We start from the raw sequence: 57,671 nt of genomic DNA on the forward strand, positions 1-57,671 counted from the left end.
GATGTGTATAAGACACCGGCACGGGCGGTGGTTGCGGTGGCCGCTGGGTGAGCAGCCGGTCCAACTCGACGAGATCGGCTGACAGACGGCTCATTTGGTGGGAGACGGCGGCGAAGTCCGCCGACAGCCGGGCGATCACGGCGCGTTGCGGTTCGGTCATATCCCGATCCTCACGCGCGGGCGCCGCGCGCGGATGAGTAGGACTACCCGTCTTCGTCGAGTCCGTGCTCGATCGCGTACCGCGCCAGCTCCACCCGGTTGGCCACCTGCAGTTTGCGGAACGTCGCCTGCACGTGGTTCTCCACAGTGCGGTGGCTCAGCGACAGCCGCGCGGCGATCTGCTTGGCGGTCAGGCCCTTGGCCACGTGGCGCAGCACCTCGAGCTCACGATCGGTGAGGCTGGGCCCCGCCGGCCCGGCCGGCCCGGCGGGCTCCTGCGCGATCCGCCGGTACTCGCCGAGCACCAGGCCCGCCAGGCCGGGCGTGAACACAGCGCGGCCCTCCGCGGTCGCCCGCACCGCCGCGCTCAGCTCGGCTTTCGACGCGCTCTTGACCAGATAGCCGGTGGCGCCGGCCTTCACAGCTTCCAGGACGTCGTCGCGTTCGTCGGACGCCGAGAGCACCAGCACCCGCGAACTCGGTGACACCGTCAGCACCTGCGCGGTGGCCTGCGCGCCGTCGCCGTCGGCCAGGCGCATGTCCATCACCACCACCCCGGGCTGGACGACCTCGGCACGCCGTCGCGCCGAGGCCACCCCGTCGGCGGTCGCGACCACCGAGAATCCCTCGTCGGCGAGGTCGCGGGCCACCGCGTCCCGCCAGATCGGATGGTCGTCGACGACCATCACCGTCGTCTGCTCACCGGTCACCAGCGTCATCCTCCCCCGCCCGCGGCACCGTCAGCTCCCATTCGGTGCCCGGCTCCGGGCCGGTGTACAGCCGGGCGGTGCCGCCCAGCGTGTCCATCCGTCCCACAATCGATTTCGCGATACCCATCCGGCCCTGCTCGGCCGCCTCGGCGAGCCGGCCCTCCGGGATGCCCGGTCCGTCGTCGCGCACGCTGACGGTCACCGCATCACCGAGGTCCTCCACGAGGACGTAGGCGCGGGCGTCGGGGCCGGCGTGGGCGGTGACGTTGTCCAGCGCGTTGACCGCAGCGGCGCACAGTTCGTCGGCGACGTGCGTGTCGAGCAGGACCGGTTCGGCGGGCACGCTGACCGAGACGCGGTCGGAGGCCCGCCGCCGCAGCAGTTCCGCAACGTCGGTGCGCGCACCCGCGGGCACGGCCACACCCGCGCCGCTGACCAGCCGTCGCAACGCGCGCTCCTGCTCCCCCGCCAGCTCCGCGAGTTCGGCTGTCGGACCGCCGATCTCACGACCGCGGCGGGCCACCAGGGCCAGCACCTGCATGGTGCCGTCGTGCACCTGGCGTGACAGCCGCTCGCGCTCCTCGAGCGCCGCGGACAACCGCGTGGCCTGTTCGAGTTCGGCATGTGCGCGGCGTGCGGTCTGTGCGGCCATCCCGACTGCCAGGCCGACGGCCAGTTCGATGACGATCGTGGCGTTGCGGCCGAGGTCGATGTGGACGTGGCCCTTCACCGCGGCCGACGCCGCCATCACGACCACCCCGGTCAGCATCCCGGGGACGGCGCCGAACAGGATCGCCGCGGAGATGGTGGCGTTGGTCGCCCACAGTGTGGTGGGCCACGACTGATTGTCGGCCACCCACTGGGCACCGGCGACCAGATCGGTGGACAGCATCAGCGCGACCACCACCACGATCTCGGCCGCGACCCAGGCCGGTCTGCGTCCGAAGCCCGACAGGTAGGCCACCGCGCAGGCCGCGCTCCAGCCGATCAGCACGGCGAACAGCGTCCACGCCACCGCCGGCCGGTCCAGGTCGGGATTGACCGCGATCTGAAACCCCAACGCGTACAGGCAACTCAGCAGCCGGAACACCTGCGCCGCCCGCCACAGCGGGGTGGCCGGATCCACCGGTGCCGGCACCTACATCACCTTGGACAGGAAGGCTTTCGTGCGCTCGTGCTGGGGGTTGCTCATCATCTCGCGCGGGTTGCCCGTCTCGACGATCACGCCGCCATCCATGAAGACCAGCTTGTCGGCGACTTCGCGGGCGAACCCCATCTCGTGGGTGACCACCACCATCGTCATCCCCTCCGACGCCAGCTTCTTCATCACCCCGAGCACCTCCCCGACCAGTTCGGGGTCCAGTGCGGACGTCGGCTCGTCGAACAGCATCAGTTTCGGGTTCATCGCCAACGCGCGGGCGATGGCGACGCGCTGCTGCTGACCGCCGGACAGCTGGGCGGGATAGGCGGTGGCCTTGTCCGCCAGGCCGACCTGCTCGAGCAGATCTCTGCCCCGCGCCAGCGCCTCGGCCTTCTTGACCCCCTTCACCTGGATGGGGGCCTCGACGACGTTGCCGAGCGCGGTGCGGTGCGGGAACAGGTTGAAGTGCTGGAAGACCATCCCGATGTCGCGGCGTTGCCGCGCGGCATCCCGCGGCGCCATTTCGTGCAGTTTGTTACCGCGTTCGCGGTAACCGACCAGCTCACCGTCGACGTAGAGACGTCCGGCGTTGACCTGCTCGAGATGGTTGATGCACCGCAGGAACGTCGACTTGCCGGAACCGGACGGGCCCACGATGCACAGCACCTCCCCGCGACCGATCTCGAGGGTGACACCCTTGAGGACCTGGAGGGCGCCGAAGTTCTTGCAGACCTGGTCGGCCCGCACCATGGGGGCCGTCACGGCTGCTCTCCCAGCTGCGCCTTGGCCAGCGCCTCGAGCTGCTTACTCGTCAGCCTGCGCGACGCGCCGCGTGAGAAATACCGCTCGAGGTAGTACTGCCCCACCATCAGGACGCTGGTGATGGCCAGGTACCACGTCGCGGCGACCATCAGCAGCGGCACCGGTTCGAAGATGCGCGACGCGATCTCGCGTGAGGTGATGCCGTAGAGGTCGAGTGCGAACGGCACACCGGTGACCAGCGAGGTGGTCTTGAGCATGCTGATCACCTCGTTGCCGGTCGGCGGGATGATCACGCGCATCGCCTGGGGCAGCACCGTGCGCCGCATCGCCAGACCCCACGACATGCCCAGCGCGGTCGACGCTTCCAATTGGCCCTCGGGCACGGAGGTGATGCCGGCGCGGATGATCTCGGCCATGTAGGCGGCCTCGTTGAGTGCCAGACCGAGGATCGCCAGCAGGAACGGGAACGACAGCGACTGCAGGTCCAGATGCAACAGCGACGGTCCGAACGGCACCCCGAGCTGGACATTCTGGTAGATCGTCGGCAGCAGCCCCCAGAACACCAGCTGCACGTAGACCGGGGTGCCGCGGAAGATCCACAGATACGCCCACGACACCGCCTTGAAGACGGGGTTGGGCGACAGCCGCATCACCGCGAGCAGGATGCCCAGCGCGAGCGCGAGCACCATCGAATAGACGGTCAGCTGCAGGGTATTGACGACACCGACCGTCAGCACCCGCTCGTTGAACAGGTACTCCCAATACGTGCCCCATCGGAAGGCCTCGTTGGTGGCCGCGCCGTAGAGGAACAGTCCGGCCAGGACGAGGATGACGACCGCCGCCATCCACCGCCAGGGATGCCTGAGAGGTACTGCGTCTATGGCAGCCGGGCTGGCGGCGGGTGACGGCGAGTCGGCATCGGTCATCGCGTCAGCTGATCGCTCCGTTGATGACCGGCTTGTCGATCATGCCGGCCTCGACGCCCCAATTCTTCGCGATCTCCTCGTACTTGCCGTCCTCGATGAGGTGCTCGAGGGCCTGCTGCAGGGACTGCGCCAGCGGCGAGCCCTTGGCCACCGGCCAGCCATACGGCGCGGCGTCGAAGATCTCGCCCGCGGGTTCGAGCTTGCCGTTGCTCTGCTTGATCGCATAGGCGGTCACCGGCGAATCCGCCGACATCGCGTCCGCCTGGCCCAGGACGACGGCGTTGGTAGCCGCGTCCTGACCGTCGAACGGGGTGATCGCGATGGGCGCCTTACCCGCGTCGGTGCACGCCTTGCTCTTGGCCGGCAGCTCGTCGGTCTCCTGGTACGTGGTGGCCTGGACGGCGACCTTCTTGCCGCAGGCGTCCTCCGGATTGACCGGGTTGTCGGGCCGCTGGGCCCACTGGGTACCCGCGGAGAAGTAGGTGACGAAGTCCACCGACTGCTCGCGCTCCTTGGTGTCGGTGAACGACGACATGCCGACGTTGAAGGTGCCGCCCTGGATCGAGGGGATGATCTTGGCGAAGTCGGCTTCGCGGTACTCGGGGGTCAGCCCGAGGGTGGCGGCGATCGCGTTCATCAGATCCACGTCGAACCCGACGATCTTGCCGGTCTCGTCCTTGAACTCGTTGGGGGCGTACGGGATGTTGACGCCGACGATCAGCTTGCCGGTGGACTTGATGTCCTCGGGCACGGTGTTGGCGATCTCCTCGACCTTGGCACCGCTCGCCGCGGTGGATTCGCCGCCGTCGGATCCGCCCGAATCTCCGCCACTGGCGCAGCCGGACAACGCGATTGCACCGGTTGCGGCGAACAGCACGGCCCGGGGAATGACCAAGCGCCACATCCTGCCGCGACGGTCCTGACATCCTGCTGACACGGTTGCCTCTCTTCTCTCACATCGGTACCGATCACGTCTTCGACGCGATGACGTTAGCGGCCGGGAACTCAGCGCGCACTGCCGGTAATCGAACAGTAGTGGAGGCGTAACTCGGCGGCAGGAGAACGACCGCGCGCAAAGCGGTGAAACCGGACCGGCGTGTCGGACGTTGTGCCACACTGCGCGCATGCAAACCTCGGCAGCGCCCGGCGTCCTGCGTCACCTGTGGATCTACACCCTCGTCTCGGGGTTGCTCGCCATCCTGCTCGGCGTGCTGATCTTCGTGCGTCCCGGTGCGGCGATCCTGGTCACCGCCATCTTCTTCGGCGCCTATCTGCTCGTCACCGGCATCGCCCAGGTGGTGCTGGCGTTCAGCGTGCGCAATTCGGTCGGCGGGCGGGTGCTGCTGTTCATCGGCGGTGCGGCCGCACTGGTTCTGGCGGTGCTGTGCTTCATCAACCTGTCCAACTCCATCGAGCTGCTGGCGCTGTGGATCGGCATCGGGTTCATCTTCCGCGGCGTCGCCACGGCGATGTCGGCATTCGGCGACCAGTCGCTGCCCGGACGCGTCTGGGAGATCATCGTCGGTGTCATCAGCGTCATCGCCGGCCTCATCATGTTCGTCGCACCGCTCGAGGGGCTGGTCGCACTCACCCAGGTGACCGGCGTCATCCTCATCGTGATCGGCCTGTTCGAGGTGATCGCGGGCATCCGGATCCGGACCGAATCGCACACGCACTCGGTGACGTAGCGGCCTTGTCGCGTTGACTTTGCACCGAGATCGTCGACGCGGCGATTTCGGCGTTCTCACGGCAAAGTCAACTTGCGGTGCACCGCCGCGGTGACGTAACACACCTGGTCGCACACCCCAGCAACTACTACAGTCTGTCGTAGAGCTGGCGCAGCGTCGCGCCCGCAAAGGCAGGTGCAATGAACGCGCTGGACGTATCGCGGTGGCAATTCGGGATCACCACGGTCTACCACTTCATCTTCGTACCGCTCACCATCGGTCTGGCGCCGCTGATCGCGGTGATGCAGACCCTGTGGGTGGCCACCGGAAACCCGCATTGGTACCGGCTCACCCGGTTCTTCGGGAAACTCTTCCTGATCAACTTCGCCATCGGCGTCGCCACCGGGATCGTGCAGGAGTTCCAGTTCGGGATGAACTGGAGTGAGTACTCCCGGTTCGTCGGTGACGTCTTCGGCGCGCCGCTGGCCATGGAGGGCCTGGCCGCGTTCTTCTTCGAGTCGACGTTCATCGGGCTGTGGATCTTCGGCTGGACCAGGCTGCCCCGGCTCGTACACCTGGCCTGCATCTGGGTGGTCGCGATCGCGGTCAACCTGTCGGCGTTCTTCATCATCGCCGCGAACTCGTGGATGCAGCACCCCGTCGGCGCGACGATCAACCCGGAGACCGGCCGCGCCGAGCTGACCAGCATCGTGGCGCTGTTCACCAACAACACCGCGATCGCCGCCTTCACCCATGCCGTGGCCGGGTCCCTGTTGACCGCAGGCACATTCGTGGCGTGCGTGTGCGCCTGGTGGATGGTGCGCGCACACCGGCGCGACGATCGTGAGGGCGCGACGTTGTTCCGGCCGGCCACCCTGATGGGCTGTCTGGTGACGCTCGTTGCGGCCGGCGCGCTGGTCTACACCGGCGACGTCCAGGGCAAGCTGATGTTCGAGCAGCAGCCGATGAAGATGGCCTCGGCCGAGTCGTTGTGCCATAGCGAGACGGATCCGGACTTCTCGGTCCTGACCGTCGGCACGCACAACAACTGCGACAGCGTCGTGCACCTCATCGAGGTGCCGTATGTGCTGCCCTTCCTCGCCGAGGGCCGGTTCAGCGGTGTTCACCTCGAAGGGGTGCAGGATCTCCAGGACCGCTACGAGCAGGAGTACGGCCCCGGTGACTACCGGCCGAATCTGTTCGTGACGTACTGGTCGTTCCGCGCGATGATCGGCCTGCTCGCGGTGCCTGCGCTGTTCGCCCTGACCGCGCTGTGGCTGACGCGCCGCGGCCGAATCCCCGACCAGCGCTGGTTCTCCCGTTTCGCGCTGCTCACCATCCCGACGCCGTTCCTGGCCAACAGCGCCGGCTGGGTGTTCACCGAGATGGGCCGGCAACCGTGGGTGGTGGTGCCCAACCCGACCGGTGACCCGCAGCTGCGGCTCACCGTCGCCGAAGGCGTGTCGGGCCACTCGGTGGGCATGGTGCTCACGTCTCTGATCACGTTCACCGCGATCTACGCGGTGCTCGCCGTCATCTGGTTCTGGCTGCTGCGGCGCTACGTCGCCGAAGGACCCCAGGAGCACGACGCCGAACCCGCTCCCCCGGCGCCGCCTGCCGATGACGACGTCGCGCCCCTGTCGTTCGCGTACTGAAAGGGCTGTAGCGATGGGACTTCCGGAACTCTGGTTCTTTCTCCTGGCCTTCCTGTTCCTCGGCTTCTTCGTCCTCGAGGGCTTCGACTTCGGGGTCGGCATGCTGATGGGCCTGTTCGGCCGCATCGCCGACGGCGAACCCGATAAGCACCGCCGCGCGGCGCTGAACACGATCGGCCCGGTCTGGGACGGCAACGAGGTGTGGCTGATCACCGCGGGCGGCGCGATGTTCGCGGCCTTCCCGGACATGTACGCGACGATGTTCTCCGGGCTGTACCTTCCGCTGCTGGCGATCCTGCTGTCGATGATCGTGCGGGTGGTGGCGATAGAGTGGCGCGGCAAGATCGACGATCCGCGCTGGCGCCGCTGGGCCGACATCGGGATCGCCACCGGCTCGTGGGTCCCCGCGGTGCTGTGGGGCGTCGCCTTCGCCGCGCTGGTGCGCGGCCTGCCTGTCGACGCCGACAAGCAGATCCACCTCGGCGTCACCGATCTGCTCAACGCCTACACGCTGCTGGGCGGGTTGGCGACCGCAACGCTGTTCGCCCTGCACGGAGCGGTGTTCGTGACGCTGAAATCGGAGGGTTCGCTGCGTGCGGACGCGCGGCGCTTCGCCGGTGCGCTCGGTCTGCCCGCCCTGGTTTCGGTGGGTGGCTTCGGCCTGTGGACGCAGCTGGCGTACGGCAAGAGCTGGACGTGGGGCCTGCTCGTGGTGGCCGCCGTCGCGCTCACGGCCGCCGTCGTGCGCATCTGGTCGGGTACCGGCGAGGGCTGGGCGTTCACCTTCACCGCGACCGTGGTCGCCGCCGTGGTGGTGTTGCTCTTCGCGTGCCTGTTCCCGAACCTCATTCCGTCGACGCTGAATCCGGCGTGGAGTCTGACGATCGAGAACGGCTCGTCGAGTGACTACACCCTGACCATCATGTCGTGGGCGGCGCTCGTCTTCGCGCCGATGGTCATCGGCTACCAGGGCTGGACCTACTGGGTGTTCCGCAAACGCGTCTCAGCCGACCGCATCCCCGATCCGACCGGGCTGTCATGGCAGTCGAACTGACCCTGTGGCGCACGTCGGCCCCGATCCGGCGGCATCTGATCGCCTCGGTGGCGTGTGGAGTGGTGATCAGCGCGGCGACCATCGGGTCGGCGATGGTCACCGCACGAATCATCGCTGGGGTGATCACCGAATCCGGTTACCGCACAGTGGATTCTTGGTTCCCCGACATGACGCTGCTGGCTGCGCTGTGGGCGGTGCGGACGCTCGCGCAGGCGGTGCAGGGTCGGTTGTCGCAGCGCGGCGCCACCGCGGTCATCGCCGAGTTGTCGGCGCGGGTGCTGCGGACCGTGACGGCCGCACCACCGCGCCGGCTGGCGATGGTGCGCGACGAGGCGGGCGTGGTCCTCACCCGCGGCCTGGACGGGCTGCGCCCGTACTTCACCGGATATCTGCCTGCGGTATTCCTCGCCGGAATCCTCACCCCGGCAGCGGTACTCGCGATCGCGGTGATCGATTGGCAGTCGGCGGCGATCGTCCTGGTCGCATTGCCGCTCATCCCGGTGTTCATGGTGCTGATCGGGTTGCTGACCCGTGACCGTTCGGCGGCGGCGCTGGACGCGATGACGACCCTGCAGGCCCGGCTGCTCGACCTGGTCGCCGGCATCCCGACGCTGCGGGCCCTCGGCCGGGCAGCCGGCTCGGCAGACCGCATCGAGGAACTGTCCGTCGCACACCGCCGATCGGCGATGGCGACGCTGCGTATCGCGTTCCTCTCGGCCCTGGTCCTCGAACTGCTCGCCACCCTCGGGGTCGCTTTAATCGCCGTGAGCGTCGGGCTGCGGCTGGTATTCGGCGACGTCACGCTGGTCGCCGCGCTGACCGCGCTGCTGCTGGCGCCCGAGGTGTTCTGGCCGCTGCGCCGGGTGGGCGTGGAATTCCACGCCGCTCAGGACGGGAAGACCGCCGCCGAACGCGCCCTGCGGCTGCTCGACACCGAGGGCCAGCGGTCCGGCGGCACCCGGGAGGTCACCGCTGCGGGCGCGACGATCCACCTCGACGCGTTGGGCGCCGACCTCGAACCCGGCCGCGTCAGCGTGCTCACCGGGCCGAACGGCTGCGGTAAGAGCACCACGTTGCAGGCGATCCTGGGCCTCAACCCGCCACCGGCCGGGCGGGTTCGGGTGTCCACCTCCGATGGCGGGGTGGATGTCGCCGACCTCGACCTGCCGCACTGGTGGCCCCAGATCGCCTGGCTGGCGCACCGGCCCGTGCTGGTCCCCGGCACCGTCCGCGAGAACCTTGATCTGTTCGGTCCACTCACCGATCCCGAATACGCCTGTCGCGTATCGGGTTTCGATGAGGTGATCGCCGAACTGCCCGACGGTCTGGACACCGTCCTGGGCCGGGACGGCACGGGCCTGTCCCTCGGGCAGCGACAGCGGCTGGGACTGGCCCGCGCGCTCGGATCCTGCGCGGCGGTACTGCTGCTCGATGAGCCGACCGCGCACCTCGACGCGGCGCTGGAGCGGCGGGTGCTCGGGGCCATCGTGGCCCGCGCCCGCGCCGGCGCCACGGTGGTCGTCGTCGGACACCGCGCACCCGTGCTCGACATCGGCGACCTCGTGGTCCGGGTGGGAGGTGGCGTCCTTGTCTCGTGACGAGGTCCGGTTCGCGCTGGAGCTACTGCGTCCCCGCCTGCCGCGACTGTTGTGGGCCACCACGCTGGGCGTGCTGTCGCTCGGCAGCGCGCTGGCACTGGCGGGGATCGCCGCGTGGCTGATCACGCGGGCGTGGCAGATGCCCCCGGTGCTCGACCTGTCCGTTGCGGCGGTCGCAGTCCGCGCGCTGGGAATCGCTCGCGGCGTGTTGGGTTACTGTCAGCGCCTCGCCGCCCACGACACCGCCCTGCGCGCCGCAGGCGATGCGCGGACCGGGCTCTTCCGCCGGTTGGCCGCCGCGCCGCCAGACGTGGCGATGCGGTGGCGCAGCGGCGAACTAGTGACCCGCATCGGCTCCTCGGTCGACGACCTCGCCGACGTCCTCGTGCGGGCGGTGCTGCCGATCGCGGTCGCCGTGGTGCTCGGCGCCGCCGCCGTCGGCGTCCTCGCGGTCATCTCGCTGCCGGCCGCGGCGCTGCTGGCCTGCTGTCTGGTGGTGGCCGGCGTGCTGGCGCCTGCGCTGTCCGCGCGCGCCGTCACCGCAGCCGAGACCGCCGGCGTACAGGCGCACACCGAGCGCGATGCGGCGGTGCTGCTCGCGCTGGAGCATGCGCCGGAGTTGCGCGTCAGCGGGCGTCTGTCCGAGGTGATCGCCGAGGCCGACGCCCGACACGGCGACTGGGGTGCGGCGGCCGATCGCGCGGCGGCACCGGCCGCCCTGGCCGGGGCGGTACCCACCGTGGCGACGGGCGTCAGTGTGCTGGGCGCCGCCGTTGCGGGCATCGCCCTGGCCGGATCGGTGGCGCCGACGACCCTCGCGATCCTGATGCTGTTGCCGCTGTCGGCGTTCGAGGCGACCACCGCGCTGCCCGCCGCAGCGGTTCAGCTCACCCGTTCGCGTATCGCGGCGCGACGTCTGTACGACCTCACCGACCCGGCGCCGACCGCGAGACCAAGACCTGTCGTGTCTCCGATTCCGCTGCACACCGGCGACCGAGTCGCTGTCACCGGGCCGAGCGGTTCCGGCAAGACCACGCTGCTGATGGCGATGGCCGAGACCATCGATGAATCCACGGGCGCCCGAGCGTTTTTCGCGGAGGACGCGCACCTGTTCTCCACCACGGTGCGAGACAACCTGCTCGTCGCGCGCGGTGACGCCACCGACGCCGAACTGCTCGACGCGCTGCGCCGCGTCGGTCTGCGCGACTGGCTCGAGCAGCTGCCGAACGGTCTGTCCACGATGCTGACCGGCGGCGCCGCCGCGGTGTCGGCGGGTCAGCGCCGCAGGTTGCTACTGGCGCGCGCACTGGTGTCCGACTTTCCCGTGGTATTGCTCGACGAGCCGACCGAACACCTCGACGCCGACGACGCGGGCCGGATGCTGTCCGAGTTGCTCACGCCCGGTGGGCTTTTCGCCGCCGACCGGACGGTGGTGGTGGCCACGCACCAGATTCCCGCCGATCTGGGCTGCTATCTGCAGGTCAAGACGCCCGCCAACGGGTAACGTCACGCTGCATGACCGAGCCGGACAAGCCCGAGAACACCCCCTCGTCGACGCCACCGCCGCCACCGCCGCCGCCCAATCCCGGGCAGCAGCAGGCGTATCCGCAGCAGCAGCCGTACCAGCAACAGCCCTACGGTTACGGCGCGGCGCCGGGCGGCTATCCGCCACCGCCGCCAAGCGGTTACCCCGCTGGACCGCCCGGCGGCTACGGCGCCGGACCCGTACAGCAGGCACCGAAGAACGGTGTCGGCATCGCCGCCCTGATCGTCGCGATCATCGCGTTGCTGTCGGTCTACGGCGGTGTGGTGCTCGGCATCGTCGCCGTCATCCTCGGCGTCATCGGCCGCAGCCGGGCCAAACGCGGTGAGGCCACCAACGGCGGCATCGCACTCGCCGGCATTGTGCTCGGTCTGCTGTCGATCATCGTGGCGATCGTGGCGATCGTGCTGACGGTGCAGTTCGTCCAGGAGGTCGGCGGCACCGACCTCTACGACTGCCTGCAGCAGGCGGGCAGCGATTCCGAGGCACAGCAGGAATGCCAGGACCAGTTCCAGCAGAACATCGAAGAGCAGTTCAACATCTCGGTGACGCCCTCGCCGTAGTCTTCGGATGCGCAGCGTCACCTACTCGTTGACCGTCTCGCTCGACGGATACACCGCCGGGCCCGACGGTGGGTTCGACTGGGGCACACCGGACCCGGAGGTCTTCCGGCTGGCCACCGATGAGGTGCGCGGCGTCGGCGTCCACCTGATGGGCCGTCGACTCTACGAGACCATGCTGTATTGGGAGGACGCGGCGGACGGTCCGGCGCTCGACGACGCCGAGCGGGAGTTCGCCGACCTCTGGAACGCGTTGCCCAAGGTGGTCTTCTCGTCGACGCTGACGGCGGTGCGGGGCAACGCCCGGCTCGCGGCCGGTGGCGTCGCCGAGGAGATCGAGCGGTGCCGCGCCGAACCGGACGACGGCGACATCGCGATCGGCGGACCGGATCTGGCCACGCAGGCCGCCGCGCTGGGTCTGATCGACGAGTACCGGATCAGGGTGTGCCCGGTACTGCTGGGTGGCGGCACGCCGTTCTTCGACCATCACGAGCGACGGGTGAACCTGGACCTGGTGGAGACCCGAGCGTTCGACTCGGGGGTGGTCTATCTGCGCTACCGCGTGCGGCGCTAACCCGCCGGGAAGTACTTGACGATGCCTTCCTGCACGACGGTGGCCAGCAGCGCGCCGGACCGGTCGAAGAAGTGGCCTCTGCCGAGTCCGCGAGATTCGGCGGCCACCGGCGACTCCGTCGAGTAGAGCACCCACTCGTCGAAGCGAATGGGGCGGTGGAACCACACTGAATGGTTCATGGTCACCGCGAAGATGCGGTCGAACCCCCACGACAGGCCGTGGGTGGTGATGATGCTGTCGAGCACGGTGGTGTCCGAGGAGTACACCATCGCCGCGGCGTGGAGCACCGGATCGTCGGGCATCGGACCGACCGTCCGAAGCCACACGCGGTTGTGGTCGAGCCGTCCGCCGCGGTCACGCATCACCCACGCCGGGTCGTTGGCGTAGCGCCATTCGATCGGGCGGAGCGCGCTGACGAAATGCGGCACGGTCTCCTCGTAGCCCCGCAGCAGTTCGTCGATCCCGGGCAGCTCCTCCGGGGCCGCGACCTCGGGGGCCGCGACACTGTGCTCGAGCCCGCGGCCGCCGTTCATGTACGACACCATCGCGGTGGTCAGCACGTCGTCGCCCTGACAGACGTCCACCCGACGGTTGGCGAACCGGCGCTCATCGCGCAGCCGGGTGACCCGGAACTCGAGATCCCGCGCCGGATCGCCGCCGGCGATGAAGTGCACCGACAGCGCACTCGGCGCGATGCGGTGCTCGAGGGTGCGCCCGGCCGCGACGAACGCCTGCGCCATCATCTGCCCGCCGAACGTCCGGACCGGATTCTTGCTCGGATGACCGCCGACGAACGTGTCGGCACCGATCTGCCGGAGGTCGAGTACGGCGAGCAGCTCGTCGAAGTCTGCTTGCACGCAATCACCCTGCCTAGACGTCGTCCTCCCCGATGCGGTGGACGTGGATCAGATTCGTGGAGCCTACTGTGCCCGGTGGAATGCCCGCGATCACCACCACGAGGTCGCCGCGCCGGTAACGGCCCAGCTCCAGCAGCGATTTGTCCACCTGCCGGATCATGCCGTCCGTGGTCTGGATGTGCGGAACGATGAACGTCTCGGTGCCCCAGCTCAGCGACAGCTGACTGCGCACCTCCGGCAGCGACGTGAAGGCCAGCAGCGGCAGCGGTGTGTGCAGCCGGGCCAACCGGCGCACCGTGTCACCGGATTGCGTGTAGGCCACCAACGCCTTGGCGTCCAACCGTTCGCCGATGTCGCGGGCCGCGTACGAGATCACGCCGCGCTTGGTGCGGGGCATGTGGGTCAGCGGCGGGACCATGACCGAGTTCTCCTCGACCGCGCAGATGATGCGCGCCATCGTGCGCACCGCCTCCAGCGGGAACTTGCCGACCGAGGTCTCCCCGGACAGCATCACCGCATCGGCACCGTCGAGGACGGCGTTGGCGACGTCGGAGGCCTCCGCGCGGGTGGGCCGGGAGTTCTCGATCATCGACTCGAGCATCTGGGTGGCGACGATGACGGGTTTGGCGTTCTCGCGGGCCATCTGGATGGCGCGCTTCTGCACCAGCGGCACCTCTTCGAGCGCGAGTTCGACGCCGAGATCGCCGCGCGCGACCATGATCGCGTCGAACGCGAGCACGATCGCCTCGAGGTTGTCGACCGCCTCGGGCTTCTCGAGTTTGGCGATCACCGGTACACGGCGCCCGACCCGGTCCATGATCTCGTGCACGAGCTCGATGTCTGCCGGGGACCGCACGAACGACAGCGCGATCAGATCCACGCCGAGGCGCAGCGCGAACTCGAGGTCCTCGATGTCCTTCTCCGACAGCGCAGGCGCGGAGACATTCATCCCCGGCAGTGACATCCCCTTGTTGTTGCTGACGCGGCCGCCCTCGGTGACGCGGCAGACCACGTCGGAACCCTCGATGGACTCCACCACCAGGGCGACGTTGCCGTCGTCGACGAGCACCCGGTCGCCGGGGGTGGCGTCCTCGGCCAGCCGCTTGTAGGTGGTCGACACCCGGTCGTGGGTGCCCTCACAGTCGTCGACGGTGATCCGGATGATCTCATCGGTCTTCCACTCGGTGGGGCCGTCGGCGAACCGGCCGAGCCGGATCTTCGGACCCTGCAGATCGGCGAGGATGCCGACGGCGTGGCCGGTGCGGTCCGACGCGGCCCGCACCCGTTTGTAGTTGTCCTCGTGATCGGCGTGTTCGCCGTGGCTGAAGTTCAGCCGCGCGACGTCCATACCGGCCTCTACCAGCGCTCGGACTGCCTCCTCGGTACCCGTCGCCGGACCGAGGGTACAGACGATCTTCCCGCGTCTATTCACGTTTTCTCATCGTAGTCGTTAATCGATTCAGACGCGGTCCGACTCAGACGGCCAGGGGAACCGCGCCCGGCCGCACCGGAGCGGGCAGATCCGAGTCCCCCATCAGGTACGCGTCGACCGCGTGGGCGGCGCTGCGGCCCTCGGCGATCGCCCACACGAGCAGCGACGCGCCGCGATGGGCGTCCCCGCACACGAACACCCCCGGCGCGTCGGTCTGCCAGTCCGCCCCGCACGGCAGTGCCCCGCGGCGATTGAGCGTCAGGCCGAGGCCGTCGAGCAGCGGCATGTGCTCGACGCCGTCGAACCCGATGGCCAGCAGCGCCATGTCGCACGGGATCTCCAGCGTGTCCCCGACCGGGGTGATTCGACGGCGGCCGTTTTCGTCCCGCTCGACCTTGACCTCGGCGATCTCGATGGCGCGGACGTGGCCGTGCTCGTCGCCGAGGAAGCGCTGTACGGCCACCTGGTAGCGGCGCTCTCCGCCCTCCGCGTGCGCCGGCGACAGCCGGGTGCGCAGCACCAGCGGCCACGTCGGCCAGGGGCTGTGCGCGTTGTCGCGGGTCTCCGGCGGTTCGGGGTTGTAGTCGAGCTGCGTGACCGATGCGGCGCCCTGCCGGTGGGCGGTGCCCAGGCAGTCGGCTCCGGTGTCGCCGCCGCCGATGATCACGACGTGCTTACCCGCCGCGGAAACCGGCGATGGGCCGTCACCTTCGCACTCCCGGTTGGCCGGGACGAGGTGTTCCATCGCGAGATGGACCCCGTCGAGAGCGCGGCCCGCGGTGTCGTTGTCGCGGGCCCGCAGGGCGCCGACGGCCAGCACCACGGCGTCGTACTGGGCGCGCAGCTGCTCGACGGTCAGGTCCACCCCCACCTCGCATTCGGTGACGAACCGTGTGCCTTCGGCCCGCATCTGCGCCAGCCGCTGGTCGAGCGTCGTCTTCTCCAGTTTGTATTCGGGGATGCCGTAGCGCATCAACCCGCCGATCCGGTCGTCGCGTTCGAAGACCGTCACGTCGTGACCGGCGCGGGTGAGCTGCTGGGCCGCGGCCAGACCGGCGGGCCCGGAGCCCACCACCGCGACGTGCTTACCGGTGCTGATCGACGCCGGCTGCGGAGCGACCAGACCCAGCGCCCACGCCTGGTCGGCGATGGTGTTCTCGATGCGCTTGATGGTGACGGCGCCCCCGGTGTGGTCCTCGCTGATCGCCAGTACGCACGCCGCCTCGCACGGCGCCGGGCACAGCCGGCCGGTGAACTCGGGGAAGTTGTTGGTGGCGTGCAGGCGTTCGCTCGCGGCGTCCCAGCGGCCGCGCCGCACCAGATCGTTCCACTCGGGAATCAGGTTGCCCAGCGGGCAGCCCGCAGTTCCGGAGTGGCAGAACGGGATTCCGCAGTCCATGCAGCGACGGGCCTGCTGCGAGACCTCTGCGGATCGCTCCTTCGCATCCTGGCGTTCGTACACCTCCCGCCAGTCGCCGACCCGTTCGTCGACGGGCCGCTTGGTGGCCTCGGCCCTGGGCACTCTGAGAAATCCGGTGGGATCAGCCACGACTGGCCTCCATGATCGCGGTGTCGACGTCGCGTCCCTCGGCCCTGGCCATCCGGGTGGCCTCCAGAACGCGCTGATAGTCGGTGGGCATGACCTTGGTGAACTGGGCGCTCCGACGCGGCCAGTCCGCCAGCAACGATGTGGCGACGGTGCTGCCGGTGAGCCGGGCGTGCCGGGAGACCACGTCGCGCAGCCAGGTCAGATCCTCCGGTTCGAGCCGCTGCAGCTCCACCATCGCGGGATTGACCCTCGCCGGGTCGAGCGCCAGCACGTAGGCGATACCGCCGGACATCCCGGCGGCCATGTTGCGGCCGATCGGTCCGAGGACGACCACCCGTCCGCCGGTCATGTATTCGCAGGCGTGGTCGCCGACGCCCTCGACGACGGCCAGCGCGCCGGAGTTGCGGGCGCAGAAGCGTTCTCCGACGCGGCCACGCAGAAACACCTCGCCGGAGGTGGCGCCGTAGAGCAGAGTGTTGCCGGCGATGACGTTGTCCTCGGGCAGGAACAGCACGTCGTCGGCGGGGTGCACGACGATCCGGCCGCCCGAGAGTCCTTTGCCGACATAGTCGTTCGCGTCGCCGGTGAGCGTGATCGTGATCCCGGGCGGCAGGAAGGCCCCGAGGGACTGTCCCGCCGATCCGGCCAGGGCGACGTCGATGGTGCCGTCGGGCAGGCCCGCGGCACCGTAGCGGCGGGTGACCTCGGCACCGAGCATCGTGCCGACGGTTCGGTTGACATTGCGGATCGGCAGTTCCAGACGCACGGGCCGGGCGTCTTCGAGGGCGCCTTCAGCCAGTTGGACCAGGGTCTGATCGAGCGCCCGGTCCAGCGCGTGGTACTGGTCGGCGACCTTGCGCCGCTGGGTGGGTCCGCCGTGGTGATCGTCGGGCACGGCGAAGATCGGCGTGAGGTCCAGGCCCCGGCTCTTCCAGTGTTCGACACCCTCTGCGGTGTCGAGCAGTTCGGCGTGGCCGACGGCCTCGTCGACGCTGCGGAACCCCAGATCCGCGAGGTAGCGCCGGATGTCCTCGGCGATGAAACGGAAGAAGTTCTCCACGTACTCGGCCTTGCCGTTGAACCGGGCGCGCAGTTCGGGGTTCTGCGTCGCCACCCCGACCGGGCAGGTGTCGAGGTGGCAGACCCGCATCATGATGCATCCCGACACGACCAGGGGTGCGGTGGCGAAGCCGAACTCCTCGGCGCCGAGCAGCGTCGCGACGATGACGTCGCGGGCGGTGCGCATCCCGCCGTCGCACTGCACGGTGATGCGGTCGCGAAGGCCGTTGAGCACCAGTGTCTGCTGGGCGTCGGCCAAACCGATCTCCCACGGCGCGCCCGCGTGTTTGAGGCTGGTCAGCGGCGCGGCGCCGGTGCCACCGTCGTTGCCGGAGATGAGTACGACGTCGGCGTGCGCCTTGGACACCCCGGCCGCGACCGTGCCCACTCCGACACCGGCGACCAGCTTGACGTGGATGCGGGCCCGGTCGTTGGCGTTCTTCAGATCGTGGATCAGCTGGGCGAGGTCCTCGATCGAGTAGATGTCGTGGTGCGGCGGCGGGGAGATCAGGCCGACCCCCGGGGTGGAGTGCCGCGTCTTGGCGATGCTCGGATAGACCTTGTAGCCCGGAAGTTGGCCGCCCTCACCGGGTTTGGCGCCCTGGGCCATCTTGATCTGGATGTCGGTGGCGTTGACCAGGTAGTCACTGGTGACACCGAAGCGCCCAGAGGCGACCTGTTTGACGGCGCTGCGGCGGCGCGGGTCGTACAGCCGGTCGACGTCCTCGCCGCCCTCGCCGCTGTTCGACCGGCCGCCGAGGTTGTTCATCGCGATGGCCATCGTCTCGTGTGCCTCGGCGCTGATGGAACCGTAACTCATGGCGCCGGTGCTGAACCGGGTGACGATCGATTCCACGGACTCGACCTCCTCCAGCGGTACGGAGGGGCGCACTCCCTTCTTCAGTTCGAACAGCCCGCGCAGTGTCCCGCCTTCACGGGAGAGCCGATCGACCTCGTCGGAGTACTGCCGGAACACCTCGTAGCGTCCGGTGCGCGTCGAATGTTGCAGCAGGAAAACCACTTCCGGGGTGAACAGATGCAGTTCCCCCTCCCGGCGGTAGGCGTACTCACCGCCCACCTCGAGGCGGCGGTGCACCCGTTCGGTGGGATTCTCCGGATACGCGCGGCGGTGGCGCAGCTTGACCTCCTCGGCGATGACGTCGAGGCCGATGCCGCCGATCTGCGAGGGGGTGCCGGTGAAGTACTCGTCGACGACTACGCGGTCGATGCCGACCGCCTCGAAGGCCTGTGCGGCGGTGTAGGACGCGACGGTGGAGATGCCCATCTTGCTCATCACCTTCATCACGCCCTTGCCGAGCGCCTTGAGGTAATTGCGCAGTGCCGTGGCGGTTTCGATGCCGGTGAGCTCACCCTCCCGGATGAGGTCCTCGATGGACTCGAACGCCAGGTACGGGTTGACCGCGGCCGCGCCGAACCCGATGAGCATCGCGACGTGGTGCACCTCGCGGGCGTCGCCGGTCTCCACGACCAGGGCCACGCTGGTGCGCTCCTTGGTGCGCACCAGATGGTGGTGCACTGCCGAGACCGCCAGCAGCGACGGGATGGGAGCGCGGGTGTGGTCGGAGTCGCGGTCGGAGATGACCAGGGTGCGGGCACCGTCGGCGATGGCTTCGCAGGCCCGGTGCCGCAGCTCTTCGAGCGCCTCGGCCAGCCCTTCTCCCCCGCGTTCGACGTCGTAGAGCGCCTTGAGCACCGCGCTGCGCAGTCCCGGATGCTCGCCGTCGTCGTTGAGGTGGACGAGCTTGTTGAGCTCGTCGTTGTCCAGTACGGGCCACTCCAGCAGGATCTGGCGGCACGACGCGGCCGTGGGCTCCAGCAGATTCTGTTCGGGCCCCATGATGCGGGCCATGCTGGTGACGACCTCTTCGCGGATCGCGTCGAGCGGCGGATTGGTCACCTGGGCGAAGAGTTCGACGAAGTAGTCGTAGAGCGACCGCGACCGCTGCGAGAGGACAGCCGGCGGCGTGTCGGTACCCATCGACCCCAACGGCTCGCCACCGGAGGCCGCCATCGGCGTGAGCAGGATGCGCAGTTCCTCCTCGGTGTAGCCGAAGGCGATCTGGCGGCGCACCACGGACTCGTGGTTGGGTGTCACGCGGACGCGGTCCGGCAGGGTGGCCAGGTCGAGCAGGCCGGCGTGCAACCACTCCTCGTACGCCTCGGCGCTCGACAGGCCTTGTTTGAGCTCGTCGTCGGAGACGATGCGACCGGCGGCGGTGTCGATGAGCAGCATCTTGCCGGGCTGCAGCCGGCCTTTGGCCACGATCTGCGCCGACGGGATGTCCAGCACACCGCTCTCGCTGGCCAGGACGATGCGGTCGTCAACCGTGCGCCACCACCGGCCCGGCCGTAATCCGTTGCGGTCCAGCACCGCTCCGACCACGGCGCCGTCGGTGAACGTCACGCAGGCCGGTCCGTCCCACGGCTCCATGAGCGAGGCGTGGAACTGCCAGAACGCGCGTTCGTCTGCGGGCATCGAGGCGTTGTTCTCCCACGCCTCGGGGATCATCATCAGCACCGCGTGCGGCAGGCTGCGCCCGCCCAGGTGCAGCAGTTCGAGCACCTCGTCCAGCGATGCGGAGTCCGACGACTCCGGTGTGCAGATCGGTGAGAGGCGGGCGATGTCCCCGGGGATGCGATCGGTGGCCAGCATCGCCTCACGGGCATGCATCCGGTTGCGGTTGCCGCGCACGGTGTTGATCTCGCCGTTGTGGGCGAGGAACCGGAACGGGTGAGCCAGCGGCCAGGACGGAAACGTGTTGGTGGAGAAGCGGCTGTGCACGATCGCGATGGCGCTGGCGCAGCGTTCGTCGCGCAGATCGGGGAAGAACAGCGGCAGTTGAACGGTGGTCAGCATGCCCTTGTAGGCAATGGTGCGGCTCGACAGGGACGGGAAGTACACCCCGGCGGCTTTCTCGGCGCGTTTGCGCAGCGGGTACACCAGCCGATCGAGGTCGATGCCACCGGGCCGGATGCCGTCGACTTCCGGTGCGGCGACGAACAATTGGGCCATGAAGGGCATGCAGCCCCGCGCCGTGACACCGACGTCGGCGGCCGCCGGGTCGGTGGGCAGCACCCGCCAGCCGAGAACGTCGAGCCCTTCGTCCGCCGCGATCGCCTCGATCTGCCGGGTGGCCTCGGCACGTTCTCCGGACTCCGTGGGCAGGAAACAGATTCCGGCCGCGTAGGTGTTGTCTCCCGCGCAGGTCGGCGCGGGCAGCGTGAAATCGACGACGGCGGCGAACAATTCGACCGGCAACTGCAGCAGGATGCCGGCCCCGTCGCCGCTGTTGGTCTCCGCGCCTGCGGCACCCCGGTGATCGAGGTGTTCGAGTGCGACAAGTGCGTCGGCGACGATCGAATGCGACCGCCTGCCCCGGATGTCGGTGATCATGGCGACGCCGCACGAATCCTTCTCGCGCTCCGGGTCGTAGAGCCCCTGGGCGTCGGGCAGTGCCGAATAGAGCATGGGAACGCCTCCGCAGTCGTGATCATGGGGGATCTGGGACTGCGACGGCCCGAAAACCGAGTGTATCAGCGAGGCGGGGCCGGCTACCCGGTGAGAAGGGTCGGGACCAGCGGAAATCCGGGCAGGTTGCGGACCACGGTCCAGACGACGGCGCTGACGAGGATCACCACGACGGCCGAAGGCGGCAGCATCGAACGACCCTGCCTGCGCCGGACCAGCGCCCACAGCGCCAGCAGCGGCAGCCCGACGAGCAGGAAGACGTTGTCGGTCACGGCTGCGGCGAGGTCGCCGTGCAGCAGGTCGTGCGTCATCCGCAGGCCGCCGCACCCCGGGCAGAGCCAACCGGTGAGGTGCAGGAACGGGCACATCGGCGCGACGAAGCCGGGTCGGTGCGGATCAGCCAGACCGATGTAGGCCAGCGCCCCGGCGGCCAGGGCGCCGGCGCCGAGGGTTACGGCGCGCGGTGCACCGCGGCGTGGTGGAGCCTCAGGAGCCATCGCGCAACGGAAGCCCCTGCGGGTCACGCACCTTGTCGGTGAAGATCAGGATGGCGTCGACGATGCCCCAGACGACTGCGCCGATGCCGCAGGTGACCAGGCCCACCACCAATTGCGCGATGCCGAGGCCGATCTGGCCGAGATAGATCCTGCCGAAGCCGACCAGACCGAGCAGACCCAGCAGCTGCAGCAGCCCGGCGATCAGCTTGGACTTCTCCGACAGCGGTTCCCCGGTGATCGGGTGCCGGCCGTAGGGCGCGGACGGGTCGTAGTACGACGGCGGGTACCCGCCCGGGGGCGGATAGCCGCCCTGCGGGTATCCGCTTTGCTGCGGGTACGGCGGCGGGTAGCCCTGACCCGGTGGAGGCGGGGGCGGTGTGCCGTCGGGATTGTTGCTGCCGAACGGTGAGGGATCGGTCATGATCACCAGCATGCCAGAGCGCGACCGCGCTGATAAGGAGGAAAACCAGAGGAACACCCGAAACCGCCTATCCTTCACCGGATGGAGAAGGCGAGATCGCGCAATGCGCCGCAGACCCGCGCCGACATCCTGGCCGCGGCGCGGCGGCGATTCGCCACCGACGGCTACCCCGGCACCACGATGCGTGCCGTCGCCGCGGACGTCGGCGTCGATCCGGCGCTGATCATCCGCTACTTCGGCAGCAAGCAGGAACTCTTCGCCGAGGCCGCCGAATTCACCATCGATCTGCCCGATCTCACGGCGCTCGCGCCCGGCGAGGTCGCCGATGCGCTGCTGTCCCGGTTCTTCGCGGTGTGGGAGCAGGACACCACGTTCGTCGCCCTGCTGCGCGCGGCGATGACCAGCGAGACCGCGGCCGACGCGCTGCGCCGGGTGTTCGCCACCCAGGTCGGGCCCACGCTCGCCGCCGTCGCCCCCGACCGTCCCGCGCAACGCGCCGGACTCCTGGGGGCCTTCGTCATCGGCCTGGCCACCACGCGCTACGTGCTCGCCAATCCCGCGGTGGCGAATCTGACGCACGACGAGCTGATCCGCTGGAGCCGTCCGGTCATTCAGCAACTGCTGCTCGGCCCCTACGCCGACTAGCCGTACCGGCGCGGCACGCGCCACCCTTCCGAACGCAAGTCATCATCTGTTGACATAGCCGTGCCATCGGCCTAGCGTGCTAAGTCATCAGCCGTTGACATCACTTCGAGGGGGCCGACGTGACTCAGCCAGTGCAGCGCCGGTCGGCACTCCGCTCCGTGGCCCTGGTCGCGCTGACCGTCCCGCGCCGCATCGTCGTCGCGGCCGCGCTGGTCGCCGTCGCCGCCGCGATCTTCGGCGTGCCGGTCGCGAAATCGTTGTGCGCGTGTGGATTCGAAGATCCGTCCGCGCAGTCGTCGCGGGCCGCCGCGCTGCTGACCGACGCCTTCGGTCAGGGGTCCTCGCAGCTGCTCATCGTCGTCTCGAGTCCCGACGGCTACGACAGCGAGCCCGCGCGCGGGGTCGGTGGGCAGATCGTCGGGGTGCTCGAGCGCTCTGCCCACGTCGCGACCGTCACCTCCGCCTGGACGACCCCGCCGGGCGCCGCAGGCCCCCTGGTCAGTGCCGACGGACGGTCCGCGTTGATCGTCGCCGGCCTCGCAGGCGACTCGACGCACGTCCAGGACCACGCCAGGGAGTTGGCCGACGAGGTGGCGTTCGATCGGGACGGCGTGACGGTGCGCGCCGGCGGGCCGGCGATGGTGGACGTGGAGATCACCGAACAGTCGCAGCGCGATCTGCTGCTGATGGAGTCGCTGGCGATCCCGCTGAGCTTCCTGGTCCTGGTGTGGGTGTTCGGCGGGTTGCTGGTCGCCGCGGTGCCGGTCGCCGTCGGCGCGATGGCCGTCCTCGGTGCGCTCGCGGTGCTGCGGGTCGTCACCGCCTTCACCGACGTCTCGATCTTTGCGCTGAACCTCAGTGCCGCACTGGGTCTCGCCCTCGCGATCGACTACACGCTGCTGATGATCAGCCGGTACCGTGACGAGCTCGGCGACGGCGCCACGCGCGCCGACGCCGTGGTCACGATGATGGTCACCGCAGGCCGCACCGTGGTGTTCTCGGCGACGATCGTGGCGCTGTCGATGGCGGTGATGGTGCTGTTCCCGATGCACTTCCTGAAGTCGTTCGCCTACGCCGGTGTGGCGACGGTGGGCTTCGCCGCGCTGGCCGCGTTGACGATCACGCCCGCCGCGGTGGTCCTGCTGGGCCACCGGCTCGATAACCGCAGGGCATTGCACCGTCCGGAGCGCACCCAGGTCCTCTATCGCTGGACCACCGCGGTCATGCGCCGCGCACTGCCGTACGGCTTGGGCGTTGTCGCGCTGCTGGTCCTGCTCGGCGCACCGTTCGCCGGCGTCAGGTGGGGTTTCCCGGATGACCGGGTGCTGCCCGCGTCGTCGTCGGCCCATCAGGTGGGCGATCGGCTGCGGCAGGACTTCGTCGATGATGCGGCGACCGCGGTCACCGTCGTCCTGCCCGACACCGCGGGGTTGACGCGTCAGGACCTGGCCGCATACCGCGATGCGCTGTCGCGGCTGCCCGACGTCGCCGTGGTGTCGCCGGCCACGGAGAGGGCCGATCGGGCGTTTTTCACTGTGCACAGCACCGCCCCGCTGTTCTCCGACCGCTCGGAGGCACAGCTCGACGCGCTGCACGCGGTGCCCGGGCCGGGCGGTCGCGACGTACTGGTCACCGGCACGGCCCAGACCAACCGCGACAGCGTCGACGCCATCACCGCACGACTGCCGCTGGTCCTGGGATCGATCGCGGTCATCATGTTCGCACTGCTGTTCCTGCTGACGGGCAGCGTCGCGATCCCGCTCAAAGCCCTTGTGTTGAATCTGCTTTCGCTGACGGCAGCGTTCGGGGCGATGGTGTGGATCTTCCAGGACGGCCACCTCGGCGCCCTGGGCACCACACCCACGGGGACGCTGGTGGCCAATGTCCCGGTGCTGCTGTTCTGCATCGCTTTCGGGTTGTCGATGGACTACGAGGTGTTCCTCGTCTCGCGCATCCGCGAGTTCTGGCTCGCCTCGCCGCGCCGCCGGGTGGACAACGACACCAGTGTTGCGCTCGGCATCGCCCGCACGGGCCGCGTCGTCACGGCAGCGGCGGTGGTCATGTCCATCTCGTTCGCCGCGCTGATCGCCGCCGAGGTGTCGTTCATGCGGATGTTCGGCCTCGGCCTCACCCTGGCGGTGCTGGTCGACGCGACGCTGGTCCGGATGGTGCTGATGCCGGCGTTCATGCACGTGCTCGGCGCTGGGAACTGGTGGGCGCCGGAATGGCTGACGCGACTGCACCGCCGCTTCGGCCTGCACGAAACAACCGATCCGGCAACGGATCTACCACTGGAGAAAGAGAGAGTGTCATGAGTGTCATCGCCGCCGTCCGCGGAGAGGTACCGCAGCACCGCTACACCCAGGACGAGGTGACCGAGGCGCTCATCGCGCTTCCGGGCTACGCGCCCTACGCGGAGAGCATCCGCGCGTTGCACCGCAGCGCCAAGGTCGACACCCGCCACATGATCCTGCCGTTGGCCGACTACGCGACGGTGACCGACTTCGGCCGGGCCAACGATCTGTTCATCGAGCACGCCGTGGAACTCGGCACCGCGGCATTGGCGGGTGCTCTCGACGACGCCGGAATCGACGCCGCCGAGGTGGACGTCATCTACACCACCACCGTCACCGGCATCGCGGTGCCGACGCTGGACGCGCGCATCGCCGCCCGGGTGGGCCTGCGTCCGGATGTGCGCCGGGTGCCGATGTTCGGGTTGGGGTGTGTGGCAGGTGCCGCCGGGGTGGCGCGGATGCACGACCACCTCGTCGGCCATCCCGACGGGGTCGCGGTTCTACTCGCCGTCGAACTGTGTTCGCTGGTCGCCAAGACCGATCCCACGATGGCCACGGTGGTGGGCAGCAGCCTGTTCGGCGACGGTGCGGCCGCCGTGGTGGCCGTCGGTGAGCACCGCGCCGACCGTCTCCCACCGGGGACGGGCCCGCAGGTCATCGACTCCCGCAGCCATCTGTATCCGGACTCGCTGCGGACGATGGGCTGGGACGTCGACACCAGCGGCTTCCGGTTGGTCCTCTCCCCCGACGTCCCGCGCGTCGTCGAACGTCATCTCGGACAGGACGTCTCGGGCTTCCTGCACACCCACGGCATGACGGTCGGCGATGTCGGCACCTGGGTCAGCCACCCCGGCGGACCCAAGGTCATCGAGGCGATCACCGCCACCCTCGGCCTACCCGACGACGCGCTGGAGCTGACGTGGCGCTCCCTCGCCGAGGTCGGCAACCTGTCGTCGGCGTCGGTGCTGCACGTGCTGCGCGACACCATCGCAAAACAGCCGCCGGCGGGCACGCCCGGCCTGATGATGGCGATGGGTCCGGGGTTCTGCTCCGAACTCGTCCTGCTGCGCTGGCGCTGACCGATGTCCTGGTATGCGCTGCTGATCCTCGCGGTCGGCGCCGAGCGGATCGCCGAAGTGGTTGTCGCCGAAAGCCACCGGCACTGGAGCCGGGAGCGTGGCGGTACCGAGCACGGCGCCGGGCACTACCCGGCGATGGTCACCCTGCACGTCGGTCTGCTGGCCGGATGTCTCCTCGAGACCGCCGTGCTGCACCGCCCCTTCGTGCCCGCCCTCGGGTACTCGATGCTGGCCCTCGTCGTGGCCGCGCAGGCGCTGCGCTGGTGGTGCATCCGGACGCTCGGCCCGCAGTGGAACACCCGGGTCATCGTCGTCCCCGACGTACCGCGGGTCACCGGCGGGCCCTACCGGCTGCTGCCGCACCCCAACTACGTCGCGGTCGCCGTCGAAGGCGTCGCCCTGCCGCTGGTGCACGGCGCGTGGCTCACCGCGGTGGTGTTCACCGTGCTCAACGCCGCGCTGCTGCGGGTCCGCATCGGCGTGGAGAACACCGCACTGGCGGGGTTGCGGTGATCGACCTGCTGGTCGCCGGAGGCGGGCCGGCCGGCCTGGCCACCGCGCTGTACGGCGCCAGGGCCGGGTTGGAGGTGGTGGTGGTCGAACGCCGCAGCGGCACCCTCGACAAGGCATGCGGTGAAGGACTGATGCCGCACACGCTGGCGCATCTGGACCGGCTCGGCGTCACACCGCCGGGGGTGCCGTTACGCGGAATCGCTTATGTCGCCGGGGAACACCGGATCGACGCGGGGTTCCGGACGCGGCCGGGCCGCGGCGTGCGCCGGACCGTGCTGCACGCCGCACTGCGCGAGGCGGCTGTGGCCGCCGGCGTGCGCATCGTGCACGGCACGGTCGACACCGTCGACCAGGACGCCACCTCCGTGCGGGCGGGCGGTCTGCGCGCCCGGTACCTCGCAGCCGCCGACGGTCTGCATTCGCCGGTCCGGCGCACACTGGGCCTCTCGCAGACCTGCTCGGCCCCGCGGAGGTGGGGCATCCGCCGACACGTTCATACGGCGCCGTGGAGCGACCGGGTGGAGGTGCACTGGGCGGCGGACAGTGAGGCCTACGTGACCCCGGTCGCCGACGACTGCGTGGGTATCGCGATCCTCAGCGCCGCCCGTGGTGGATTCGACGCGCACCTCGCGCAGTTCCCCGCTCTCCTCGACCGCGTCGGTGGCCACGTCCACGGCTCCGACCGGGCCGCCGGCCCGCTCTGGCAGAAGGCGCGCAACCGGACCGCGGGCCGGGTGCTGTTGGTCGGCGACGCCGCCGGCTACATCGACGCGCTCACCGGCGAGGGCCTCGGCCTCGCATTCGGCGGTGCGGAACTACTCGTGGAATGCGTTGTCTCCCAGAGACCGGGCGATTACGACCGCCGCTGGCGGGCGCTGACCCGCCGACACCGCCTACTCACGGCCGGACTGGTCCGCGCCGGATCGATCCCGCTGCTGCGGTCGCGCATCGTGCCGGCCGCCCACGCACTACCCACCGTATTCGCCGGTGTGGTCAACCAGCTCGCGGCGTGACTGCGCCGCGGCCGTCGAAAGGACTCCTCCCATGGACCTCACCGCTCGCTCAGTGCTCTCCGCCGGCGTCGCGCTCACCGCCGCGTCTGCAATCGCGTTCACCCCGGTGGCGCTGCCGCCCCAGCACGTGTCCGCACCGCCCGTGCCGGTCCTCACGGCGCCCGAGGTGCAGCTGGCGGTCACCTCGACCCAGATCGGGGCGTTGGCCGGAATGCCGGTGCAAGCCCTGATCGGGGTCGTCGACAACATCGTCCGATCGATCGACGGCACGTTCACCGGGTTGATCGACGCGACCGACGGTGCGAAGGGTGTGGCCGCGCTGACGATCCTCAAGACGCTGTCGGTCGATGCGTTCGCGAAGCTCTCCGAGAACCTGACGCTGGGCAACGCGGTGATCATGTCGACCGTCACCGAAGTCGCCGACCTGGTGGCGACCGCCGGAGACCGTCGTGTCGTCGACACCGGGCTGGCCGTCGTCGGCGCCCTCGCAGAGGCGGGAGCGGAGCTGGTCCGCATCGCCGTCGGTGAGGTGACGTTCCAGTTCACCAACGCCGTCACGCGACTCGGCGAGTTGGTGACGGTCCTCGCCGCCCCGGAGACCGTCGTCGACGACGGCGAGGACACCGCACCGTCGTCCGGGTTCGTGGTGGACCGGCGGCCGGACGCCGGCGGGGTGACTCGCGGAGGCGACACCGAGATGACCGACGACGAAGCCCCGCAGCGGGCGCCGATCGCGACGGGCGGCCGGGCGGACGCCGGCATCGACACTGACACCGACCGAGAGGCATCCCCGGACACTCCGAGCACACAGAGCGATGCCTCGGCGGGCATCACGCGCTGACCACATCCGGCGTACAGATCATCCGTTCGGTTGATGCCCGCGCCCACTGCTTTGCGGGACAACTGATGCCATGACCATTCAGGAGGTCGGCGCGCCGGTCGTCGACTACGAGACGGCGGACTCCCCCGCCGAGGCCCACCGTCTGCTCGCCGCGGCGCGCGCTCAGGGACCGGTCGCGACGGGCCCGCACGGCCCTGAGGTACTCAGCTACGAACTGGCCCGAACCGTGTTGCGCGACGACCGGTTCGCCACCCCGAAAGGTCTCGGCCTCGCCGCCCAGGGCGTCGACTCCGGCCCCCTGTGGGACCGCGTCAGCACCAACTTGCTCAGCCTCGACGGCCCGGACCATCACCGGTTACGCAAGCTGGTGTGCCGGGCGTTCACCCCGCGCGCTTCCGACCGGCTGCGCGCGACCTGCCGGCAGCTGGCCGACGAACTGGTGGGCCGCCAGACCGACGAGGGCTTCTGCGACGTCGTCGCCGACATCGCCCGGCCCTATCCGGTTCCGGTCATCTGCGCCCTCCTCGGCGCCTCCGCACGGGACTGGCCGCAGCTCTCGGCGTGGGCAGACGAGGTCTTCAAGCTCTTCGACTGGAACGTCGCCGAGGACGCCGACGACATCGAGCGGGCCTGGGCGGCGCTCGACCGCTACAACGACGCCCTGGTCCGCGAACGCCGCGACGCGCTGACCGACGACCTGATGTCCGACCTCATCCGGGCGGAGATCGACGGCGACCGGCTCACCCACACCGAGCTGCTGATGTTGGCGGGCGGTCTGCTGATGGCGGGCACGGACACCACCCGCAATCAGCTCGCCGCAGCCGTCGACGTGTTGTGCGACCGCCCCGAGCAGTGGGCGATGCTGGCGGACCACCCGGAGTCGATCCCGCTGGCCGTCGACGAACTGATGCGCTTCTGGCCGGTGGTCTTCACCACGATCCGCTGCCCCCGCGTGGACGTCGACCTGCCGGGCCTGAGCCTGCGGCAGGGCGAGATGGTCATCGTCAACATCGCTGCGGCCAACCGTGATCCGGCCGCGTTCGATGACCCCGACGTGCTGGATCTCGGCAGGCGGAACGCCTCGGCGATGCTGACGTTCGGCGGCGGCATCCACTACTGCCTCGGCACGCATCTGGCCCGCACCGAACTGGTCGAGGCGCTCACGGTGATCACCTCGCGGATGCCGGCACCGCACCGTGCGGGGCCTGCGCCCTGGGGACCGCTCACCGGCATCTGCGGACCGTTGACCCTGCCGCTGAGCTTCGAACCCGGTCACTGAACGAGCGTTGCGTGCAGCGGGCCGGCCACCCTCTGTCAAGATCAGTCCATGGCCCCGATTCGCCGGCTGTTCACCGCGCTCGCCGCACTGGCCCTCGTGACCGGCTGCACATCCACCGAGCCTGCGGAGCGGCAACAGGATCCGCGCGCCGATGCGATCGCGCAGATCATCGCCGACACGATGGCGCAGGCGCATCTGAAGGCGGCCATCGTCCGCGTCACCGAAGATGGCGACGAGATCATCACCCGGGCATTCGGCGAGACGGTGACCGGGGTGCCCGCCACCACCGACATGCACTTCCGCAACGGCGCGGTGGCCATCTCCTACGTCTCGACACTGCTGCTGCTCCTGGCCGAGGAGAAAGTGGTCAGCCTCGATGACCGGCTGGCCCGTTGGCTGCCGTCGGTCCCCCACGCCGAACGCGTGACGCTGCACCAGCTCGCCCAGATGACCTCCGGCTACCACGATTACGTGATCGGCAACGACGCCTTCGCCGCCGCGCTCTACGCCGACCCGTTCCGCGCGTGGACCACCGACGACCTCCTCGCCTTCGCCGTCGACAAACCGCTGCTCTACGAACCGGGCAGCAACTGGAACTACGCCCACACCAACTACGTGCTGCTCGGCCTGGCGCTGGAGAAGGCCACGGGCCGCGCAATGAGCGACCTGCTCGCCGAGAAGGTCCTGACCCCACTGGGACTCGGCGCCACCCGAGCGTCGCTCACCGCCGAACTGCCCGAACCCGCCCTGCACGCGTTCTCCTCCGAACGCCGTCAGGCTCTGCGCATCCCGGACGGCACCCCCTTCTACGAGGAGTCCACCTACTGGAACCCGTCGTGGTCGATCACCCACGGCGCCATCCAGACCAGCACCATCACCGACCTCGAACGCACGGCGGTCGCCATCGGCTCCGGCGAGCTGCTGACCCCGGAATCCCACCGGCTGATGGTGTCGACCGACCTGCGCGGCCGGACCCACGCCCAGCCGGGGTGCGCGACGTGCGCGCCGATGACCGACAGCTACACCTACGGCCTCGGCGTGGTGATCACCGGGGAGTGGCTTCTGCAGAACCCGCTCATGTCCGGGTACGGCGCCGTCGAGGCGTATCTGCCGTCGCGCGGGATCGCGATCGCGGTTGCGGTGACATTCGAGCCCGACGCGTTCGACGCCGGCGGCGACTACTCGAACGCGGCGCAACTGATGTTCGCCCGCATCGCGCAGCACCTGGCACCGGACGCCGCCCCTCCGGTGCCGACGGAATAATGACCCGGGTGGCACCCACCGTTCTCTTCCTGCACAACGAACACCTGGCGACCGAAGCGCTGCTCGGCGAGGCGTTCAGCGATGCCGGCTACGACGTCGCGACGTTCACCGTCGTCCCCGCCGAACGCATCGACGCCCCCGCCCACGAGGTCACCTTCCCGGATCCGGCCGACTACGACGTGATCGTGCCGCTCGGGGCGCGCTGGCCGGTCTACGACGAGGCGCTCCGCGCGACCTGGGTGGGCGCCGAGATGCAGATGATGCGCGACGCCGCGGACGCGGGCGTGGCACTGCTCGGGATCTGCTTCGGCGGTCAGTTGCTCGCGCAGACGTTCGGCGGCACCGTCGGCCGGTCCACCGCGCCGGAGATCGGCTGGTACGACATCGCCACCGACCGCCCCGATCTGGTACCCCCGGGGCCGTGGTTCCAGTGGCATTTCGACCGGTTCACCGTGCCGCCCGGCGCGGTCGAGATCGCGCGGACCCCGAACGCGCCGCAGGCCTTCGTGCTCGGGCGCGCCTTGGCTCTGCAGTTCCACCCGGAACTCGACCACCGGGTGCTGGCGGACTGGCTTGGCGACGACCGCGACGGCGACGTCGTCCGGTTCGGTCTCGACCACGACGAATTGATGTACCGCACAAGGCAATTGGAGGACGACGCCCGGCGGCGCGTACGGCTGCTGGTGAGCGGCTTCCTGTCCTACGCCGCGGCCGCGCCGTGCCCGAGCTGATGGGCCAGCGCACCCTCGACCGTCGGATGACGGAACCGGTGGCCGGCCGCAGCCAGCGTCGCCGGTAGCACCCGCTGATCGGCCTCCGCGAGTTCGCGCGCACCCTGCGCCCCCAGCAGCACCCGCGGCCCCAGCGACGGCACCGGCAGCAGCGCCGGTCGGTGCAGCACCCCGGCCAGCGCCCGGGTGTAGTCGGCGTTGCGGACCGGCTCGGGGGCGACGGCATTGACCGGCCCGGCCAGGTTGCCGTCCCACAACGCCCGGTAGTACACGTCGAGCAGGTCGTCGAGCCCGATCCACGACAGCCACTGCCTGCCGCTGCCCAGCCGGCCGCCCAACCCGGCGGCGAACAGCGGCCGGAACAGTCGCAGCGTGCCGCCCGCCGAGGACTGGACGATGCCGGTCCGCACGGCCACCACGCGCAGTCCGCCCGCGGCGGCCGGGGCGGTCGCGGCCTCCCAGTCGGCGACCACGTCGGCCAGGAACCCCGTGCCGCGCGGGCTGTCCTCGGTCAGGACGGTGTCACCGCAGTCGTATCCGTAGTAGCCGACCGCCGAGGCACTGACGAAGACCCGGGGACCGCCGCCGACGGCGGCCAGTTCGGCGAGCCGGCGGGTGGGCTCGATGCGGCTGTCGCGGATCGCGCTGCGGTGCGCCGCGGTGAAGCGGCCGGCGATCGAGGCCCCCGCGAGGTGGACCACCGCGTCGACGCCGAGCAGGAGATCGGGGGCGGGCCGGGCCGGATCCCACCGGCGTTCATCGGGCCCCCGCGGTGTGCCCCGCACCAGCCGGATCACCCGGTGCCCGCCGCTGGTCAGCATGGCCGTCAGCGCGGACCCGACCAGACCGGACGCTCCCGTCACCGCCACCACGAGCGGCCCGCACCCGGCCTGCGCGGCGTCCCGGTGGGCGGCGAGATCGTCGGCGAGCTGACGGTGCCGGTAGACGAACGTCGGCCGCAACGCCGCACCGGGCACCGTCGTGTCCACCCGGTCGTGGACGCGGGTGCGGCCAGGACCGGCCTCGGCGAACGAGTGGGTGTGTCGCCAGTAACCGATCACCCGGGGTGGCCATGTCCGCAGGCCGCGTGCCGACAGCGCGTCGGCGAACCGGTACGGCGGATCGTAGGCGGCGGGGTCGTGCTGGGCGATCCAGCGCATGCCTGCCGGCAGACCCAGTACCGCCTGACCGTCGGCCAGTGACGGTGTCTCCGCGACGACCGTCATCGGCTGCCACGGCGGCACGAGGCGGGGCATGGCGCCGGGGCGGGTGTGCCAGGCGAACACCTCGTCGAGCGGATGGTCGACGATGCTCTCGAACTCGATACCCATGGGTCTCCTGTCGACGGGTGTACGCGATGTGGACGGGGTACCCGTCCACCATGTCCCTGGGCAGGGCGGTTCGGCGGACGTTCGCAAACCGTCACGAAGCGGGCCGGATCCTGGCGCAGGACCTGGTGTCCTATCACCGTCCCGGGACCGTCGTCCTCGGCCTCGCCCGCGGCGGCGTGCCCGTCGGCTGGGAGGTGGCCCGGGCGCTGGGCGCGCCGTTGGACGTCTTCCTGGTGCGCAAACTCGGAGTGCCGCAGTGGCCGGAGCTGGCCATGGGCGCGATCGCCTCCGGCGGCGGCGTCGTACTCAACGAGCAGCTGATCGCGAACCTGAGCATCGGCGACGACGACGTGGCACGGGTGATCGAACGGGAGACCGCCGAACTGCACCGCCGCGAATCCGCCTATCGCGGTGGCCGGGCGCCGCTCGCGATGGCCGGGGCGACGGTGGTGCTGGTCGACGACGGGATCGCCACCGGCGCGAGCATGCTGGCTGCAGTCCGGGCGGTGCGGACACTGGATCCCGCCGAGGTGGTGGCGGCGGTGCCGGTGGGTCCGAGGTCGGCCTGCCGCGACCTGGGTGGCGAGGCCGACGCGGTGGTGTGCGCGACCATGCCGACGGCCTTCCATGCGGTCGGGCAGGTGTTCGCCGACTTCCACCAGGTCACCGACGACGAGGTACGCGAGCTGCTGGCCACGCCGACGCGCTGACTATCCGGCGTTCTGCAGGTGCAGATCGGGCAGGCAGACCCGGGCCAGATCGTCGAGCGGGAGCTGCAGCACCGCGGCCAACGCGGCCACCGTCGTGAACGCCGGGGTCGCCAGGCGGCCGGTCTCGATCTTGCGCAGTGTCTCCGGGGAGATCGAGGCGGCCTCGGCCACCTCGGCGAGGGTGCGGTCGCCGCGGGCCTGACGGAGAAGGGCACCGAGACGTTTACCGGCCGCGAGTTGCTCGCGGGTCAGGGGTGAGCGCACCATGAGGGCCACTATACGGTATTTCTATACCGGTAGCTCGACGAGGACGAGGAGAGGCCACACGTGCTGGAGTTGAAGACGCCGCGGGAGATCGAGGCGATGCGCACCACCGGGGCCTTCGTCGCCCAACTGCTCGGGGACCTGCAGTCGCGCGCGGCGGTCGGGGTGAACCTTCTCGACCTGGAACATCGTGCGCGGCAACTGATCTCTGAGCGGGGCGCGGTGTCGTGCTACTGGGACTACGCGCCGTCCTTCGGGCGCGGCCCGTTCCGCAACGTCATCTGCCTGTCGGTCAACGACGCTGTGCTGCACGGCCTTCCCCACGACTACGTACTGCGCGACGGCGATGTGCTGAGCATGGACATCGCGGTCTCCATCGACGGCTGGGTGGCCGATTCGGCGCGCACCGTCATCGTCGGGACGCCGCGGCCGGAGGATCGCCGGCTCGTCGAAGCCACCGAACGTGCGCTGGCCGCCGGTATCGCCGGCGCCCGACCGGGCGGGCATCTCGGCGACATCTCGGCCGCAATCGAAGCTGTCGCAACGGATTACGGATATCCGGTCAACACGCAGTTCGGCGGGCACGGCATCGGCCGGACCATGCACGAGGATCCGCACGTCGCAAACCGCGGACGAGCCGGCCGCGGCCTGCGACTGCGTCCGGGTCTCACCCTGGCGCTCGAACCGTGGTTCGCCCTCGGCACCGATCGGATCGTCTACGACCCCGACGGCTGGACCATCCGGTCGGCCGACGGATCGCGAACCGCCCACAGCGAGCACACGATCGCGATCACCGACGGGGACCCGCTGGTGTTGACCAGCCAGGGGCCGCGCTAGGGGGTGTTGCGGTCGCCCACCGCGGGTTCGTCCTCGCGCGGGTCTTCGTGCCGCTCGTCGAACGGCACCGCGTCGGCGTCGCCCGGATCCTCCTCGGCCGCAAACGGATTCGCATCGCCTGCTTCGGCGACGGTATCGGTGTCGGTGTCATCGGGGTAGTCGGCGTCGAACTGTTCGGTCTTGGCCTCGGCACCGGACGCGGTGTCGCTGTCCGCGTCAGCACCGCGTGACCGCTCGCGCAGCGCGTCGACGATGAGCAGCACCACGCCGATGACGCTGGCGCCGATGCACACCCACGCGATCAACTCGTTGCTGGTGACCACGGCGGTCACCAGAGCCGCCAGGCCGATGACGGCCAGGACGAGCGCGATGATCAACATGGATCAGCGTTGCGCGTCAGTTGTTTCCGCGGCTGAACTGGTTGAAGCCGCCGCCGTCGTTGTTGGCGCTCGAGTCCACCGGTGCCGCCGAGCCGCGCTGGCCGAGCTCTTCGAGCTGCGACTCCAGGTAGGTCTTGAGGCGGGTGCGGTATTCGCGCTCGAAGGTGCGAAGCTGCTCGAGGCGACCTTCCAGCACCGTGCGCTGCTGGTTGATGGTGCCCATGATCTCGGAGTGCTTGCGCTCGGCGTCCGCCTGCAGCGCGTCGGCCTTCTCCTGCGCCTGACGCAGCTGCGTCTCGGAGCGGTTCTGCGCATCCGCCAGCAGGGCGTCGGCGCGCTGACGCGCCTCGGTCACCGTGGTCTCGGCGGTCTGACGCGCCTCGCTGACCATGGCGTCGGCCTGGGCGCGGGCGTCGGAGAGCAGCTTGTCCGATTCGGCCTGAGCCGTGCTGGTCAGGCGGTCGGCGGTCTCCTGGGCCAGGCTCAACACCTTCGCGGCACGCAGCGCCATGTCCTCGCTCGCCTGCGACGACTGCGCGGGGGCGGGTGCGGCGGCCGGCGCCTCGTACACCGGCTGCGGTGCGGGAGTCGGCTCCGGCGCGGGCTCATACTGCGGCGCCGACGGGGCCGACTGCGTGGCACCGCCGCCGGAACGGGCGGAGCTCAGCTCCTGATCCAGCTCCGCAACCCGCTGACGCAGATCGGCGTTCTCCTCGATGAGACGCGAGAGCTCGTTCTCGACGAGATCGAGGAATGCATCGACCTCGTCCTCGTTGTAGCCCCGCTTGCCGATGGGCGGCTTGCTGAACGCGACGTTGTGAACGTCGGCTGGAGTGAGCGGCATTGTCTGCCCCCTTGGAGTCTGGACCGTGACCGATCTCAAAGTGTAAAGCCTGCTCGGAATCGCAACTGGCGCCCATCCTGTCACACCAGACCCTGAAGTCGCAGTCGAGGGTCAAAGTTAAGGATGAATTTCAATCATCCTGTGACCTGCGGCGGTGGGGTCAGACCGCGGCGCCGAACGCCAGCTGCATACCGATGAACGCCACCAGCAGCAGCACCATGATGGAGAGGTCGAACCGGACTGCACCGATGGTGAGCTGCGGAATCAGCCTGCGCAGCAGCTTCACCGGCGGGTCGGTCACCGTCATGATCACCTCGAGGACGACCACGGTGAAACCCCTCGGACGCCAGTCGCGACTGAAGGATCTGATGAACTCGACGACCACCCGTGCGATGAGCAGCAGCCAGAAGACGAACAGCGCGAAACCCAGGATTTCGAAGAACAGCGCCAACTGAAGCCCGACCTCACTACCGGCAGATGTGTGACATGCGATGTGGGCTCGAACCCAACGGGTGTCAGCCTACCTGCATGATCGGACGGTTCCCGTTCGCGTACTGACGGGTGCGGTCACTGATACGCGTAGAAGCCGGCTTCGGCGATCCGTCGCCGCTCGTCGGCGGTGACGTCGACGTCGGCGGGCGAGAGCAGGAAGACCTTGGTGGCCACCTTGTCGAAGGAGCCGCGCAGGGCGAACGCGAGACCGGCGGCGAAGTCGACCAGACGCTTGGCGTCGGCGTTGTCCATCGAGACCAGGTCCATGATCACCGGCGTCCCGTCGCGGAACTTCTCGCCGATGGTGCGGGCCTCGCTGTAGTCCTTGGGGCGCAGCGTGGTGATCTTCGACATCGGGCTGCCCTCTTCGAACAGCATCGCCATGCGGCGGGGGTCCATCGCGAGCGCGCCGCGGGTCGACCCGCGCAGGGCGCCCAGGCGCGGCGACGTGGCGCGCTCGAACTCCCGGGGTCCGCGCATCCGCGGATCGAAGCGCGGCTCGTCGTAACCGCCGCGGAAGGCCGGCGCATCGTCGTACTCACGGGCCGAGGGGCGGTCGTAGTCGCGGCCGTAACCCTCGTCCTCGAAGCGGTCCTCGCGCGGACGCCGGGCATAGCTGCGGGACGCGCCGCGATCGTCGTCCTCGTAATACTCGTCGTCGTAGTCATCCATCGGCGCCATACCGAAGTACGCCTTGACCTTGTGGAGTGTGCTCATCGGGAGACCCTTCTCGACTCACGCATGTGGTGTCTGTGATGAAGATGTGACTGGAGTGACTACTCAGGGTGACGCTAGAGGACGAAGGCCCATAAGCGCGGTTCCGACACGCACACACGTGGAGCCGTGTTGCACCGCCGCCTCGAGATCGCCGGACATGCCGGCGGACAACTCGAGCCGTTGCGGGTGGTCCCGCTGCACGCGGTCGCGTTCCTGCTGCAATCGCGCGAAAGCCGCGGGCGGGTCAGCGCCGAGCGGTGGAATCCCCATGAACCCGACGAAGTCGAGTGCTGCGGCGGCCTCGACGGCCGCGCACAGTTCGTCGATCAGATCGGGCCGGTCGACGTCGACTCCGCCGCGCTCGGTGTCGCCGTCGAGGCTCAGCTGCAGGTAGACCCGCAGCGGCGCCGTCCGGATGCCCTCGTCGAGTGCGGCGGCCGCGCCCCGGTCCAGGGCGGCGACCACCTTGGCGCTGTCGACCGAGTGCGCCGCGTACGCCCACCGGGCGACGGCCTTGGCCTTGTTGCGCTGAATTCGCCCGACCATGTGCCAGCGGATCGGATCTGACACACCTTCGTCTCGGACCCTGGCGACCTCGGCGACCTTCGCCGACGCCTCCTGTTCGCGGGATTCCCCGAAGTCGCGGCAGCCCAGCCGGTACAGGGCCAACACGTCGGAAGCCGGGAAGAACTTGGTGACGGGCAGCAGCGTGATCTCGGCGGCATCGCGTCCGGCGGCTGCGGCCGCGTGGTCGAGGCGGGCGCGGACCGCGCTCAGCGCGGCGGCGAGTTCGGCCTCCCGGGCGTCGCTCACGGGGTGGTCTCCATCCACACCAGGGAGGCGAGGCGGCCGGTCCGGGCACCCTCTCGCTGGGCGCGGCGATGGCTGAACAGGTTGCGGTCGGCCACCGTGCAGCGCGGGTCGACGTCGACGGCGGTGACGCCCAATGCGGCGAGCTGGCGGGCGATCCCGGCACGCAGATCCAGGCCCGCGGTGCCGCGAGCGGTGGTGGTGCGGCTTCCCGGCAGCGCGGCCTCGACCTCGGCGGCCATCGGCTCGGGGACCTCGTAGTTGCGGCCGGAGACGGCGGGACCGAGTAGCACCGAAATGTCGTCGGTATGCGCGCCCGCCGCGCGCATCGCCTCGACGGCGCGCACCACGATCCCGTTGGCGGCGCCGACCCGTCCGGCGTGCACGGCGCCGATCACCCCGGCCCGCGCGTCGGCCAGCAGCACCGGGACGCAGTCGGCCGTCACGACGACGAGCCCGAGGCCCGGCGTCGTGGTGACCAGTCCGTCGGCGGCATCGATCGGGCCGTCGCCGGGTTCGGTCACCGTCACCACCCGGTCGCTGTGCACCTGGTTCATCCAGACGAGGTGATCGCCGAGTCCGGTCGCCGTGCCGAGGCGGCGCCGGTTGGCGGCGACGGCCTTCGGATCGTCGCCGACGTGGTCGCCGAGGTTGAAGGTGTCGAACGGCGGCTTCGAGACGCCACCTGCGCGAGTCGTGGTCACCCGGCGAACGCGAACGGTCACGGTGTCCAGTGTCTCCCGCTGCCAGCGGCCGTCAGTGGCGCATGAAGGGCGGCACGTCGACGTCGTCGTCGGAGATGCCACCGTCGCCGCCACCGAAGTTCACCGTCGAACCGTTGGTGTGCACCGGGACGCTGACCGCCTCCTGCGGCTCGAACAGCGACGAGGAGACCTTGCCTGCCCGGGCCGGGGCGATCGGCTGCGCCGGGGCGGTCGCGGCGGGGGCCGCGCCGGCGGCACCGGGGCTAACGACCGGCTGGCGGCTCGGTCCCGACGAATCGAACCCGGCGGCGATGACGGTGACGCGCACCTCGTCGCCCAGCGAGTCGTCGATGACGGTGCCGAAGATGATGTTGGCCTCGGGGTGGGCCGATTCCTGCACCAGCGATGCGGCCTCGTTGATCTCGAACAGACCCAGGTCACTGCCGCCGGCCACCGACAGCAGCACGCCCTGCGCGCCCTCCATCGAGGCCTCGAGCAGCGGCGAGTTGATCGCGATCTCGGCGGCCTTGAGGGCGCGGCCGTCACCGCGCGCGGAGCCGATGCCCATCAGGGCGGTGCCCGCCCCGCTCATGACGCCCTTGACGTCGGCGAAGTCGACGTTGATCAGTCCGGGTGTGGTGATCAGGTCGGTGATGCCCTGGACGCCGTTCAGCAGGACCTCGTCCGCGCTGCGGAACGCGTCCATCAGCGAGACCGCGGCATCGCCCATCTGCAGCAGTCGGTCGTTGGGGATGACGATCAGGGTGTCGCAGCTCTCGCGGAGCGCCGCGATACCCTCGCCGGCCTGGTTGCTGCGCCGCTTGCCCTCGAAGGAGAAGGGCCGCGTCACCACGCCGACGGTCAGAGCACCGAGCTTGCGGGCGATGGTGGCCACCACCGGCGCGCCACCGGTGCCGGTGCCGCCACCCTCGCCTGCGGTGACGAACACCATGTCGGCGCCGCGGAGCAGTTCCTCGATCTCGTCCTTGGCGTCCTCGGCGGCCTTGCGGCCCACCTCCGGGTCCGCGCCGGCGCCGAGGCCGCGGGTGGAGTCGCGGCCGACGTCGAGCTTCACGTCGGCGTCGCTCATCAACAGCGCCTGGGCGTCGGTGTTGATGGCGATGAACTCCACGCCTTTGAGGCCCTGCTCGATCATGCGGTTGACGGCATTGACGCCGCCGCCGCCGATGCCGACCACCTTGATGACTGCGAGGTAGTTGTGCGGGGGGGTCATGAGTCGTCTTCCTCCCTGAGAGTCCTGTTCTTGAGCGCTACCCGCTTTGCAAAACTCTCAACCTCAACCAGAGGCTTAGTGTTATGTCAAGTTGATCCGCGCAAACAGAACCGTAGGGCGACGACACGGCGCAGCCATGCAGGCGCGCCGAAAGTCGTCGAGTGAATTTCGGCGATTCGCCCGCCGGGCTACTTGACAGTCGGCAGGTCCGGACTGGAGACGTCGTAGGTGCGGCCGGGCTGGGTCAGCAGCGCGGCCAGCTTGAGCGCCTTCTCCTCGGTGCGGTCGTTGGTCCCCCACACCACCGTGCGGCCGTCGATCAGCGTCAGCGTGATCGACGCGACCGACGGCGCCGCGATACGGGCGACCTGACCGGCGACGTCGGGCGGCAGCGCCAGCATGACCTCCAGCGCGGCCTCGGTCGCCGGATCGCTCGGGCCCGGGTTCGCGGTCTCGAGGTAGGGCAGGATCCCCGGCGGCGGACCCGTCGCGAAATCCACCCCGTCCCGGTCGAACAGGTGCGGGCCGTCGGGATAGTCCTTGACCACCACCGGCACCCGCTCGACGATGGTGATCCGCAGCGACGACGGATACTCGCGCTGCACGCGGGCGCTGGCCACCCGGCGGATCGTGGCGACCCGCTCGGCGACCGCATCGGTGTTCACCTGCAGCAGCGGGGTGCCCGGCGCGACGGCCGCCGCCGCGAGCACCTCCTCGCGCGGGACCGCGTCGATACCGACCACGACGATATTGCGGGCGGACATGATCGGCGTGAAATACAGCAGTAGGCCGAGGGCCACCGCGAGCACCGACAGCAGGGCCGACCAGAGCAGCGCCTTGAGTCCGCGAACGGTGCTGCGCGGCAACCGTTTCGGGCCGTCGAGGATGGGGGTGTCGGCCCGCCGCTTGGCCTCCTGGCGGCTCTGTTCGATCGCTCGGGCGCGGTGTTCGGCGCCCTTGCGCGCCGCCCGTCGCGCCTCGCGCTCGCGCCGGGCCCGTCGTCGCGGACCCTCGAGGTCCTCCTCGGCAACCGGCTCCGGGGGCTGATCGGAGGGCTGCGGCGCGGATTCCGGGGTCGACTCCGGGTCGGCCTCGGGGCTCTCCTGCGGGGTCGGCTCGGTCATCGGGCGCCGGCCCCCGGCGGTGTCCTGTTCGCGCGGATCTGCAGCCTGGTGACGATCTCCGGTCCGAGCATCGTCACGTCGCCGGCGCCCATCGTGACCACGACGTCGCCGGGCTGCACCGCATCGGCCACCCGGCCCGGCACCGTGGACAGATCCGGTAGATAGGTGACGGGGGCGTCGACGTGCTCGGCGATGCTGGCACCGCTCACCCCGGCGATCGGCTGTTCCCGCGCGCCGTACACGTCGAGGACGAACACCAGGTCGGCTGCACTGAGCGCCGCCCCGAACTCCCTGGCGAACGTCTCGGTGCGCGAGTACAGATGCGGCTGGAACACCACGACCGCCCGACCGGCGCCCCGGTCACCGGCTCCCCTCGGACCTACGACGGCTCGCAGCGCCGACAGCGTCGCGGCCACCTCGGTCGGGTGATGGGCGTAGTCGTCGAAGACGCGGACCCCGGCCGCGGTGCCGACCAGCTCGAACCGTCTGCGCACCCCCTCGAAGCCCGCCAGACCGTCGAGGATCGTGTCGGTGTCGGCGCCGACCTGCCCGGCGGCCAGCAGCGCGCCCAACGCGTTGAGCGCCATGTGCCGGCCCGGCACCGACAGACGCATCGCGCGCGGCGCACTCTCCCCGGCGAGCCGGATCTCGGCGACCGCGCCGGTGTCCACCTGCTCCCAGCTGACCAGCGTGGCCGCCAGGTCGTCGGCCGCGGTGGCGGAACTGCCGTAGCGCAGCACCCGGATACCCAGCTCCTCGCTGCGGTCGGCAAGGGCGGCCGACCCCGGATCGTCGGCGCAGGCCACCAGCACACCGCCCGGAGACAGCCGTTCGACGAAGGCGTCGAACACTGCGACGTAGGCGACCGCGCTGCCGAAGAAGTCCAGATGGTCGGCCTCGATGTTGGTGACGACGGCGACGTCGGGGGTGTACTCGAGCAGCGAGCCGTCGCTCTCGTCGGCCTCGGCGACGAAACTCTGCCCGCTGCCGTGGTGGGCGTTGGTGCCCGCTTCGCCCAGATCGCCGCCGACAGCGAAGGACGGGTCCGCGCCGGCGTGCTGCAGCGCGACGATGAGCATCGAGGTGGTCGTGGTCTTGCCGTGAGTGCCGGTCACCATCAGCGTGGTGTGGCCGGCCATCATCTTGGCCAGTACCACCGGCCGCAGGATGATCGGGATGCCGCGCCTGCGGGCCTCGACCAGTTCGGGGTTGGTCTTCGGGATCGCCGCGTGGGTGGTGACGACAGCCGTCGGGCCGCCGGGCAGCAGATCCAGGGCCGACTCGTCGTGACCGATGCGCACCGAGGCGCCGCGGGCCCGCAACGCGACGACCGCGCGGGACTCCTTGGCGTCGGAGCCGGACACCAGCCCGCCGCGGTCGAGCAGGATGCGCGCGATCCCGGACATCCCCGCTCCCCCGATGCCCACCATGTGCACGCGGCGCAGTTCGTCGGGCAGCGGCCGGGCACTCACCGGCGCCGCCCTGCGCCCGCGCTGCGGGCGACGTCGAGCGCGACGTGGGCGACCTGCAGCGCGGCGTCGCGATGCCCGGAGAGGGCGGCCCCTGCCGTCATCGTCTGCATCCGCCCGCGGTCGGTCAGCAGCGGGAGCACGGTGTCGGCCACCAGCTGCGGGGTGAGGTCGTGGTCGTCGACGAGCAGGCCGCCGCCGGCCTCGACGACGGGCAGCGCGTTGAGGCGCTGCTCACCGTTGCCGATCGGCAGCGGCACGTACACCGCGGGCAGTCCGACGGCGGTCACCTCGGCGACCGTCATCGCGCCCGCCCGGCAGATCGCCAGATCAGCCGCGGAGTAGGCCAGGTCCATCCGGTCCAGATACGGCACCGCGACGTACGGCGGATCGCCCGGCCGCGGCGCCGGCAGATCGAGGGTGTTCTTGGCGCCGTGGGCGTGCAGCACCGAGACCCCGGCGGCGGCGATCTGGGTCGCGGCGCCGGAGACGGCTCGGTTGAGGGACTGTGCACCCTGCGATCCGCCGAAGACCAGCAGCACGGTCGCGTCCTCGGCGAATCCGAAGTGGGCGCGGGCCTCGGCCCGCAGCGCCGCCCGGTCCAGATCGGTGATGGCCGCCCGCACCGGGGTGCCGACCACCTCGACGGCGCCGAGACCGGGATCGGCCACCGCGGACAGCACGCGCTGCGCGGTCCGGGCGCCGACCTTGTTGGCCAGCCCGGCCCGGGCGTTGGCCTCGTGCACCACGACCGGGACCTTCCGGCGGCGCGCCGCCAGGTAGGCCGGCAGCGCCACGTAACCGCCGAAACCCACGACGACATCGGCTTGGACGGTGTCCAGGACGGCGCGGGTCTCGCGGATGGCGCGCCGGACGCGCGTCGGCAGCCGGAGCAGATCGCCGGACGGTTTCCGGGGCAGTGGGACCGGGGTGATCAGCTCCAGGTCATATCCGCGCGCCGGCACCAGCCGGGTCTCCAGGCCGCGCGCGGTGCCCAGCGCGGTGATGCGCACGCCGGGCTGCAGGGATCTGAGCGCGTCTGCCACTGCCATCGCCGGTTCGACGTGTCCGGCGGTGCCTCCGCCGGCGAGCACGACCGAGAGTTCCCGGCTCTTGCGCTCCTGACCCGACCCGCTCACCCGTAACGCTGACCTTCCGTGGTGCGAGGCCGTCGGCCCTGCTGGCGCTGACCGGTCCGATGGCCGGCTTGCCGGGCCTTCTTCTGATCCATGGACCGTTGAACGCCTACATGATGCCTTGAGCCGCGCACCGGCCGATCGGCCGCCGGGGGTTTGCGCCGGGGTTCCTGGCGGGCGGGTCGGCGCGGTTTCGCCGCGGACCGGTCCGGCCGCGACCGCAGCCGGTCGCGCGCCCGCTCCAGCGGCGTGGGCACATACGGCTCCGGCAGCGGCAGTCGCAGCAACCGGGTCACCCGGTCGTCACCACCGGCCCGCAGTGCGGCCACCGCCTCGGGTTCGTGGCGTGCGGCGTTGGTCACGATGCCGAGCATCAGCATCGTCGTCGCCGTCGACGTGCCGCCCGCCGAGATCAGCGGCAGCTGCAGTCCGGTGACCGGCAGCAGGCCCACGACGTAGCCGACGTTGATGAACACCTGACCGAGAATCCAGGTGGTGGCCGTCGCGGACAGCAGCCGCAGGAACGGGTCGGCCGAGCGGCGCGCGATGCGCATGCCGGTGTAGGCGAACAGGCCGAACAGCCCGAGTAGACCGGCAGCGCCGACGAAACCGAGTTCCTCACCGATGATCGCGAAGATGAAGTCGTTGTGGGCGTTGGGAAGGTAGTTCCACTTGGCGGTGCCCTGACCGAGACCGTCGCCGAAGAAGCCGCCGTTGGCGAGCGCGAACTTGGCCTGTCTGGCCTGATAGCCCGAACCCTGCGCGTCGGCACTGGGGTCGAGCCACGACTGCACGCGCGCCGACCGGTAGCCCTCGGCCATCGCCAGCACGCCCGCCGACACCATGACCGCGAACAGCGAGCTGAGGAACACCCGCAGCGGCAGACCGGCGTACCAGAGCAGGGCCAGCAGGATGATGCCGAGCGAGACGGTCTGTCCGAGGTCGGGCTGGGCGACGATGAGCGCCAGCGCGATGACGGCGGCGGGCACCAGCGGGATGAGCATCTCGCGCAGCGACGCCCGTTCCAGCCGGCGCGCAGCCAGCAGATGCGCACCCCAGATCGCGAAGGCGATCTTGGCCAGCTCCGAGGGCTGCATCGAGAACCCGGCCACGACGAACCAGCCGCGGGATCCGTTGGCCACCTTGCCGATGCCGGGGATGAGCACGAGGATCAGCAGCACGATCGTGAACGCGAAGCCGGGGAACGCCAGCCGGCGCATCATGGCGACCGGCATGCGCAGCGCGGCGTAGAACGCGACCAGCCCGACCGCGGTCCACATCACCTGCTTGGCGAACACCGCCCACGGTGAGCCGTCGGAGTCGTAGGAGTACACCCCCGACGCCGAGAGCACCATCGTCAGCCCCAGGGTGACCAGCAGCGCGGTCACGGCGATGATCAGGTGGAACGAGGTCATGGGCCGGCCCAGCCAGGCGCCGAAGCGGGTGCGCGGCAACACGATCGCCGCCGTCGGCGCGGACTCGGCCGCGCCGCCGTCCGCGGTCGGCTCGGCGTCGCCGGTGGCGGTGGCGCCGGAGCGCCGCAGCCGCGACAGGAAGGTGGCCACGGCCGGTTACCTGATGCCGGTACGCACCGCGGCGGCGAACGCGTCACCGCGTGCGCCGTATCCGCTGAACTGGTCGAACGACGCCCCCGCCGGCGCCAGCAACACAGTGTCGCCGGCGCGGGCGAGTCCGCGGGCCGCGTCGACCACCGCCGTCATCACGGCGCCGGACAGCGGCTCCCCGGACGCGTTGACCACTCGAGTCACACGTTTCACATCTGACTCATTTGCCCCATGCACCCCAGAATCCTCCCCCGTCACCACCTCGACGACGGGGACATCCGGGGCGTGTCGCGATAACGCCTCCGCGACCACCGCGCGGTCACGGCCGATGAGGACCGCCCCGGCCAGCCTGTCTGCGACGGCGGCGACCAGGCCGTCCACCGACGCGCCCTTGAGCATGCCGCCGGCGATCCACACCACCCGCGGATGGGCCGCGATCGACGCCTGGGCGGCGTGGGGGTTGGTGGCCTTGGAGTCGTCGACATAGGTGACGCCGTCGATCGTCTCGACCACCTGGGCGCGGTGTGGGCCGACGCGGAACGAACGCAGCGCCGCGGCGACCGCGTCCGGCGGTACACCCGCGGCGCGGGCCAGCGCCGCTGCACCCAGCGCGTTGAGCACCCCGACCGGACCGGCGACCGGGATGTCGGCGGTGTGCGCCAACTCCACCCCCGCGCCGCCGAAGACCCGGTCGACGAGGACGCCGTTGCGGACCCCGAACTCGCCCGGTCCGGGCTCGCCCAGCCGGAATCCTGTGCGCACCGCGGCGCCCGCGCCGTCGAGCAGGCCCGCGGCCACCGGATCGTCGAGTCCCACGACGGCCACCCGGCCGTCGAGCACCCTGGCCTTGTCGGCGGCGTAGGCCGCCATCGAGCCGTGCCAGTCCAGATGGTCCTCGGCGACGTTGAGCACCACCCCGGCGTCGGGCCGAACCGACGGCGCCCAGTGCAGCTGGAAACTCGACAGCTCGACGGCCAGGATCTCGGCCGGTTCGCTCAGCATGTCGAGTACGGGGTTGCCGATGTTGCCGCACAGCACCGCACGCCGGCCTGCGGCGAGCAGCATCTCGTGCAGCATCGAGGTGGTCGTGGTCTTGCCGTTGGTGCCGGTGACCACGAGCCAGCGTCGGGGCGGCCCGAACCAGCCTGCCCGGTCCAACCGCCACGCCAACTCGACGTCCCCCCATACGGGCACCCCGGCCGCCGCCGCGGCGGCGAGCACGGGCGCGGTCGGGGGGAAGCCGGGACTGGTGACGACCAGCGCGTAGTCACCGATCGCGGCGACGGCCTCGGCGGTGGTGACCACCCGCGCCGGGGTGACCAGCCGCTGCAGCGCCAGCGGATCGTCGTCGCAGATCGTCATCCGCACCCCGGTGGGTTCGAGCACCGCGCTGACCGAGCGGCCGGTGAGACCGGCTCCGGTGATCAGCACCCGGGCGCCGGGGGTGAGCGGATCGACCACCGCGCGCGCCACGTCAGGCTCCGACGGCGGTGAGCCACTCGCTGTAGAACAGCGCCACCCCGAGTCCGCAGGCGATGGCCGTCAACAGCCAGAACCGGATGATGACGGTGGTCTCCGCCCAGCCGACGAGCTCGAAGTGGTGGTGGAACGGCGCCATCCGGAACACCCGCCGTCCGGTGGTGCGGAACGCCAGGATCTGCACGACCACCGACGTCACCTCGGCGACGAACAGGGCGCCGAGCACGACGGCCAGGATCTCGGTGCGGCTGGTGACCGACAGGCCGGCGATGATGCCGCCCAGGCCCAGGGATCCGGTGTCGCCCATGAAGATCTTGGCCGGCGCGGCGTTCCACCACAGGAAGCCGATACAGGCGCCCGCAGCGGCCGCGGCGATCAGCGCGAGGTCCAGGGGGTCACGCACGTTGTAGCAGCCCAGGCCGGGGCTGGTCGCGCAGGCGTTGCGGTACTGCCAGAAGGTGATCAGCACGTACGCCGCGCACACCATCGCCATCGCGCCGGCGGCCAGCCCGTCCAGCCCGTCGGTGAAGTTCACCGCGTTGGACCAGGCGCTGACGATGACCACGCAGAACAGGACGAAGATCATCGGCGCCATGGTGACCGTGGCGATCTCGCGGACGTAGGACAGCTCGGCGCTGCCCGGGGTCAGCCCGTCGGCATTGCGGAACTGCAGGGCCAGCAGCCCGAACAACACCGCGGCCGCGAGGATCCCGACCGTCTTGGCGGTCTTGTTGAGGCCGAGGTTGCGGGCGCGGCGGATCTTGATCAGATCGTCGATGAAGCCGACCGCGCCGAGCGCGGTGGCCAGGAACAGCACCAGCAGCCCCGACGCCGAGGGCCCCTGACCACCGAGGGCGACGCCGACCAGATGGGTGCCCAGGTAGCCGGCCCAGATGCCCGCCAGGATCGCGACGCCGCCCATCGACGGGGTGCCGCGCTTCTTGTGGTGGCTCGGCGGGCCGTCTTCGCGGGTCTGATGGCCGAAACCCTGCCGGGTGAACAACCGGATCAGCACCGGGGTCAGCAGGATCGACACCGTCAGCGCGATGCCGACGGCGATGAGGATCTGCCTCATCAGGCCTCCCGACCGGACGGACCGTCAGCGGCCAGCGCGTCGGCCAGCGGCCCCAGCCCCGCCGAGTTCGACGCCTTCACCAGGACGACGTCGCCGGGGGCGAGCTCCTCGCGCAGCAGGCTCAGCGCGGCGTCGGCGTCGGCGACCTGCGTCGACTCCGAACCCCAGGAACCCTCCATGACCGCCCCGTGATGCATGGCGCCCGCTGACCTCCCGGATCCGACGACGATGAGTCGAGACACATCTAAGCGCACCGCGAGCCGGCCGATGCCGTCGTGCTCGGATATCGAGTCGTCACCGAGCTCGGCCATCTCCCCCAGCACCGCCCAGGCGCGCCTCCGCTCCCTGCCGGAAGCATTCCCCGGGTCGCTTCGCTCCTGCCCGCCGGACCGCGCCATCCAGGCCAGCGCCTTGAGCCCCGCCCGCATCGAGTCGGGGTTGGCGTTGTAGGCGTCGTTGATGACAGTGACGCCGTCGGCGCGGGTGGACACCTGCATGCGGTGCCGCGACATCGGCCCGGCGCCGGCGAGTGCGCCGGCGACCTGCTCGACGGTGGCACCGCATTCCAGGGCGACGGCGGCCGCGCTCAGCGCGTTGGACACCTGATGGTCGCCGTGCACCGCGAGCGTGACCGGCGCCGACTGCGGGCCGGCGTGCAGGGTGAACCGCGGGCGGGCGAGCTCGTCGAGGTCCACGTCGTCGGCCCAGACGTCGGCGTCGCGGTCCCGGGAGACGTGCACCACCCGGGCCTCGGTCACCGCGGCCATCGCCGCCACCGCGGGATCGTCGGCGTTGAGGATGACCACCCCTGACGACGGAACAGCCTGTGGGAGTTCAGATTTGGTCGCTGCAATAACCTCGCGGGAGCCGAATTCGCCGAGGTGTGCGGTCCCGACGTTGAGCACCACCGCGATCGACGGCGGCGCGATCGCGGCGAGCGCGGCGATGTTGCCGGGGTGCCGCGCCGACATCTCCAGCACCAGGAAGTCGGTCGAGCGGGTCGCCCGCAACACCGTCCAGGGATGCCCGAGCTCGTTGTTGAAGGAGCCGGGCGGGGCGATCACCTCACCCAGCGGTGCCAGCACGGCCGCGACCAGATCCTTGGTCGAGGTCTTCCCCGACGACCCGGTGATCCCGACGATGCGCAGGCCGCCTTCGACCAGTTCGGCGGCGACCGCCGCGGCGAGCTTGGCCAGCGCGGCCAGCACCGCCGCGCCCGCGCCGTCGGTGTCGTGCTCGAGCACACCCGCACCGGCATCGGCGAGTGCGGCGGGACTGGGCTCGACCACGACCGCGGGAACCCCGACCGGCCGGGCCGCCAGCACGGCGGCCGCGCCCGCGGCGACCGCCCCGGCGGCGAAGTCGTGACCGTCGGCGCGCGCGCCGGGCAGTGCGAGGAACAGGCCCCCGGGAGTCACGGCGCGCGAGTCGAATTCGACGCTGCCGGTGATGACGGTGGTGGCCGCGTCCTCGTCGGAGATGTCGGCCAGCCGGCCGCCGACGATCTCGGCCACGCGGGCGAGGGTGAGTTCGATCATCGGCGGGCGTCCAGTGTGTCGGCCAGTACGGCGCGGTCGTCGAACGGGCGGGTCTCGCCACCCGCGGTCTGTCCGGTTTCGTGCCCCTTACCCGCGACGAGCACGACGTCGCCGGGCCGCGCCCAGGCCACCGCATGGGCGATGGCCTGGCGGCGGTCGCCGACCTCGACGATCTCCGCGTCGCCGCCGGCCGAGCGGGCGCCGTCGATGATCGCCGCGCGGATCGCGGCCGGGTCCTCGCTGCGGGGGTTGTCGTCGGTGACGACGACCAGGTCGGCCAGTTCCGCGGCCACGGCGCCCATCGGCTCCCGTTTCCCGGGATCGCGGTCACCGCCGGCCCCGAAGACCACCGCGAGCCGTCGGGTGCTGCTCCCCCGCAACGTCTCCAGGACCGCGCGCAGCGCACCCGGTTTGTGCGCGTAGTCCACCAGCGCCAGGAAATCCTGTCCGCGTTCCACCGCCTCGAGCCGGCCGGGCACCGTGGCTGCGCGCAACCCGGGTGCCGCCTGCTCCGGCGAGACCCCGACGGTGTCGAGCAGCGCGACCGCCAGCAGCGCGTTGGCCACGTTGTAGGCGCCGGGCAGGGTCAGCCGCAGCCCGTGGTGCACTCCCGCCGGGTCGACGGCGGTGAACTCCTGGGCTCCCCCGTCGACCGCGCGGGCGTCCTCGGCGCACCAGTCGGCCGACCGGCCCGTGGCGCTGACCGTGACCGCCTTCCCCGCCCTGGCCGCCATCGCGCGGCCGTACTCGTCGTCGACGCACAACACCGAAACGGACGCACGGGCCGGGGACTGCGGGTCGAACAGGCGTGCCTTGGCCTCGAAGTAGTCCGGCATCGTCGGATGGAAATCCAGGTGATCGCGCGAGAGGTTGGTGAATCCACCCGCTGCGAACTGCACGCCGTCCACCCGTCCGAGCGCCAGCGCGTGGCTCGACACCTCCATCACCACGGTGTCGACGCCCTGCTCGACCATCACGGCCAGCAGCGCCTGCAGATCGGGGGCCTCCGGGGTGGTCAGCGCGCTGGGTTCGTCGCGTCCGGCGATGCGCACGCCTACCGTGCCGATCAGGCCCGCGACCCGGTCGGCCGCCCGCAGTCCCGCCTCGAGCAGATAGGTCGTCGTCGTCTTCCCGGAGGTGCCGGTGACCCCGATGACGCGCAGCCGCCGCGACGGGTGGCCGTACACGGTGGCGGCGACCTCGCCCAGGACGGCACGCGGTTCGGGGTGGACGATCACCGGGACGGGCGTGGCCTCGAGCAGGGCCGCGCCGGCCACATCGGTCAGGACGGCCACGGCGCCGCCGGCCACCGCGTCGGCGACGTAGTTCGCCCCGTGCGAGGTGGCGCCGGGCAGCGCGGCGAACAGGTCACCGGGCAGCGCGTCCTGACCGCGCAACGTCACGCCGGTCACCCGGGTGTCGGCCACCGGCAGGGTGACGGGGACAGCCCGCACCTGCTCGGCGAGGGCTGAGAGCCCGTATCCGGCGGGCTGGCGGGGACGCAGCTTCATGGCCTGAACACAGTACCGACACGGCACTGCTCCGGGGCCCACCGACCGCGCGGACTCAGGTGGCCTGCAGCGTCAGCGGGGGGCCCGGATCGGCCGACAGCGGCACGTTCTCCCGCTGCAACAGCCACTGGGCGATGTTGTGGAACAACGGCGCGGCCGACGATCCGGGCGAACCGTCCGCCGCCCGGTGCGGGGCGTCCATCATGATGCCGATGACGTAGCGAGGATCGTCCACGGTGGCCATCCCGGCGAAGGTGATCCAGTAGACGTCGCTGTAGTAGCAGCCGCACGCCGGGTTGATCTGCTGGGCGGTGCCGGTCTTGCCGGCGATCTGATAGCCCGGCACGGCCGCGGCCGGCCCGGTGCCCTGCTGGACGCCCATCGGATCGCGTTGCACCACGGCCCGGAACATGTTGCGCACGGTGCGCGCGGTCTGCGCCGAGACCACGGGGATGCCGTCGGGCCGGGGTTCCTCGGTGCGCGTGCCGTCGGGGGCGATGGTCGCCTTGAGGATGCGCGGCGGGATCCGCACCCCGTCATTCGCGATCGCCTGGTACATCCCGGCCATCTGCAGCAGCGTCATCGAAAGGCCCTGTCCAATGGGCAGGTTGGCGAACGAGCTGCCCGACCACTGGTGGATGGGCGGGACCAGACCCGCGCTCTCCCCCGGCAGGCCGACGCCGGTGCGCTGACCGAGGCCGAACTTCTTGAGCATCTCGGCGTAGCGCTCCTCGCCGACCCGCTCCGCGAGCATCAGCGTGCCGACGTTGGAGGATTTACCGAACACCCCGGTGGTGGTGTAGGGCTCGACGCCGTGATTCCAGGCGTCGCCGACGGTGACACCGCCCATCCGGATCGAACCGGGAACCTGCAGCACCTCATCGGGATTGGTGAGCCCGTACTCGACGGCGGCCGCGGCCGTCACGATCTTGTTCACCGAGCCCGGCTCGAACGGCGACGACACCGGCAGATTGCCGATCTGGCGGTTCTCCTGCCGCCCGATGTCCTGGCTGGGGTCGAACGTGTTGTCGTTCGACATGGCCAGCACTTCAGCGGTTTTCGCGTCGAGGACGACGGCCGAGACGTTCTTGGCACCGGAGGCGTCCTTGGCCATCTGGACCTGCTGCTGGACGTAGAACTGGATGTCGTCGTCGATGGTGAGCTGGACAGTGGACCCGTCGACCGCCTCGTGCCGGTTGCGGTAGCTGCCGGGGATGACCACCCCGTCGGAGCCGCGGTCGTAGGTGACCGATCCGTCGGTGCCCGCCAGTACGGCGTCCATCGAGTCCTCGAGTCCGAGCAGTCCATGGCCGTCCCAGTCGATTCCGCCGATCACGTTGGCGGCCAACGACCCGCCCGGGTACTGGCGGATGTCCTGACGCTCGGAGCCCACCTCCGGGAACTCCGAGGTGATCGCGTTGGCGATCCCCGGATCGACCGCGCGGGCGAGGTAGACGAACGTCTCGTTGCTCCGGAGCTTCTTGAGCACCGTCTTGGCGTCGGGTTTGTTGCCCAACCGGGCGGCCACCGCGTCGGCGATCTCCACGAGTCTGCGCGCGGTCTCGGGCGCCTCGTCGGATTTGGCGCGGGCCTCGTCGAGCATCTTGCGCACCTTGACCGGCTGGAACGTCAGCGCCCGAGCCTCGATCGTGAACGCCAGCTTGTCTTCGGAGCGGTCGATGATGCTGCCGCGCACCGCCTTCTGCACATCGGTCACCTTGAGCTGACCGGCGGCCTCAGCCCGCAGTCCTTCGGCGCGCGGTACCTGCAGATTGAACAGCTGACCGCCCGCGACGAGCAGCAGCACGAAGATCACCGCGTTGCCCGCACGATGCCGGAACACGAAAGACGAACTGCGCAAACCGTTTTCGGCACCGGTCGGGGCGGGTTTCCTGACCCGCCTCGCTTTCGCCGAACGCCCCGGGACAGCGGCTTTCGCGCTCGACTTACCCCGCGGCGTGGCTCCCCGGGCCGCGCCGCGCCGGCTCACGCGCCGGCCCCCGGCATCGGTGCGAACTGTTCGCCGACGACGGCCGGGCCGGGCTGCGGGGAGGCGGCGTCAGCGGCGAGGTGATCGGGGCCGAAGGCCGCGGGCGGCGCCGGCACGGGCAGCGGCACCGCGACGGGCGCCTGCGGTACGACGGGCACGGGTGCCTGCGGGGCCGGCGCGGCGCCCGGCACCGAGGGGACGGCAGCACCGGGGACGAGATGCGGTGTCCCGCCCAGCGGTGCGGCCGGTGTCAGCGGATTCTGGGTCACACGCACGGGCACCTCTCGAGTATCGACGACGCGCGGCGGATTCCCGGCAGCCGGCGGTGGCGGCGGCGTGTCCTCGGGCAGGGGCGTGTTCAGCGGCGGCGGCGGAACGCCCTCGGCCGGCTTCGGTTCGCCGACGACGATCCAGTTGCCCGCCGGGTCCTGGACCAGGTGGGCGGTGCTGCGCGAGGGGATCATGCCGAGCGTGCGGGCGGCCTCGGCCAGCGCCGGTGCGGCCTGCGCTTCGAGGACGTCGCGCTCGAGCGCCTCCTTCTGTTGCAGCAGGCCCTGATTCGTCTCCTTGAGCGCGCCCAGCTGGTAGGACCGCTCGGCCGCACCCGTGGACAACCACAGCGTGATACCCAGGCCGAGTCCGAGCGCACCGATGACCAGTACGACGAACGGCACCCGGGACAGCAGTTCACGGGGGTTCAGCTCGATGGACGCCAGTTTGAGGATCAGCCGCTCGCGCAGTGGCGGACGAACGACCTTGGGCGCCTTCGCCTTTCTGGCCTTCGCCCGCGCCTTGGCCTGAGTGGCGTTCTTGGGCCGCCCCGGCTGTCCGGCCGGCCGGCCGGTCGGTCGGGGAACGGGACTGGTCTGGGGCGCCGAGCGCGGATCGCGCGTCGGCCGGGCCCGACCGGGCGCGGCCTCGACACCTCGCCGGGCGGTGCGGGTCTGCTGACGCGGGTTACGACGTTGGTCCCCACGCACCGGAGCTGATCGCTTGGGCTTCATGGCTTCTTCCCTCTCCGGACATTCGGGGATCTGGCGGGGTTCTGGTCGGGGTTCCTCTTCGCGTCCTTCTCCAGCGCACGCAGCCGCACCGGCGCGCTGCGCGGATTGCGCTCGATCTCCTCGGGGGTGGCGCGCTCGGCGCCCCGCGTCAATGCGGTGAATTCGGGTTCGTGGCCGGGTAATTCGACCGGCAGACCCTCGGGGGTGCGCGACGCGGTGGCCGCGGTGAATGCGGTCTTGACGATGCGGTCCTCGAGAGACTGATAGGACATCACCGCGATCCGTCCGCCGCGGTCCAGTGCCGCCAGCGCGGCCGGGATGGCCGCGCGCAGCGAGTCCAGTTCGCCGTTGACTGCGATGCGCAGCGCCTGGAACGTCCGCTTGGCGGGATGACCGCCGGTGCGCCGGGCCGGTGCCGGAATGGCGTCGTAGAGCAGCTCGACGAGTTCGCCCGTGCGCGTGAACGGAGTGCGGCTGCGCCGGCGCACGATGTGCGCGGCGATCCGGCCGGCGAACCGTTCCTCGCCGAACTCCCGCAGGATCCGGCTCAGCGCCCGCTCGTCGTAGGTGTTGAGGATCTCGGCCGCGGTCAGCGGTGCGTCGGAGTCCATCCGCATGTCCAGCGGTGCGTCCGCGCTGTAGGAGAATCCGCGGTCGACGCGGTCGAGCTGCATGGACGACACACCGAGGTCGAAGAGGAAGCCGCTCACGTCGTCGGCCCAGGAACCGGCCTCGGTCAGCGCGTCATCGATGCCGTCATAGCGGGTGCGGACCAACAACGCCCGGTCGCCGAACTCGGCCAACCGGTCGCCGGCGATCTGCAGGGCGTCGGGGTCGCGGTCGAGGCCGATGAGCCGCAGTCCCGGCAGTTCGGTGAGAAATCGGTGGGCGTGGCCGCCCGCGCCGAGCGTGGCGTCGACGAGCACCGCACCGCGGCCGTCGGCATCGAGCCGGGTCAGCGCAGGCGTGAGAAGTTCGAGGCATCGGTCCGCCAGGACCGGGATGTGCTGCTCCATCGCCACCCCCCGGGTGTGGGCCCCTGCACCGAGGTCCCTGTCCGAGTGCGCGGTCCTGGCGTCGGGGAAGTACGCCAGGCCCGGATCGGACAGAGGCCACGTTGCACGGGCCGGATCGAAGGCCGGTTCAGATGATGTCGCGCAGAGTTTCATCAGTCGCCGCGGAGAAGTTCTCTTCGTGGGTCTGCTGGTACTCCTGCCAGGCCGCGGCGTCCCAGATCTCGAGGTAGTCGACCGAGCCGATCACCACGCAGTCCTTCGACAGGTTTGCGTAGCGGCGGTGGTCGGCCGACAGCGTGATCCGGCCTTGCCCGTCTGGGTGTTGTTCGTCGGTGGCGGCTGCCAGATTCCGCAGGAACGCGCGAGCTTCCGGATTGCTGCGCGAGGCCTGCGAGGCCCGGCGGGCCAGTTTCTCGAATTCCGCGCGCGGATAGACGGCGAGGCTGTGGTCCTGACTCTTGGTGACCATCAACCCCCCTGCCAGCGCGTCGCGGAACTTGGCGGGCAGTGTGAGCCGCCCTTTGTCGTCGAGCTTCGGCGTGTAGGTGCCCAGAAACATCCGGCCACCTCCTGCCACTCAGAGCCCCGGTTGCTCCGATGTACGCCACTTTACCCCACAATCCCCCACTTTGCGCCATTGAATGCGCGCGGAATGTCGGTGTGGCCCCACTTCGGGCCCTGACGAGCTTAGCCACCGGCGTAAATCACCGCGCTGCGGGAAAAATGCCCAGGTCAAGGATGGTGGGGCGGAGTGGGGGGACGCGGCCCTTCCGAAGGAGGCCAGACACCAAAAAGGGGTAGCCCTGGTGGGCTACCCCTCGAGATCGCGGTGCGACCTACTCGTCGAACCGCCGGCGGAACCGGTCTTCCATCCGGCTGGTGAACGAGCCGCCATGCGTGCCCTTCGGACGCTTCTGACGGGAGCCGCCGGACTCGGGCGCAAGGTCCCGGCCGCCCACCACGCGCGGACCGGTCATCGCGAAGATGACCCCGCCGAACATCACGATGAAGCCGATCACCGACAGCACCGGCAGGCTGCCGATCCACGTGGCCCGGAACGCCACGCCGGCGACCAACATCGCCAGGCCGAGGACGAAGAGTGCGACGCCTTGCAGCCGGCGACGCGCCGACGGCGCCCGAAGGTTCCCACCGCGCACACTCGACGCGAATTTGGGATCCTCGGCATAGAGCGCGCTCTCGATCTGATCGAGCATGCGCTGCTCATGATCGGAGAGTGGCATTCGTCCCTCCTCGCCGCCTGCGGCCATTCGTTCAAACGTCGGAGTGCCCGCGTTCACGGTGCACTGTCTCAATGATACGAGGTCGATCTTGCCCGTACCACCAACTTCGACCGCCGATTGTATGACCTGCGCCGCCCGTGGGAACCCCCACCCGGTGCCCCTGATAATGGGAGAAGGAGCTTCACCCCAAGATCTCCGACGGCTTCACCCGAACTTCTCCGAAAAGGACAGAGGATCCGGCCTGTGGCGACGCATCTGATCGACCTGTCGCAGGCCGACATGCAGCACCGGCTGGCCGATGCGCTGAGCATCTACGTCGACGCGATGCGCTATCCGCGCGGCACCGAGGAACAGCGCGCATCGATGTGGCTGGAACACACGCGCAGGCGCGGCTGGAAGGCCGTCGCGGTCGTCGCGACACCGGACCGCGGCACGGACCCGGACGACCTGGTCGGCGCGCCGATGCTGGGGGTGGCCTACGGCTACTGCGGCGCCCCCGACCAGTGGTGGCAGCAGCAGGTGGTGTCCGGCCTGCAGCGCGTCGGCGCGCCGAGTGACCGGATCTCCGATCTGATGGGCGACTACTTCGAGCTGACCGAACTCCACATCTCCCCCCGGGCGCAGGGCCGAGGTCTCGGTGAGGCGCTGATCCGCCGACTGCTGGCCGACCGGGCCGAACGCCATGTGCTGCTGTCGACGCCGGAAATCAACGGCGAGGCCAACAGGGCGTGGCGGCTCTACCGCAGGCTCGGCTTCAGCGACGTCATCCGCGGCTACCACTTCGCCGGCGATCCCCGCCCGTTCGCGATCCTGGGCCGCGCACTGCCGCTGTAGCCGGGCATCTGGCACGATGACCCCGTGCGCGCCCGCCGACACCGTACCCGCCTGGTGGCGTGGGTGCTGTTGCTGTTGATGCTGCCCACGATCGTCGGCTGTGTGCGTGTGCGCACCTCGATCACCGTGTCGCCCGACGACCGGGTGTCCGGGCAGATCGTCGCCGCGGTCAAACCCAGCTCGGACGACGACAGGGGTCCGCAGCTGCTCAACAACCTGCCCTTCGCCACGAAAGTCGCCGTGTCGGAGTACAACCGCGACGACTACGTCGGATCCCAGGCGGTGTTCTCCGACCTCACCTTCGCCGAGTTGCCGCAGCTGGCCAACATGAACCGCGATGCGGCCGGCGTCGACATCTCTCTGCGCCGCGCCGGCGATCTGGTGATCCTCGAGGGCCGGGTGGATCTGACGTCGCTGAACTCCCCCGACGCCGACGTGTCACTGTCGGTGTCGTTCCCCGGCGAAGTGACCTCGACCAACGGCGATCAGCTCAGCTCCGACATCGTCGAGTGGAAACTCAATCCCGGGGTGGTCAGCACCCTCAACGCCCAGGCGCGCTACACCGACCCGAGCGCCCGGTCCTTCACCGTCGCCGCCATCTGGCTGACCGTGGCGACGCTGGTGGTGGCCGGCATCATCGGCGCGCTGGCCTGGCACAGCCGCGACCGCTCGCCCAAGGTCGGCGATCCCGCACCCACCGACCCCTGAGGTTCGGCGCGGCGGGACGCCACACGCACTACTGTCTAGGCCCTGGGGGGCCGAACTAGCCGGAGAAAGGGGCGCCTGCTGAGCGTGGATGCTGCGGCACCGTCAGCCGTGGAGCTGGCCCGAGCCGTCACCGATCAGTTGCGGGAGTACCTGTCGATCCGCCGTCGCGACGCCGGCTACATCGGCGCCGACTACGCGGAGTTGACCGCCGCCCTCGAGGAGTTCGTGCTGCGCGGCGGCAAACGGCTGCGCCCCCTGTTCGCCTATTGGGGCTGGCGGGCGGTCAGCGATCAGCAGACCGCCGATCCGGCGACGCTGCGGCTGTTCGGCGCGCTGGAACTGCTGC

At 70.3% G+C, this 57,671-nt stretch carries 54 protein-coding genes (1 of these 54 running past the window's edge); 21 read left to right on the forward strand and 33 right to left on the reverse strand.

Going from position 1 to position 57,671, the window contains the following annotated elements; translation table 11 throughout:
- Positions 1–203 precede the first annotated feature (203 nt).
- Genes A5757_RS09585 through A5757_RS09605 form a run of 5 tightly spaced genes read right to left on the reverse strand, consistent with a single transcriptional unit; the run spans position 204 to position 4,602 of the window.
- Positions 204–878 (reverse strand): response regulator transcription factor, encoded by a 675-nt coding sequence (locus A5757_RS09585; protein WP_066832455.1) that lies wholly within the window; start codon positions 876–878, stop codon positions 204–206.
- The gene (gene macS, locus A5757_RS09590) at positions 859–2,007 is read right to left on the reverse strand and encodes a MacS family sensor histidine kinase (protein ID WP_066832459.1); all 1,149 of its coding nucleotides are present in this window, start codon (positions 2,005–2,007) and stop codon (positions 859–861) included. The genes A5757_RS09585 and macS overlap by 20 nt, the downstream gene beginning before the upstream one ends.
- A complete protein-coding gene (locus tag A5757_RS09595) occupies positions 2,008–2,760 on the reverse strand; it encodes an amino acid ABC transporter ATP-binding protein (RefSeq protein ID WP_066832462.1) in 753 nt (250 codons plus the stop codon).
- Positions 2,761–2,768: 8 nt separating this feature from the next.
- On the reverse strand, positions 2,769–3,698 hold the full coding sequence (locus A5757_RS09600) for an amino acid ABC transporter permease (protein WP_066832465.1): 930 nt from the start codon (positions 3,696–3,698) through the stop codon (positions 2,769–2,771).
- A 4-nt stretch (positions 3,699–3,702) separates the two neighbouring features.
- The gene (locus tag A5757_RS09605; RefSeq protein ID WP_066832468.1) at positions 3,703–4,602 is read right to left on the reverse strand and encodes an ABC transporter substrate-binding protein; all 900 of its coding nucleotides are present in this window, start codon (positions 4,600–4,602) and stop codon (positions 3,703–3,705) included.
- Between the two features lie 220 nt (positions 4,603–4,822).
- Here A5757_RS09605 and A5757_RS09610 point away from each other — a divergent pair, with 220 nt between their 5' ends.
- The 7 genes from A5757_RS09610 to A5757_RS09640 all read left to right on the forward strand — a co-directional run bounded on the left by A5757_RS09610 (position 4,823) and on the right by A5757_RS09640 (position 12,349).
- Complete coding sequence (locus A5757_RS09610) at positions 4,823–5,386, forward strand: HdeD family acid-resistance protein (RefSeq protein WP_066832471.1); 564 nt, start codon at positions 4,823–4,825, stop codon at positions 5,384–5,386.
- Positions 5,387–5,565: 179 nt separating this feature from the next.
- A complete protein-coding gene (locus A5757_RS09615; RefSeq protein WP_066832474.1) occupies positions 5,566–7,020 on the forward strand; it encodes a cytochrome ubiquinol oxidase subunit I in 1,455 nt (484 codons plus the stop codon).
- Positions 7,021–7,033: 13 nt separating this feature from the next.
- Positions 7,034–8,074: a cytochrome d ubiquinol oxidase subunit II gene (gene cydB / locus A5757_RS09620; RefSeq protein ID WP_066832477.1), complete on the forward strand. Its 1,041-nt coding sequence runs from the start codon at positions 7,034–7,036 to the stop codon at positions 8,072–8,074.
- The gene (gene cydD, locus A5757_RS09625) at positions 8,059–9,672 is read left to right on the forward strand and encodes a thiol reductant ABC exporter subunit CydD (protein WP_066832480.1); all 1,614 of its coding nucleotides are present in this window, start codon (positions 8,059–8,061) and stop codon (positions 9,670–9,672) included. Before cydB ends, cydD begins: the two co-directional genes overlap by 16 nt.
- The gene (locus A5757_RS09630) at positions 9,662–11,176 is read left to right on the forward strand and encodes an ATP-binding cassette domain-containing protein (RefSeq protein ID WP_066832919.1); all 1,515 of its coding nucleotides are present in this window, start codon (positions 9,662–9,664) and stop codon (positions 11,174–11,176) included. The genes cydD and A5757_RS09630 overlap by 11 nt, the downstream gene beginning before the upstream one ends.
- 11 nt (positions 11,177–11,187) lie before the next feature.
- Positions 11,188–11,778: a DUF4190 domain-containing protein gene (locus tag A5757_RS09635; RefSeq protein ID WP_066832483.1), complete on the forward strand. Its 591-nt coding sequence runs from the start codon at positions 11,188–11,190 to the stop codon at positions 11,776–11,778.
- A gap of 7 nt (positions 11,779–11,785) precedes the next feature.
- The gene (locus A5757_RS09640; RefSeq protein WP_066832486.1) at positions 11,786–12,349 is read left to right on the forward strand and encodes a dihydrofolate reductase family protein; all 564 of its coding nucleotides are present in this window, start codon (positions 11,786–11,788) and stop codon (positions 12,347–12,349) included.
- On the opposite strand, the gene A5757_RS09645 is transcribed toward A5757_RS09640, so the two are convergent.
- From A5757_RS09645 to A5757_RS09670, 6 genes are all read right to left on the reverse strand, one after another.
- Positions 12,346–13,206: an acyl-CoA thioesterase II gene (locus A5757_RS09645; RefSeq protein WP_066832489.1), complete on the reverse strand. Its 861-nt coding sequence runs from the start codon at positions 13,204–13,206 to the stop codon at positions 12,346–12,348. The two genes, A5757_RS09640 and A5757_RS09645, sit on opposite strands and share 4 nt — an antisense overlap.
- A 13-nt stretch (positions 13,207–13,219) precedes the next feature.
- A complete protein-coding gene (gene pyk / locus A5757_RS09650) occupies positions 13,220–14,638 on the reverse strand; it encodes a pyruvate kinase (protein ID WP_066832492.1) in 1,419 nt (472 codons plus the stop codon).
- Between the two features lie 43 nt (positions 14,639–14,681).
- On the reverse strand, positions 14,682–16,187 hold the full coding sequence (locus A5757_RS09655; protein ID WP_066832495.1) for a glutamate synthase subunit beta: 1,506 nt from the start codon (positions 16,185–16,187) through the stop codon (positions 14,682–14,684).
- A complete protein-coding gene (gene gltB, locus A5757_RS09660; RefSeq protein WP_066832498.1) occupies positions 16,180–20,736 on the reverse strand; it encodes a glutamate synthase large subunit in 4,557 nt (1,518 codons plus the stop codon). The genes A5757_RS09655 and gltB overlap by 8 nt, the downstream gene beginning before the upstream one ends.
- Positions 20,737–20,819: 83 nt before the next feature.
- Positions 20,820–21,233: a DUF2752 domain-containing protein gene (locus A5757_RS09665; RefSeq protein ID WP_066832501.1), complete on the reverse strand. Its 414-nt coding sequence runs from the start codon at positions 21,231–21,233 to the stop codon at positions 20,820–20,822.
- Positions 21,223–21,654, reverse strand: coding sequence for an NINE protein (locus A5757_RS09670; protein WP_066832922.1), 432 nt, complete (start codon positions 21,652–21,654; stop codon positions 21,223–21,225). The genes A5757_RS09665 and A5757_RS09670 overlap by 11 nt, the downstream gene beginning before the upstream one ends.
- An 81-nt stretch (positions 21,655–21,735) precedes the next feature.
- Between A5757_RS09670 and A5757_RS09675 the strand changes: the two genes are divergently transcribed.
- From A5757_RS09675 to A5757_RS09715, 9 genes are all read left to right on the forward strand, one after another.
- Positions 21,736–22,299: a TetR/AcrR family transcriptional regulator gene (locus A5757_RS09675; protein ID WP_066832504.1), complete on the forward strand. Its 564-nt coding sequence runs from the start codon at positions 21,736–21,738 to the stop codon at positions 22,297–22,299.
- A gap of 119 nt (positions 22,300–22,418) precedes the next feature.
- Positions 22,419–24,614, forward strand: coding sequence for an MMPL family transporter (locus A5757_RS09680; RefSeq protein ID WP_231983938.1), 2,196 nt, complete (start codon positions 22,419–22,421; stop codon positions 24,612–24,614).
- Positions 24,611–25,672: a type III polyketide synthase gene (locus A5757_RS09685; protein WP_066832507.1), complete on the forward strand. Its 1,062-nt coding sequence runs from the start codon at positions 24,611–24,613 to the stop codon at positions 25,670–25,672. The genes A5757_RS09680 and A5757_RS09685 overlap by 4 nt, the downstream gene beginning before the upstream one ends.
- A 3-nt stretch (positions 25,673–25,675) precedes the next feature.
- Complete coding sequence (locus A5757_RS09690) at positions 25,676–26,185, forward strand: isoprenylcysteine carboxyl methyltransferase family protein (RefSeq protein WP_066832510.1); 510 nt, start codon at positions 25,676–25,678, stop codon at positions 26,183–26,185.
- Complete coding sequence (locus A5757_RS09695; RefSeq protein WP_066832513.1) at positions 26,182–27,198, forward strand: NAD(P)/FAD-dependent oxidoreductase; 1,017 nt, start codon at positions 26,182–26,184, stop codon at positions 27,196–27,198. The genes A5757_RS09690 and A5757_RS09695 overlap by 4 nt, the downstream gene beginning before the upstream one ends.
- Positions 27,199–27,229: 31 nt before the next feature.
- Positions 27,230–28,039 (forward strand): hypothetical protein, encoded by an 810-nt coding sequence (locus A5757_RS09700; RefSeq protein ID WP_066832515.1) that lies wholly within the window; start codon positions 27,230–27,232, stop codon positions 28,037–28,039.
- Between the two features lie 70 nt (positions 28,040–28,109).
- A complete protein-coding gene (locus A5757_RS09705; RefSeq protein WP_066832518.1) occupies positions 28,110–29,318 on the forward strand; it encodes a cytochrome P450 in 1,209 nt (402 codons plus the stop codon).
- Positions 29,319–29,366: 48 nt separating this feature from the next.
- Complete coding sequence (locus tag A5757_RS09710) at positions 29,367–30,581, forward strand: serine hydrolase (protein ID WP_066832520.1); 1,215 nt, start codon at positions 29,367–29,369, stop codon at positions 30,579–30,581.
- Entirely contained in the window at positions 30,581–31,312 is a 732-nt protein-coding gene (locus tag A5757_RS09715) for a type 1 glutamine amidotransferase (RefSeq protein ID WP_066832523.1), read from the forward strand. The genes A5757_RS09710 and A5757_RS09715 overlap by 1 nt, the downstream gene beginning before the upstream one ends.
- Here the strand turns inward: A5757_RS09715 and A5757_RS09720 are convergent.
- Complete coding sequence (locus A5757_RS09720) at positions 31,282–32,643, reverse strand: TIGR01777 family oxidoreductase (RefSeq protein WP_066832526.1); 1,362 nt, start codon at positions 32,641–32,643, stop codon at positions 31,282–31,284. The two genes, A5757_RS09715 and A5757_RS09720, sit on opposite strands and share 31 nt — an antisense overlap.
- A gap of 50 nt (positions 32,644–32,693) precedes the next feature.
- Between A5757_RS09720 and A5757_RS09725 the strand changes: the two genes are divergently transcribed.
- Positions 32,694–33,353, forward strand: a complete 660-nt coding sequence (locus A5757_RS09725; protein ID WP_066832927.1) for a phosphoribosyltransferase — start codon at positions 32,694–32,696, stop codon at positions 33,351–33,353.
- On the opposite strand, the gene A5757_RS09730 is transcribed toward A5757_RS09725, so the two are convergent.
- On the reverse strand, positions 33,354–33,620 hold the full coding sequence (locus A5757_RS09730) for a helix-turn-helix domain-containing protein (protein WP_066832929.1): 267 nt from the start codon (positions 33,618–33,620) through the stop codon (positions 33,354–33,356). It lies immediately after the preceding gene.
- Between the two features lie 60 nt (positions 33,621–33,680).
- On the opposite strand from A5757_RS09730, the gene map reads away from it, so the two are divergent.
- Positions 33,681–34,454 (forward strand): type I methionyl aminopeptidase, encoded by a 774-nt coding sequence (gene map, locus A5757_RS09735; protein WP_066832528.1) that lies wholly within the window; start codon positions 33,681–33,683, stop codon positions 34,452–34,454.
- On the opposite strand, the gene A5757_RS23610 is transcribed toward map, so the two are convergent.
- From A5757_RS23610 to A5757_RS09835, 20 genes are all read right to left on the reverse strand, one after another.
- Positions 34,451–34,834, reverse strand: coding sequence for a hypothetical protein (locus tag A5757_RS23610; protein ID WP_066832531.1), 384 nt, complete (start codon positions 34,832–34,834; stop codon positions 34,451–34,453). The two genes, map and A5757_RS23610, sit on opposite strands and share 4 nt — an antisense overlap.
- 16 nt (positions 34,835–34,850) lie before the next feature.
- Positions 34,851–35,678 (reverse strand): DivIVA domain-containing protein, encoded by an 828-nt coding sequence (locus A5757_RS09745; protein ID WP_066832534.1) that lies wholly within the window; start codon positions 35,676–35,678, stop codon positions 34,851–34,853.
- A 160-nt stretch (positions 35,679–35,838) separates the two neighbouring features.
- Positions 35,839–36,129 carry a YggT family protein gene (locus tag A5757_RS09750; RefSeq protein WP_066832536.1) on the reverse strand — a complete coding sequence of 97 codons (291 nt, stop codon included), beginning with the start codon at positions 36,127–36,129 and terminating at the stop codon, positions 35,839–35,841.
- Positions 36,130–36,245: 116 nt separating this feature from the next.
- The gene (locus A5757_RS09755) at positions 36,246–36,887 is read right to left on the reverse strand and encodes a cell division protein SepF (protein WP_066832544.1); all 642 of its coding nucleotides are present in this window, start codon (positions 36,885–36,887) and stop codon (positions 36,246–36,248) included.
- A gap of 63 nt (positions 36,888–36,950) precedes the next feature.
- Entirely contained in the window at positions 36,951–37,700 is a 750-nt protein-coding gene (locus tag A5757_RS09760; RefSeq protein WP_066832547.1) for a YggS family pyridoxal phosphate-dependent enzyme, read from the reverse strand.
- Positions 37,697–38,422: a peptidoglycan editing factor PgeF gene (pgeF, locus tag A5757_RS09765; protein WP_066832550.1), complete on the reverse strand. Its 726-nt coding sequence runs from the start codon at positions 38,420–38,422 to the stop codon at positions 37,697–37,699. The genes A5757_RS09760 and pgeF overlap by 4 nt, the downstream gene beginning before the upstream one ends.
- A gap of 31 nt (positions 38,423–38,453) precedes the next feature.
- Positions 38,454–39,635, reverse strand: a complete 1,182-nt coding sequence (gene ftsZ, locus A5757_RS09770) for a cell division protein FtsZ (protein WP_066832553.1) — start codon at positions 39,633–39,635, stop codon at positions 38,454–38,456.
- A 188-nt stretch (positions 39,636–39,823) separates the two neighbouring features.
- Positions 39,824–40,759: a cell division protein FtsQ/DivIB gene (locus A5757_RS09775; RefSeq protein WP_066832556.1), complete on the reverse strand. Its 936-nt coding sequence runs from the start codon at positions 40,757–40,759 to the stop codon at positions 39,824–39,826.
- A complete protein-coding gene (murC, locus tag A5757_RS09780) occupies positions 40,756–42,189 on the reverse strand; it encodes a UDP-N-acetylmuramate--L-alanine ligase (protein ID WP_281498081.1) in 1,434 nt (477 codons plus the stop codon). The genes A5757_RS09775 and murC overlap by 4 nt, the downstream gene beginning before the upstream one ends.
- Before the next feature lie 38 nt (positions 42,190–42,227).
- On the reverse strand, positions 42,228–43,280 hold the full coding sequence (gene murG / locus A5757_RS09785) for an undecaprenyldiphospho-muramoylpentapeptide beta-N-acetylglucosaminyltransferase (protein WP_231983940.1): 1,053 nt from the start codon (positions 43,278–43,280) through the stop codon (positions 42,228–42,230).
- An 83-nt stretch (positions 43,281–43,363) separates the two neighbouring features.
- Positions 43,364–44,929: a putative lipid II flippase FtsW gene (gene ftsW / locus A5757_RS09790; protein ID WP_066832563.1), complete on the reverse strand. Its 1,566-nt coding sequence runs from the start codon at positions 44,927–44,929 to the stop codon at positions 43,364–43,366.
- Positions 44,930–44,935: 6 nt separating this feature from the next.
- On the reverse strand, positions 44,936–46,402 hold the full coding sequence (gene murD / locus A5757_RS09795; protein ID WP_066832565.1) for a UDP-N-acetylmuramoyl-L-alanine--D-glutamate ligase: 1,467 nt from the start codon (positions 46,400–46,402) through the stop codon (positions 44,936–44,938).
- A gap of 1 nt (position 46,403) precedes the next feature.
- Positions 46,404–47,483, reverse strand: a complete 1,080-nt coding sequence (mraY, locus tag A5757_RS09800) for a phospho-N-acetylmuramoyl-pentapeptide-transferase (protein WP_066832566.1) — start codon at positions 47,481–47,483, stop codon at positions 46,404–46,406.
- On the reverse strand, positions 47,483–49,021 hold the full coding sequence (gene murF / locus A5757_RS09805) for a UDP-N-acetylmuramoyl-tripeptide--D-alanyl-D-alanine ligase (RefSeq protein WP_066832568.1): 1,539 nt from the start codon (positions 49,019–49,021) through the stop codon (positions 47,483–47,485). Before murF ends, mraY begins: the two co-directional genes overlap by 1 nt.
- Positions 49,018–50,532 carry a UDP-N-acetylmuramoyl-L-alanyl-D-glutamate--2,6-diaminopimelate ligase gene (locus A5757_RS09810; protein WP_066832577.1) on the reverse strand — a complete coding sequence of 505 codons (1,515 nt, stop codon included), beginning with the start codon at positions 50,530–50,532 and terminating at the stop codon, positions 49,018–49,020. The genes murF and A5757_RS09810 overlap by 4 nt, the downstream gene beginning before the upstream one ends.
- Positions 50,533–50,587: 55 nt before the next feature.
- A complete protein-coding gene (locus tag A5757_RS09815) occupies positions 50,588–52,522 on the reverse strand; it encodes a penicillin-binding protein 2 (RefSeq protein ID WP_066832579.1) in 1,935 nt (644 codons plus the stop codon).
- A complete protein-coding gene (locus tag A5757_RS09820) occupies positions 52,519–53,526 on the reverse strand; it encodes a hypothetical protein (protein WP_066832581.1) in 1,008 nt (335 codons plus the stop codon). The genes A5757_RS09815 and A5757_RS09820 overlap by 4 nt, the downstream gene beginning before the upstream one ends.
- Complete coding sequence (gene rsmH / locus A5757_RS09825; RefSeq protein WP_066832584.1) at positions 53,523–54,542, reverse strand: 16S rRNA (cytosine(1402)-N(4))-methyltransferase RsmH; 1,020 nt, start codon at positions 54,540–54,542, stop codon at positions 53,523–53,525. The genes A5757_RS09820 and rsmH overlap by 4 nt, the downstream gene beginning before the upstream one ends.
- Before the next feature lie 127 nt (positions 54,543–54,669).
- Positions 54,670–55,101, reverse strand: coding sequence for a division/cell wall cluster transcriptional repressor MraZ (gene mraZ / locus A5757_RS09830; RefSeq protein WP_066832587.1), 432 nt, complete (start codon positions 55,099–55,101; stop codon positions 54,670–54,672).
- 277 nt (positions 55,102–55,378) lie between these two features.
- A complete protein-coding gene (locus A5757_RS09835) occupies positions 55,379–55,783 on the reverse strand; it encodes a DUF3040 domain-containing protein (protein WP_066832590.1) in 405 nt (134 codons plus the stop codon).
- A gap of 243 nt (positions 55,784–56,026) precedes the next feature.
- Between A5757_RS09835 and A5757_RS09840 the strand changes: the two genes are divergently transcribed.
- The 3 genes from A5757_RS09840 to idsA2 form a co-directional block, all read left to right on the forward strand.
- A complete protein-coding gene (locus A5757_RS09840; RefSeq protein ID WP_066832592.1) occupies positions 56,027–56,617 on the forward strand; it encodes an N-acetyltransferase in 591 nt (196 codons plus the stop codon).
- A gap of 78 nt (positions 56,618–56,695) precedes the next feature.
- Positions 56,696–57,325, forward strand: a complete 630-nt coding sequence (locus A5757_RS09845) for a DUF3153 domain-containing protein (RefSeq protein WP_082929399.1) — start codon at positions 56,696–56,698, stop codon at positions 57,323–57,325.
- A gap of 84 nt (positions 57,326–57,409) precedes the next feature.
- Positions 57,410–57,671, forward strand: the beginning of a protein-coding gene (idsA2, locus tag A5757_RS09850) for a bifunctional (2E,6E)-farnesyl/geranyl diphosphate synthase (protein WP_066832596.1). 821 nt of this gene lie beyond the right edge of the window; the window shows 262 of its 1,083 coding nt (coding positions 1–262); it begins with the start codon at positions 57,410–57,412; the stop codon falls past the right edge of the window.

This window comes from Mycobacterium sp. 852013-51886_SCH5428379, assembly GCF_001665575.1.
In the GTDB taxonomy this organism is placed as follows: Bacteria; Actinomycetota; Actinomycetes; order Mycobacteriales; family Mycobacteriaceae; genus Mycobacterium.

Bases quoted from the DNA above. Each gene is read 5' to 3' on its own strand.
- A5757_RS09595 (WP_066832462.1), bottom strand. From the start codon at position 2,760: ATGGTGCGGGCCGACCAGGTCTGCAAGAACTTCGGCGCCCTCCAGGTC.
- A5757_RS09600 (WP_066832465.1), bottom strand. From the start codon at position 3,698: ATGACCGATGCCGACTCGCCGTCACCCGCCGCCAGCCCGGCTGCCATA.
- A5757_RS09640 (WP_066832486.1), top strand. From the start codon at position 11,786: ATGCGCAGCGTCACCTACTCGTTGACCGTCTCGCTCGACGGATACACC.
- A5757_RS09725 (WP_066832927.1), top strand. From the start codon at position 32,694: ATGTCCCTGGGCAGGGCGGTTCGGCGGACGTTCGCAAACCGTCACGAA.
- A5757_RS09745 (WP_066832534.1), bottom strand. From the start codon at position 35,678: ATGCCGCTCACTCCAGCCGACGTTCACAACGTCGCGTTCAGCAAGCCG.
- murF (WP_066832568.1), bottom strand. From the start codon at position 49,021: ATGATCGAACTCACCCTCGCCCGCGTGGCCGAGATCGTCGGCGGCCGG.
- A5757_RS09775 (WP_066832556.1), bottom strand. From the start codon at position 40,759: ATGACCGAGCCGACCCCGCAGGAGAGCCCCGAGGCCGACCCGGAGTCG.
- A5757_RS09730 (WP_066832929.1), bottom strand. From the start codon at position 33,620: ATGGTGCGCTCACCCCTGACCCGCGAGCAACTCGCGGCCGGTAAACGT.
- A5757_RS09705 (WP_066832518.1), top strand. From the start codon at position 28,110: ATGACCATTCAGGAGGTCGGCGCGCCGGTCGTCGACTACGAGACGGCG.
- gltB (WP_066832498.1), bottom strand. From the start codon at position 20,736: ATGCTCTATTCGGCACTGCCCGACGCCCAGGGGCTCTACGACCCGGAG.
- A5757_RS09690 (WP_066832510.1), top strand. From the start codon at position 25,676: ATGTCCTGGTATGCGCTGCTGATCCTCGCGGTCGGCGCCGAGCGGATC.
- A5757_RS09675 (WP_066832504.1), top strand. From the start codon at position 21,736: ATGGAGAAGGCGAGATCGCGCAATGCGCCGCAGACCCGCGCCGACATC.
- A5757_RS09715 (WP_066832523.1), top strand. From the start codon at position 30,581: ATGACCCGGGTGGCACCCACCGTTCTCTTCCTGCACAACGAACACCTG.
- A5757_RS09845 (WP_082929399.1), top strand. From the start codon at position 56,696: ATGCTGCCCACGATCGTCGGCTGTGTGCGTGTGCGCACCTCGATCACC.
- rsmH (WP_066832584.1), bottom strand. From the start codon at position 54,542: ATGGAGCAGCACATCCCGGTCCTGGCGGACCGATGCCTCGAACTTCTC.
- A5757_RS09685 (WP_066832507.1), top strand. From the start codon at position 24,611: ATGAGTGTCATCGCCGCCGTCCGCGGAGAGGTACCGCAGCACCGCTAC.
- A5757_RS09585 (WP_066832455.1), bottom strand. From the start codon at position 878: ATGACGCTGGTGACCGGTGAGCAGACGACGGTGATGGTCGTCGACGAC.
- A5757_RS09670 (WP_066832922.1), bottom strand. From the start codon at position 21,654: ATGACCGATCCCTCACCGTTCGGCAGCAACAATCCCGACGGCACACCG.
- A5757_RS09605 (WP_066832468.1), bottom strand. From the start codon at position 4,602: ATGTGGCGCTTGGTCATTCCCCGGGCCGTGCTGTTCGCCGCAACCGGT.
- A5757_RS09710 (WP_066832520.1), top strand. From the start codon at position 29,367: ATGGCCCCGATTCGCCGGCTGTTCACCGCGCTCGCCGCACTGGCCCTC.
- A5757_RS09700 (WP_066832515.1), top strand. From the start codon at position 27,230: ATGGACCTCACCGCTCGCTCAGTGCTCTCCGCCGGCGTCGCGCTCACC.
- murG (WP_231983940.1), bottom strand. From the start codon at position 43,280: ATGGCAGTGGCAGACGCGCTCAGATCCCTGCAGCCCGGCGTGCGCATC.
- A5757_RS09820 (WP_066832581.1), bottom strand. From the start codon at position 53,526: ATGAAGCCCAAGCGATCAGCTCCGGTGCGTGGGGACCAACGTCGTAAC.
- ftsZ (WP_066832553.1), bottom strand. From the start codon at position 39,635: ATGACCCCCCCGCACAACTACCTCGCAGTCATCAAGGTGGTCGGCATC.
- A5757_RS23610 (WP_066832531.1), bottom strand. From the start codon at position 34,834: ATGTTGATCATCGCGCTCGTCCTGGCCGTCATCGGCCTGGCGGCTCTG.
- A5757_RS09720 (WP_066832526.1), bottom strand. From the start codon at position 32,643: ATGGGTATCGAGTTCGAGAGCATCGTCGACCATCCGCTCGACGAGGTG.
- A5757_RS09635 (WP_066832483.1), top strand. From the start codon at position 11,188: ATGACCGAGCCGGACAAGCCCGAGAACACCCCCTCGTCGACGCCACCG.
- mraY (WP_066832566.1), bottom strand. From the start codon at position 47,483: ATGAGGCAGATCCTCATCGCCGTCGGCATCGCGCTGACGGTGTCGATC.
- cydD (WP_066832480.1), top strand. From the start codon at position 8,059: ATGGCAGTCGAACTGACCCTGTGGCGCACGTCGGCCCCGATCCGGCGG.
- A5757_RS09810 (WP_066832577.1), bottom strand. From the start codon at position 50,532: ATGAAGCTGCGTCCCCGCCAGCCCGCCGGATACGGGCTCTCAGCCCTC.
- A5757_RS09615 (WP_066832474.1), top strand. From the start codon at position 5,566: ATGAACGCGCTGGACGTATCGCGGTGGCAATTCGGGATCACCACGGTC.
- murC (WP_281498081.1), bottom strand. From the start codon at position 42,189: ATGGTGGGCATCGGGGGAGCGGGGATGTCCGGGATCGCGCGCATCCTG.
- A5757_RS09610 (WP_066832471.1), top strand. From the start codon at position 4,823: ATGCAAACCTCGGCAGCGCCCGGCGTCCTGCGTCACCTGTGGATCTAC.
- A5757_RS09835 (WP_066832590.1), bottom strand. From the start codon at position 55,783: ATGCCACTCTCCGATCATGAGCAGCGCATGCTCGATCAGATCGAGAGC.
- A5757_RS09665 (WP_066832501.1), bottom strand. From the start codon at position 21,233: ATGGCTCCTGAGGCTCCACCACGCCGCGGTGCACCGCGCGCCGTAACC.
- cydB (WP_066832477.1), top strand. From the start codon at position 7,034: ATGGGACTTCCGGAACTCTGGTTCTTTCTCCTGGCCTTCCTGTTCCTC.
- A5757_RS09755 (WP_066832544.1), bottom strand. From the start codon at position 36,887: ATGAGCACACTCCACAAGGTCAAGGCGTACTTCGGTATGGCGCCGATG.
- mraZ (WP_066832587.1), bottom strand. From the start codon at position 55,101: ATGTTTCTGGGCACCTACACGCCGAAGCTCGACGACAAAGGGCGGCTC.